Genomic DNA, 57,671 nt, shown 5'->3' with positions numbered 1-57,671 from the left:
AGCACCGACTGGGCGAAATCGACATTCTTGTCGTCATCGCCATGGATCACCAGGACCGGCGAGCGCCATTGGTCGATCGAGCCCATCGGCGATGAGGTCCATTGCAATTGGCGCGCCGCCGCCTGCGCGTCGGGCGAGAGGTTGTTCTCGACCGCGCGGAGCATGGTGTGCACGCCGTGGAAATCCACCCCGGCGGCGAACAGGTCGCTGTTCCGCGCCAATGCCAGTGCGGTCAGATAACCGCCCCAGCTGCCGCCCCAGATACCGATCCGTGCCGGATCGACGTGAGACTGCGCGGCAAGCCAGCGCCCGGCGGCGAGGATATCGCGATATTCCGACGCGCCGCCGCGGCCTGTCTCCGGGGCATTGCGAAAGGCGCGGCCATAGCCGGTGCCGCTGCGATAATTGACCGCCAGCACGTCATAGCCCTGCGCGGCGAAATGCTGGTTGAGGATATAGGCGTTGGAATAATAGCCGCTCGGATGAAAGCCGAGCAGCATCTGCCGCCGCGGCCCGCCATGTGCGAAGATCAACGCCGGATGGCGGCCCGGACCGCGCGCGCGGAACAGCTGTGCATGGACCTCCACACCGTCAGCAGCCTTGAAGACTATTGCCTCGGGCGTGACGAAATCCTGCGCCGCGACTTTCCTGCCGAGCGGCGTCATCGCGCGATCCACCAGCACCGGATGCGCGGGATGCGTCGCATCGGTCGCAATCGCCGCCAGCGCATAACCCCCCGGCGTTGGAAAACTCTCGATGCCAGATCCTTGCGTCACGCGAAGCGGTGCGCCACCGGAGAGCGGCACGCGCCAGACATGCCGGCGATCGATATCGCCCGCATTGGCAGCATAGATCAGCGATTGCCCGTCCCGGCCGAGCAGGAAACTCTCCACCTCGAACGCGCCCGGGGTCAGGTCACGCGGCTCTCCGCCCCTTGCCGCATCGATCGCGAAGGGATGCACCCAGCCACTGCGTTCCCAGGGAAAGACGAGTTGCCCGTCCACGCCCCAGAACAGGTTGCGACTGCGCGTGCCGTAATAGCGCGCGCCATCGCCCGCCGGCGCGCTCCACAATGCGCGCGATGCGCCGCTCGCGGCGTCGGCGATGCGCAGCGACCAGTAAGGGCCGCTTTGCGCGGTCGCACCTGCAGGAGGATCGACATAATGGATAAAGGCGATCGCCTTGCCGTCAGGCGAGAAGATCGGCTCGACCGAAAAAACCGAACGAGGCATCGGGATAGCGGACGTTGGTGCCGGCAAGGTCGAGCAAGCCGACAAAACTGTGATCGTCGCGATTGTCGACGAACAGCAGCCGCGTGCCATCCGGCGACCATTGCAGCCGCGTCACCTCTCCTGCGACGTTCGCAAGCCGGCGCGACGTCGTCCCGTCCCACAGCCAGATCGCACCCTTGCGAGTATAGGCAAGCCGCGCGCCGTCGGGCGCGAAGGCCGGCGAATGCCCCTCCCCCACCGCGACCGGCGCGGCGTCGTCCGCACTGCCGACAAAGACCTGCTGTTTCGGCGACAGGGTCGCGGAGGCGGTATTGGGGATCGAGCCGTCGGGAAATTCCTCGTCGCCGCCGCGCACAAAGGCGATGCGCGTCCCGTCGCTGTTCAGAACGACATCGTAGAGTTGCTGCCCGTCATCCGCGGCAAAAGCCGTGACTTGCCGTGCAGGTTTGCCGCGATCGGCGACCCAGACATTGCGCGCGCCGGCCTGGTTCTCGACCCAGGCGAAGCGCGCCGCGTCGCGCGCCCCGGTCAGGTCGCCGGCCACGGGCAGTGCGAGCGCTGCGGCAAGCGGATCGGGTTCGGACGGCGCCGATGCACCCGTCAGCATCAGCGCCGCAGCGCATGCGATCAATCGAAAAGCGGTCTGCCATGCCATGCGGTTGTTCTGACCCGCGCGCACTCCTCCGACAAGCATGGAACGCCGCGGCTATGCGCATCGGTTATGGCCGCGCCAACGCTCTGAATGAGCGGTGCCCGGTTGCTCCCCGCGCCATTCCTTCTAGGCTCAAGCCATGATGCCATCCAAACCCACCATCGCGATACTGGCCCTGACCCTGCTGGCCCCGGCGCTCGCCCCGCCGCTTGCTGCACAGGAGGCGCCATCGCTTCAGCAGCGCGTCGAGACGACATTCGCCGAGGCGGCGCCCGGCACGCGGTTCGGGCTGGTCGTCACGACCGAGGACGGGCGCGAGATCATTGCGATCAACCCCGACCAGCGCTTCATCCCCGCATCCAACACCAAGATCTTCACCACCGCCGCTGCCTTCGCCACGCTGAGCGGCCTCGATCAGCCGGATGCCGATGGCGGCACAGCCGTGCGGCTTGAGCCGTCCGGAAAAGGCGCGCCTGACCTGGTCCTCGAAGGCCGTGGCGACGCATTTCTGTCCAGCGCAGCCGATTGCACCAGTGATTGCCTTGCCACTTTGGCCGACGCGGTCGCTGCAAAAACACGCGTGGTGCATGACGTGCGCGGCGATGACAGCCTGTATCCCAACCAACGCTGGGGCGCGGGGATGAGCTGGAACAATATTCCGACGCGATCGGGTACCGCCACATCGGCGCTGACGCTTGACGACAATGAATTGCCGCTGCGCGTGACGCCCGGCGCGGTCGGCGCCAAGCCGCGGGTCGATCTGTCACCCTATTACAATGTTTTCAACACCGCGGTGACGGTGGCGACGGGCAAGACCGATCTGGAGTTCGACCGCGCGGCGAACGGCAAGCTGGTCAGCCTGAGCGGGACGATCGCGGCGGATGCCAAACCCGAAATACTGCTCCTCGGCATCGACGAGCCAGCGCTTTATGCCGCCTGGACCTTCAAGCGGATGCTCGAGGCGCGCGGCGTGCGGGTGACCGGGACGGTGACCGCGCGGCATCGCCCGCTGGGCCCAACCGACGACCCGGCGATCCGCAAGGGCGCGCCTGCGCCGCGTCCGCCGCGCGAGCCGGTACTGGCCCAGCTCACCCCGCCACCGCTGGCGCAGGACCTGACGCTGATCAACAAGGTCAGCCAGAATTTGCATGCCGAGCTGATGCTGCGCCGGATCAGCCGCCGCAGCGGCAGCGGATCGATCGCCGATGGCACCGCTGAAGTGCGCGCGATGCTGGAGCGCGCCGGCGTGCCGCGCACCGCTTACGACTTTTCCGACGGCTCCGGCATGTCGAGCTATAACCGCGTCGCCCCGCGCGGCGTGACGATCCTGTTGCGCTGGATCGCCGGCCAGCCCTGGGGCGCGGCCTATCGCGCGACGCTGCCGATTGCCGGGGTGGACGGGACTCTGTCCAAGCGCTTCGTCGGCACCACGCTCGAGGGCAAATTGTTCGCCAAGACGGGCACACTCAACGCCAGCTCGGCGCTGTCGGGCTATATGACCGGCAGGAGCGGGCGGATGCTGATCTTTTCCGTCTATGCCAATGACATGCCCGAAGGGACCAGCGCGACCAAGCTGATGGACCGCGCGCTGGAGCTGGTTGCGGCGGAGAATTGATGCGGCATAGGCGAGCATGACGGGAGATATGGGACACCGGTTTGTGTCATATCCCGGGCTCTCCGCCTCGACGACAAATCTCCATAATATCATTATTTATCAGATACTAGGCCGTAGACTCATAAACACGCAGCCACAGGCGCATTGAGGCGAGCTGGATCATGGCGAGGAAGTTTGCGGGCAACTTGTCGTAGCGGGTGGCGACACGGCGGAAGTGCTTGAGCTTCGAGAAGAACCGCTCGATCAGGTTGCGCTCGCGGTAGAGGCGCTTGCTGAAGCAGGGCTTCCACTTACGGTTACTCTTAGGCGGGATGTTGGGCGTCGCACCCTGATCCTGGATCAGCTCCCGGATGCGGTCGGCACCGTATGCCTTGTCGGCCAGCACGATAGTGCGCGGGCCGAGGTGATCGAGAAGCCGGTCTACGATCTGCCCGTCGTGCGTCTGGCCCGCAGTGAGGCCGAGTCGGATCGGGAGCCCTTGCGCGTCGACGACGACGTGGATCTTGGTCGTAAGCCCGCCTCGGGAGCGACCGAGACAATGGTCTGCCCCCTTTTGCCGTCGCAGCCTGTTGGTGAGCCCGGATCGAAGTGCTGTCGATCATCTGGATGTTGCCGTCGTGCGCGGCGCTGATGACGTCCATCAACCGATCCCACACGCCCGCCTGCCGCCACCGATTGAACCGGTTGTAGCAGGTGGTGCGTGGGCCATAGCGATCGGGCAGGTCGCGCCACGGTGCTCCTGACCGCAGCACCCAGAAGGTGCCGTTCAGCGTTCGTCGATCATCGACGCGGCACGCCCCTGGGCTTGTTGGGCAAGAGCGGCTCGATCACGCGCCACTCGAAGTCGGTCAGATCATATCGGCTCATGCTGCGCTTGAATCATCAACCGGTGACCGAGGGAAGGCCGGACTTGATCTCGAACCGTTGTGCTCGCATCCATAGTCGATGGCGGTAACACTGCTCCCTTTATCGAACGGACACTACTCGCTGGAGTTCGAGCCCATGGACCTGCCGTCGGTGGAATCGGCCATTCGCGACCACTACGGCGTGCCCGACAAGCGGCAATATCCGACATCTGCCGAATATCGGTTCGGCGGATGCAGTTTCACCTTTCAGAACGAGTGGGATGATCCCTGCCTTATCTCTGGCTCAGCCGAGGGCGACGAAATCCTCAGGAACCTTCACAAGGCCCTCGACACCGCCAATTGACCGCGCCAGCCTTTATGGGTTCACGACCTAAGTTCACATCGCGAGCACCTCGCCTTGGATAGCTCCAAGTATATCTTCCTCTGTCATCCCCGCGAAAGCGGGGATCCCGCTGCTTGGCCATAGCCAGAATAATAATAATAAGAAGAAGAAGAAGCGGGATTCCCGCTTTCGCGGGAATGACGGTGACGAGTTAGTCAAGGTCACCCTGCCCTAGCCCTTCACCTCTTCCCAGGCATTCACCACCGCATCCCCGATCGCCGGCCGCAGCACGAAGATGCCGCTGTCGCGGTGGCGCGTCGGGTGCACGCGGTTGGTGAGCAGGGTCCAGGCCAGGCCACGCTCGAAATCGATCCACAACCCGGTGCCGGTGAAACCGGTATGGCCGATCGTCTCTGGCGAGCAGGCATCGCCGCCGGGCCAGCCGGCGAAGCGGCGTTCCCAGCCGCAGGTGCGGTCGCCATTGGCCGGCTCGCGGATTGCCTTGAGCATGGCCGGCGACGCACCGCTGCCGTCGAGCAGGCCTTGCGCGAAATCCAGTACGCCGGCGACGGTGCCGAACAGGCCGGCATGGCCCGCATCGCCGCCGAGCGCGGCGCAATTCTCGTCATGCACCTCGCCTTTCAGAACGCGGCCGCGCCAGGTGCAGGCCTCGGTCGCAACCGCCGGTCCGGGCGGTGGGCCGTAACTCAGGCCGGGAGCGAGCGGCCAGTCCGAGAGCGAGGCGCCGGTGATGCGCTCGATCGCGATGCCGAGCAGGATATAATTGATGTCGGAATAGACCGAAGGCCCCTGTTTCCATTCGCGCTGCAACACGAAGGCGCGCAGCCGGGCGGGATCGTCGCCATAGGTATAGATCGGCTCGACCGCCGGCAGGTGACTGCGATGCGCGAGGCAGTCGCGGAAGGTCAGTTTGCGTTCGGCTGCATTGAGCAGGTCATATTGGCGCAGATCGGGGATCGCGTCGGTCAGCGGGCGATCGAGATCGATCCGCCCCTGATCGGCAAGGCGCAGGATCATCGTGGTGGTGGCGATGACTTTGGAGACCGAGGCGAGGTCGAACCAGTGATCCTCGGTCAGCAACTCAGGTTCGGGCACCAATGCGGCGTGACCGGCGAGCTTCACGGCGCGCTGTCCGTCGGCAGCGAGCACGCCAAGCATGGCGCCCGGGATGCGGCCATCGGCGACCGCGGCTGCTGCGGGCGCGAAAGCCCGTTCGACCAGTTCCTGCATCATATCGTGTCATGATCCGGCGCGCGCGGTTTCATCCGGCCGATGATCGGCAGGAACAGGATCGCAGCGAGGCTCAGCACGCCGGACATGACGAAGAAGGCGTCATAGCCGATGGCTTTCTGCATCGAGCCCACTGCCCCGGCAAGGAGCCGCGCCAGCAGGAATGCGAAGCCCGACAGAAAGGCATATTGCGCCCCGGGGTAACGCGGGTTCACCAGCATCGAGAGATAGACGACGAACACGGCGCCGGCGAAGCCGTTGCCGAACTGATCGGCGGCGGTCGCGATATAGAGGACGGTGTTGCTCGGGGCCTGATGCGCCAGCCAGACAAAGCCGAAATTGCCGAATGCGGCGAGCGCCGCACCGAGCGCGAGCGTCCACGACTGCGACCAGCGCGTCGTCAGCCAACCGCCCAGCGCCACGCCCGCCATGCTCGAAAGCAAGGCGACAAGGCCATCCGCGGTGCCGATCTGTGTCAGCGTATAGCCGATCGATTTGACCAGCGGCTTGGAAAGATTGAGCGCGAGTACGTCGCCCATCCGGTACAGCGATACAAAGGCGAGGATCGCCAGCGCGCCATAACCGAAGCGCCAGAAGATATCGACATAGGGGCCGATCGCGGGAGACTTGCGAAACCAGGCCGTCGGCGGCGCGCTGCGGATCGTCCGTAGCGTCAGCGCCATGATGATGAACGGCACCATGCAGATGATCAGCACGACCGGGGTCACATTGCTTTTCGAGCTGATCCCGGCGGCGGCGGCGAGTTGCAGCACCACCGACCCGATCGCCGCCGTCACGGCCGCCGCGACCGCGAGGATCACCGCGCTCGCGACCAGCCCGGTCGCCAATGCCACCCAGCGTCCCCCGCTGCCCTTTATCTCCGGGCGCATTCCCACCAGCAGCGGGAATGGCAGGAATGCCGCCGTCGCGATCAGCAGATAGGCCTGTGTCCAGCCGGCCTGGTCGGCGACGAGCAGCGCGCCGCTGCCCGCCGCGACCATTGCGGTACGATATCCCCATAAATTGGCGGCGACGATCGGCCCCTGCTCGTCCTGGGTCGGCGCGAGTTCGATACGCCAGGCATCGGCCGCGACCTCCAGCGTCGTCGTCCAGAAGGCCAGCAGCACGGCAAACAGGGCCGTCACTGCGAGGCTTTTGTCGGCCGCGGTAAACGCCATCGCCGCCATCGAGGTGAAAATGCCGAGCTGCGACAGCATGATCCAGCCGCGCCGCTTGCCCCAAAAACGACCGAAACCCGGCACGTCGAACCGGTCGAGCAGCGGCGCCCACAGGAATTTGAACGTCGGCAGCAATTGCACCCAGCCGAAGAAACCGATCACGACAAGTTCGATGCCATGAGCCGTCAGGCGAAGCTGCAGCACCGTCGAGAACATGTAGAAGGGCAAGCCGGCGGAAAAGCCGAGCAGCACGTACAGCGCCATGCGGCCGAGGCCCGGCCGGATGGCGGGTGCAGCCGCCCCGGTCGATGCAGCTTCAGTCAAGACGGAGCGCCGGGAACTAGGGTCAGAACAGGCGGCATCACAGCTCCATCGGCCAGGGTCGGCAGCACGCTCGACCGCCCATAAAGATCAGTCAATGCCGCACTGTGGCACAGGCGCAACGCTATTGGCCATGTTTCAAGGGATGCATGCCATAAGGCTATGGCTCACCCCACAGAAACTATGGAGCAGCGCAACATTCTTGTTACTTAATGCAATCGGACGCACGGGCAATGCGTGGTTCACGGGGGTTCATAACATGATTAGTTCCAAGTCGCTCAAATCGGTCCTGGTTTCGGGCACCGCTTTCGCCGCCCTGACCTGTGCGCTGCCGGGTGCCGCAGTCGCGCAAAGCACGCAGGACGCGCCTGCTCAGCCCGCCGCAGAGCAGGACAATAGCGAGATCGTTGTCACCGGCACGCGCATCATCCGGGACGGCTTCCAGGCGCCGACACCGCTCACAGTGATGACTCAGGAAGAAATCCTGAACCAGTCGCCGTCCAATAACGTCGCCGATTTCGTCAACCAGTTGCCGTCGCTCGCGGGATCGACGCGCCCAGCCAATTCGCGCCTGAACCTCAGCAGCGGCCAGGCGGGCATCAACGCACTCAACCTGCGCAATCTGGGCGAAACCCGCACGCTGGTATTGCTCGACGGCCGGCGCTCGGTGGGCTCGACAATTACGGGACTGGTCGACGTCAACACGATCCCGCAAGGCCTGATCAAGAGCGTCGAGATCGTCACGGGCGGTGCGTCGGCGGCTTATGGTTCGGACGCCGTCGCCGGCGTCGTCAACTTCGTCCTCGACAAGAAATATCAGGGGCTGAAGCTGTCGGCCGACAGCGGCATCACCACGCACGGCGATGGCCGCAACTATTCGTTCGAAGCAACAGCCGGGCATTCGTTCGCGGGTGGGCGTGGTCATATCCTGCTGAGCGGGGAACTCGCGCATCGCGACGGCATCTTCCAGGTCGATCGCGACTGGAACGCGACGGGCTATGTGCGCATCCAGGATCCAAACTGGGTGAACGGCAGCACCACCCCGCGATATCTGATTCGCCGGCAAGTCGGCGCGGCGAACTCGACCCCGGGCAGCCTGATCCTCAATTCGTCCGGCGGCACGGCGAACCAGCTGCGCGGCATCTATTTCGGCCAGGGCGGTCAGGTTCAGCAATATCAATATGGCGCGCTGACCTTTGCTTCACCGAATGGCGGCACCCCGCCGACACTGACCCAAGGCGGCAGCTGGCAGGTCAATGATTCCGGCCGGCGGATCGGTCTCGATCCCCAGGACGACCGCTATGGTGTGTTCGGGCGACTGAGCTACGAGATCGGCGATGGGATCGAATTGTTCGCCGAAGGATCGTACAATCGCCAGAAGGTCGTGTTCAACGCCGGTCCAAACCTCGCGTCCACAACGACAGCTTTTGATAGCCGCAATGTCGGCGCCGGCAGCGCAGGCGCCAGCACATTGGCGGCGGATAATGCCTATCTGATCAATGCGCTCGGCGCCGCACGGCTGGCAGGGATCACCGGCGTGACGATCGGTACGACCGCGGCCGACCTCCCGTACCGCGGCGTAGAGAATGAGCGAAAGGTGCAACGCTATGTGATCGGCGCCGAGGGCAAGTTCGAAGCGTTCGGCAAACCGGCTCACTGGGATATTTACGGGCAATATGGCCGCGCCGAGTTGCACGAAGAACTGACCAACATCATGCACACGCAACGCACAGCAAGCGCGGTCGATGCCGTCTTCGCCCAGGCCGGCAATCCGGGCGGCTATGCCGTGGGCTCGATCCAATGCCGCATCAACGTCGATGCAGTCGCTACGAACAATGATCCCAATTGCCGGCCGCTCAATCGGCTCGGCATTGGCGTCGCCGATCCAGCGGCGATCGCGTACATCTTGGGTAACCCCTATCGCGATGAGGTTGCCGAGCAAAAAGTGTTCGGCGCCAATCTGTCGCTGACGCCGTTCGCAACCTGGGCCGGTGACGTCAGCATCGCGATCGGCGGCGAATATCGCGAGGAAAAGATCAGCGGCTTCGTCCCCGCCCAATTCCAGCCGACCGTCACCGCCAATCCCACCGGCGGCCTCACCACGACCAATACTTGGTCGGTGGGCAATTATCTGCCGACCAACGGCAAATATAATGTGAAGGAAGCCTATCTCGAAACCGTCGTTCCAGTGGGGCTGGGCCTGGAGTTCAATGGCGCGGTGCGCGCAACCGACTATTCGACGTCAGGCTATGTCACGACGTGGAAGGCAGGCGCGACCTGGAAGCCAATCGAGGACATCCGATTCCGCGTGACGCGCTCGCGCGATATCCGCGCGCCCAACCTCAATGAACTGTATCAGGCCGGCTCGTCGAACACAGATGCCGTCAACAATCCTTTCGGAGCCGGCAAGGGGCCAAATGGCGGCAACTATGGGACGAGCATCTCCTATTCGGCGCTGAGCCTGGGCAATCCGAACCTGCGTGCCGAAAAAGCGGATTCCTGGAATATCGGTGCAGTCCTATCGCCAAGGTTCCTGCGCGGCTTCAACCTGTCGGTCGATTATTTCCGCATCGACATGAAGGATGCGATCGACACGCTCACTGCGCAGGATATCGTCAATCGCTGCTTCGAGGGGCGGGCGGAATATTGCGCCATCATCACGCAGGACCCCAACAATGCTGCACGCATCCTGATCCGTAATCAGCCGTTCAATTTTTCGCGCAAACTGGTGCGCGGCATCGATTTCGACGCTTCTTATCGCCTGCCGCTCAACAGCATCTTCGCAAAAGCGACGGGGAACTTCACGCTGCGCGGCGTGGCGACACGTTACATTGAGAATCTCAGCGACCCCGGCATTCCGGGCACTCTGGTGTTCAATACGGTCGGCACGAACGGCGGCCAGTACAGCACGCCGACCTGGATCTTCCGCGCGAGCGCAACCTACGACACGGAAAGCACCGCGATCAGTTTGGTGGGGCGTGGCGTGAGTTCGGGCAAATATGCCGCCAACGGCATCGAATGTCAGACCGGATGTCCCGTTTACCCGACCACCGCAGTAGCGAACCAGCATCCGACCTATGACGACAACCATGTCTCGGGGCTGTTCTATGTCGATTTCAACCTGACGCAGAAGATCAAGGCGAGCAGTTCCTCGGAAGCGCAGCTCTTCCTGAACGTGACGAATGTGTTCGATCGTGCGCCGCTGCTGGTGCCGGAGACTGGCCTGGCGGCGAACAGCACTTTTTCGGACATGCTCGGCCGCGCCTTCCGCGTCGGCGTTCGCTTCCAGTTGCGTTGATCGGCATGCCGGCTCCATCCTGTCCAGGATGGAGCCGGGCATTGTCAGAGATGCTCGCATGATGCTTTCGATCGCCCTGCTTGCCACCGCCGCGCAGCCTGTCGCGACGGTTCGCGTGGCGTTCGACCGCAAAGGCGAAACTACGGTCAGCGTCTCGGGGGTTGCAGATCTCGCCAACCAGCGTGCCGTAACCGCCGACGATCCGGTGCGGGTCGCCTCGATTTCCAAGCTGGTCATGGCGATCGGGGTGATGCGGCTGGTCGAGCAGCACAAGCTCGACCTTGATGCCGATGTCTCGACCCTGCTCGGCTGGAGCTTGCGCAATCCGGCTTTTCCCGACCGCAGGATCACACTGCGGCTGCTGATGTCGCACCGCTCGAGCCTGACCGACGGCGTCGACTACGTCCTGCCGCTCGACGCGGATCTTCGCACGGTGATTGCCGATCCCAAGGCGTGGGACGCCGACCACGCGCCGGGCAGTTTCTTCCGCTACACCAACCTCAACTCGCCGATCATCGCCGCAGTGATGGAGCGCGCGACGGGGGAGCGCTTCGACCGGCTGATGGACCGGCTGGTGCTCGCGCCGCTGAAAATCCATGCCTGCTATAATTGGGCGAATTGCAGTGACACGGTCGCGGCCCGGGCAGTGGTGCAGTATCGCGCGGGCGAGCCGGCGAAGGACGACAATCGCGGTGCGAAACCCGCCTGCCCGGTCCAGCCCGCCAGCGACGGGAGCTGCGACCTCTCGCGCTGGCGCGCGGGCGTGAATGGCGGGATCTTCTCGCCCCAGGGTGGCTTGCGCATCTCCGCGCGCGGGCTGGCGAAGATCGGGCGGTTGCTGCTGAACGGCGGCACGCTGGATGGCGTCCGGCTGCTCGGCCGGCGCTCGATCGCACAACTCGAAAAGCCGCTATGGACGTTCGACGGCAGCAATGGAGACACGCTGAAGGGCTTCCATTGCAGCTACGGCCTCGATGTCGCGTTCCTGGCCACCGGGATCAAGGATTGCCGTGACGATCCGTTCGGGGATCGGCGCCACCAATGGGGTCATGCCGGCGACGCTTACGGCCTGTATTCGGGCCTGTGGGTCGACCGCAAACGCGGCACCGGCGTCGCTTATTTCGCGACGGACGTGCCGGCCGTACCAGGACAGCGGTCGGCCTTCACAGCGACCGAGGAGATGCTGGCCCGGCCCGAACGGTAAATGCCATAGTCGGTCTTAAAGCGTCGATGATTTAGGGGAACGCCCCACCGTCATCCCCGCGAAAGCGGGGATCCCGGTATCTCGCCACACAGCCAGAAAAAGGAGGAGCGGGATCCCCGCTTTCTCGGGGATGACGGTAGAAGATTCAAATGTCATCCCGCTCTAATAGCGCGCACGCAAACTGGCGAAGAAGCTGCGCCCCGCTTCAGGGAAGCCGTCGACCAGCTGGTAATTGTCGTCGAGCAGATTGCGCGCGCCGACACCGATTTGCACGCCGTCGATCACCTCGTAATCGACACGCAGATTGGCCACGGCATAGCTGCCGGTGCGGTAATAGCGCAGCCCGGTCGAGACCAATGTGGTGCGATCGGATGCCAGGTCGATGCTCGGCACGATATGTACGGGCCCGACCGGCGACCAGTCGGCATAGAGGAACGCCTTATGGTCGGGCACGTCGGTCAGTTCGAACAGGGTCGGCAGAATGCTGCCCGGCTTTGGGCGGATGTTGAAACTGCGATGGGTATAGGTATAGTTCGCGCCGAGTTGCAGCGTCGATCCAAGCCGGGCTGTGGCTGAGATTTCCCCGCCATAATATTCCGCCTTGCCGAGATTTTCGCGCCGGGTGGTGGTGGCGGAAGACCCCGCCGGCCGGACCGAAACGATCGCATCGCTGATATCGCTGTAGAAGAGCGCGCCCTCGATCCGCAGCGCGCCGAACTGGCGGCTGCCGCCGATCTCGTAATTGGTCGCGCGTTCGGGGTTGAGGCCGGGGTTGGATGCAGCGGTGCCGAACTGCGTGCTGAAACGCTCGAAGATGGTCGGAAAGCGCGCGCGCGACGAAATGCTCGCATAGAGCCGGGTCGCGCTGTCGGGCGTCCAGATCAGTTGGCTCTGTGCGTTGAACGCGTCGGTGTTGCGGATCGGATAGCTGAACAGACGCTGCGGGCCACCGCTTGCCGGTACGCCATATTCTTCGGCACGCTTCAGGTCGCGCCAGTCGAAGCTGGCCCCGGCCACGAACGACAAGGTCGGCGAGAGCGCCAGCCGGTTCTCGGCGGCGATGCTGTAGGTGTCCTCGACATTGGTCTGGCGCGGCTCGGTGGCGCCGCTTGGGAAGCCCTGCTGATACTCGACATGGCGGTCACGGCGGTAATGCGCGGCGAGACTGAAGGTGTCGGCGGGCGTAAGGTCGACACTGAGCTGCGCCGAGCCGCCATAGGCATCATCCTCATAATAGCTGTTGAAGGCGCGACCCAGGGTCTGGGTCGCCTGAGTGCGGTTGTCGAACGAGCGCAGCAGATTGTCGAAGGTGTTGTAGAAGATCCGCGTCTTCAGCGTGGCGTGATCGCCAAGCGCTGTGGTCGAAAGAAAATAGACGCTGTCGATGTTCCAATAGGGCCAGCTCCAGTTGCGCTGGGTGGCGATGCCGTCAGTGATGTGGAGCGGCGCGTTCTTGGCGCCCTTTTGCCGGGTGTAACTGATCGAATATTCGTCGGTCTCATTGGGCGTGAAGCCAGCCTTCAGGTTGAGCCGCGAATCCTCCGTCCGGGTGAAATCGCGCTCGCCGCCATTTTCATTGACGGTCGGCACGAAACCGCCGGCCAGATCCCAATGATCGCGGAAATTGCGCGTATAGCTCGCCTGCGCATACCAATTATCCTGCTTCGTCCCGATCAGGCCGAAGACATTATAGCCGGCATAATCCGCGCCGCGATCCAGATCGAGCGTGCCGCGCGTCTCGACTTCCAGCGCCTTGGTCGGCTTTCGCGTGACGAGATTGATCGCGCCGCCCATCCCGCCGGGACCGTCGAGCACGGAGGCATAGCCCTTCGCCACCTGCACCTCGGCAATGTCGGGGGTGAGGAAGCGACCATAATCGAGCCGGTTGTCGGCCGGCAGATAGACACGGATGCCGTCGATCGACAGCGGCACCTGAAACCGGTCGAAGCCGCGTACGAAGATCAGCCGTTCATTGCGCGATCCGCCGCTGTTGGAGGACGAGACGCCGGGGATGATGTTGACGGCCTCATCGAGCGTCACGCGATTGAAGGCGTAGATCGCCTCTGACGACAGGGTCGATGCGCCAATCGCGACGCCGGGCTCGCGCGTGCCGGTGACGATGATCTGACCGAGATCGAAGGCGTTATCGACCGGCGGTTTTTCATCGGGTGTGGTGGACTGCGCCATGGCCGGCGTCGCCAGCATCAGCATCGATCCTGTCATCACTATTGCCGAAAACCGCATATGTCCCCCTTCGATCGCTGTCGTACTGCTATATCTCGCCGTATACAGCTCAACGCCGCAAGGAAAAGAGCGCGGTGTGGCGAGGTGCTAGTTCAGTTGAGCGGGCCGATCAGGCGGGCGGCAATGGAGCCTTGCGCAGTTCCTGTTCGAGGATCGCCAGCGGCGCGCTCGCGGCACTGGCAAGCGCCGTCTCCAGATCACGATAAGCCTTCAATATATGCCGGCCCGCCGGAGTGAGGCGCGCACCCCGCGCTTGTCCGCCGCCGGCGACCGTTTCGACCAGCCGGTCCGACCAGCAGCGGTTCATGCTGTCGACCAGCAGCCAGGTGCGGCGATAGCTCATGCCCAGTGCACGGCCTGCGGCCGAGATCGATCCTTCGCGCTCGATCGCGTCGAGCAGGTCGGCCTTGCCCGGCCCGATCGCGGCCTCGTCACCGCAAAAAAGCTGCGCCTTCAATTTGAGCGAGTCGATCCGCATATATCCCTCTTAATGCCAATAAAGCGCGCCGGACATCTTGGGCGCAAGCCCCCGTCGGAGCCGTGGCGTTGACGCGGAAAGGCCGCTAAACGCTGAGCATGGCGAAGACCCACCCCTTTCATTCGATCCACAGCCACGGCCTGATCCGCGCCGGCGCCTGTACCCCGCATGCCACGGTCGGCGACCCGGCGGCGAACGCCGCGGCGACGATCGCGCTGGCCAAGGATGGACATAAGCGCGGCGCCGACCTGCTGGTCTTTCCAGAACTCAATATCAGTTCCTATGCGATCGACGATCTGCACCTGCAGGACGCGCTGCACATCGCGACCGATGATGCGCTCGCGGCGGTGGTCGCAGCGTCCGCCAGGCTGCACCCAGTGCTGCTGGTCGGCGCAGCGCTGCCGCGCAACGGGCGGCTGTACAATTGCGCGGTGGTGATCGCGCGCGGCCGCATCCTCGGCGTCGTGCCCAAGACCTTCCTGCCCAATTACCGCGAATATTATGAGAAGCGCTGGTTCGCGAGCGGGGCCGGCCAGTCGGGCGAGATCGAAGTGGCGGGCCAGACCGCGCCGTTCGGCACCGACCTGATCTTCGCCGCGAGCGACTTGCCGCATTTCATTTTCCATGCCGAGATCTGCGAGGATTTCTGGGCCCCCACGCCGCCCTCGACCGCCGGCGCGCTGGCCGGGGCGCTGATCTGCTGCAATTTGTCGGCGTCCAACATCGTGGTCGGCAAGGCGCGCGAGCGGGCGATGCTGTGCGCGGCGCAATCCGCGCGCGCCGCCTGTGCCTATATCTTCTCCGCCTCCGGGCCCGGCGAAAGCACCACCGACATGGCATGGGACGGCCAGGGCATGATCCATGAACTGGGTGAGTTGCTGGTCGAATCCGCGCGCTTCGAACGCGGCGCCGACACCATCTATGCCGATGTCGATTGCGGTCGCCTGCTTCAGGAGCGCATGCGCGTCGGGACCTTCAACGACAGCGCTGCGCTTGCCGGCCATCCCGAGACGCGGTTCCGCCGCATCGCATTCGAGCACAAGCCGGGCTTTGCCGATATCGGCCTGGAACGTGCGGTGCGCCGCTTCCCGTTCGTGCCCAACACGCCGGAAAAGCTCGATGCCGATTGCTTCGAGGCGTTCAACATCCAGGTCGAGGGCCTGCTCAAGCGGATCGAGGCGGCCAAGGCGGAAACATTGGTCATCGGCGTGTCGGGCGGGCTCGATTCGACTCATGCGCTGATCGTTGCGGCCAAGGCGATGGACCGGCTCGGCCGGCCGCGCGACCATATCCTGGGCTTCACCATGCCGGGCTTTGCGACCGGCGATGCGAGCAAGGGCAATGCCTGGCGGCTGATGCGCGCGCTCGGCATTGCCGGCGACGAGATCGACATCCGCCCCGCCGCACAGCAGATGCTGCACGACATCGATCATCCCTTCGCCAGTGGCGAGCCGATCTATGACGTGACCTTCGAAAATGTGCAGGCGGGCCTGCGCACGGATTATCTGTTCCGCCTCGCCAATCAGCGCAGCGGGCTGGTGGTCGGCACCGGCGATTTGTCGGAGCTGGCGCTGGGCTGGTGCACCTATGGCGTCGGCGATCATATGAGCCATTATGCGGTCAATGCCGGCGTGCCCAAGACGTTGATCCAGTTCCTGATCCGCTGGTGCGTCAAGACCGATCAGTTCGATCGCGAGACCGATGCGATCCTCGAGGCGATCCTGGGCCAGGAGATTTCGCCCGAGCTGGTCCCGGCCGATGCCAGCGGCGCGATGCAGAGCACCGAAGCGCGGATCGGGCCATACGAACTGAACGATTTCTTCGTCCATTATATCGTGCGCCACGGCATGGCACCGTCGAAGATCGCCTTCCTCGCCTGGCATGCGTGGCGCGATGCGGCGGCCGGGCGCTGGCCGATCGATTTCCCGCGCGACGGGCGGCATCAATATGACCTGGCGACGATCAAGGGCTGGCTGGAGAAATTCCTGTTCCGTTTCTTCGTCACCAGCCAGTTCAAGCGCTCGGCGATCCCCAATGGGCCGAAAGTGTCGGCCGGCGGGGCGCTCTCGCCGCGCGGGGACTGGCGCGCGCCGTCCGACGGCACCGCCGCGCCGTGGCTGGCGGAGCTGGCGAAGAACGTGCCGTGAATGGCACAATACCGACCTGACTGTTCTTCTGACGTGCTTCCCCGGCGAAGGCCGGGGCCCAGTCGCGAAACATGGATTGGCTGGCGTTCCCTCGCCTTCATTATGGCATTCCCGACTGGGCCCCGGCCTTCGCCGGGGAAGCCAAATTGGAGGGGAGCAGGATCGATACGAACTGGTATGAACTAGCGCACCGGTGATCGCTGTCATCGGCGCGCAACATCATCAGCCGATGGGGAGTGAAATCGCTTATCGAAAGACCGAAATGCCCCATATCAGCCGCCGCTCACTGATCACCGGAGCCGCCGGTAGCGCCGCCCTGCTGTCGATCGGTGCGCGCGGATCCGTTCCGCTGCCGCATGGCCTGTTCACGCTGGGCGTCGCATCAGGCGATCCGCTGGCCGACGGCGTTGTGCTGTGGACTCGCCTTGCCCCTGCTCCGCTTGCCGATGATGGCGGCCTGCCGCCGATCAGCATCCCGGTGCGCTGGGAAGTGGCCGAGGATGAGCGGTTCGGCCGGATCGTGCGCAGCGGCCAGGTTCGTGCGCTGCCCGAGTTCGGCCATTCCGTGCATGTCGATGTCGCCGGCCTGCGTCCCGCGCGGCGTTACTGGTACCGCTTCATCGCCAATGGCGAGACCAGCGCGGTGGGGCGGACCCGCACCGCGCCCGCCGCCGGTGCGCCGGTCGACCGGCTGCGGCTGTGCTTTTCGTCGTGCCAGAAATATGAGGCCGGCTATTATGCCGCCTATCGCCATATGGTGGCGGAGGATCCCGACCTGATCCTGTTCCTGGGCGATTACATCTATGAAGGCGCGCCCAATAATCTCGGCGTGCGGCGGCACCTCAACCCCGAGCCGGTCGATCTGCCCGGTTATCGCGCGCGCTACGCCACCTACAAGCTCGACCCGCTGCTGCAGGCCGCGCACCAGGCCGCGCCCTGGGCGCTGACCTGGGACGATCATGAGGTCGCCAATGATTATGCCGATGCGCTCGACCAGGAGAATAGTGACCCGGTCGCGTTCCTGCGCCGCCGCGCCGCCGCCTATCAGGCCTATTTCGAGCATCAGCCGCTGCGCGCCGCCACACGCCCGTCGGGATCGTCGATGCGACTCTACCGCACGCTCGACTGGGGCGCGCTGGCCCAGTTCCAGATCATCGACGACCGCCAGTATCGCGGGCCGCGTGCATGCCAGCCCGAGGGTCTGATCGCGGCGCATAAACGCTATCAGAATCTGGTCGGCCCCTGCCCCGATCTCTATTCGAGCGACCGCACCATGCTCGGCACGGTACAGGAGCAATGGCTGATGGACCGGCTCGGCACGAGCAAGGCGCGGTGGAACCTGCTCGCGCAGCAGACGCTGATGCGCCAGCAGGGCCGGATCGACCCGCTCCATCCCGAACGCGGCCCGCAATTTTCCGCCGACAGCTGGTCGGGCTATCCCGCTGCACGCGACCGCATCTTCCGCCGCTGGGTCGAGGCCGGTACCGCCAACCCGCTCGCGCTCGGCGGCGATATCCACGCCTTTGCCGCCGCCGACATCCAGGACCCGGCCAAGCCCGACGGGCCTGCGATCGGATCGGAATTCGTCGGCGGATCGATCTCCTCGCTGTTCAATGACGCCAGCTTCAAGGCGCAGGCGGCAGCCAACGGCCTGAAGTTCGCCGAGAATGAAGTGCGCGGTTATGCGCGGGTCGACCTGACCCCCGGCCTGTGCGTCACGACCTTTCGCGGGGTGAGCGACGCCCGGCGCGAGGATGCCGATATCCGCGACCTGGTGCGCTTTTCGGTGGAAGCCGGACGCCCTGGTCTGCAAATCTAGAAATGTTTCAGAAACACTTCACACTGTCATAATTGCTACACGGAAGCTTCCTAGGTCGGCCTCGACTCAGGGACGATACACACAAAATATCGACGAGAATTGACGCCACCCGGCGCTCGGGATGGCGCTTGCTCCCCTGCGTCTGATCCATTCACCCTGGGGGCGTAGCGATGATTTTTCCTTCCACCATTCGATCCGGCAAGGCCAAGGCCGGCATCTTCCTGCTGACCGCAAGCCTGTTGAGCCTGGCCAGCGGCACGGCCTGGGCCGCCACGCCCGCGCCGGAGGATGCCGATGCCGCGATTGTCGCCGACCCGGTTGCTGTCGACGCGGCAGGGCCGGAAGGCGAGCTGGGCGACATCACCGTGGTTGCGCGCAAGCGGTCCGAAAATGTCCAGACCGTGCCGATCGCGATCACCGTGATCAGTTCGGCCGAGCTGACGCGGCAGAACCTGGTCAACTTCACCAATTTCCAGGTCAAATTCCCGGCCTTCTCGGTCTATCTGACCAACCCGAAGCAGCTCAATCTGGGCATTCGCGGGATCGGCAATAACGGCTTCAACACCGACGGCATCGACGGGTCGGTCGGCATCTTCGTCGACGGCGTCTATACCGGCCGCCAGGGCATGGTTTCGAGCGATTTCAACGATATCGCCGATGTCGAATTGCTGCGCGGGCCACAGGGCACCTTGTTCGGCAAGAACACCACCGCGGGCGCGGTGATCATCAACACGCTGAAGCCCAGCTTCAAGTTCGGCGCGACCGCTGAAGCAACGGTCGGCAATGAGGGCTTCTATCAATTCAAGGGCAGCGTGACTGGCCCGCTGATCGACGATAAGCTGGCAGTGCGCCTGTCGGGTTTCTACAGCGACAAGGACGGCAATTACCCCAATGTCTATAATGGCAAGAAGCAGAATGGCCGCCAGGGCCAGGGCCTGCGCGGCCAACTGCTCGCCACCCCGACCGACAATCTGTCGATCCGCCTGATCGCCACCTATGGCCGGCAGAGCTTCCCGAGCATCTCGCCGGTGATCCTGTCGATCTATAACCCGGCGGCGTTGCAGAAGCGCATGGCGGACGCCGGCTATACGTTGCTGACCAGCAACGCCAAGGACCGCAAGATCAACATCGACAGCCCGCTCACGGCGCAGACCGATCTGTTCTCGACCAGCGGCGAGATCAATCTTGGCCTGGGCTCTGCCGGCGATCTCACCTCGATCACGGCGTATGAACGCTGGTCCTGCTTCACCAACAACGACAATGACTATACGCAGCTCGATGCGCTGAGCGACTATGGGTCGTGCAACAAGGAACGCCAGTTTTCGCAGGAACTGCGCTGGTCCACGCCGAGCGACAAGCCGATCGTCGCCACGCTGGGCGGTTTCCTGTCGCGCCAGCGGCTGCAAGTGGATTCACGCGTTCGCTTCGGCAGCCAGTATAATATCTGGGCGGCCAATCCCTCGGCGGCGCAGTTCCCGACGATCGGCGGCAAGACCTGGGCGCAGGGCGCCTATGCCGCCGCGCTGACCGGTGCGGGCTTTCGCTCGCAAGCGGTGTTCCACACCGACACCGATGCCCTGTTCGGCAATGTCACCTGGCACCCCGACGCCGACCGCCGGGTGGCGATCGATATCGGCCTGCGCCAGACCTGGGAGCGCCGTAGCCAGCTTTATGACGGCGTCGTCGCATCCAACCCCGGAAATTTGACCACCGCCCAGTTGCGGGCGCTGTCGCCAAGCGGCGCCAATGCGCAGCTCGGCCATGTCGACACCAGCCTGAAGGACAGCTCGCTGTCGGGCGAGCTTGGCGTCAATTTCAAGGTCAACTCCGCGCTGATGGTCTTCGGAAAATATGTCCGCGGCAACAAATCGGCCGGCTTCAATCTGTTGCCTTATAATTCGAGCAATCCGGATTCAGGGGTCGCATCGGCCATCGCGCTGGGGGCCGGACAGACGGTCAAGGGCGAGAAGGCCGATGACGTCGAAGCCGGCATCAAGAGCGAATGGTTCGACCGCCATCTGCTCATCAACGTGACCGCCTTCCTGACCAAGGTGCAGAATTATCAGGCCAACCAGGCGGTGGGCGTCGGCAACACCGCGCTCAAATTCCTCGCCAATGTCGGATCGCTCACCTCGCAGGGCGTCGAAGTGGAGGGTGAAGCCTGGCCGCTGGAGGGTCTGCATCTGAAGGGGTTCGTCGCCTATAATGATGCGGTCTATTCCTCGTTCCGCAATTCGGTTTGCCCGGGCCAGTCGACCGCGCTGACGTGCGACCTGACCGGGCGCCAGGTTGCCTGGGCGCCGAAATGGACCACCGACCTGACCGCCGACTACACCCATGCCATCTCGTCCGATGTGACGGGCTATGCGCTGGTCGATATCAACTGGCGCTCCAAGCAGAACACAACCATCACGCTGGACCCGTCGGCCGAGATCCAGGGCTATGCGCTGACCAGCTTCCGCGCCGGCGTGCAGTTGCTCGACCGCAAGCTCGACCTGCAACTCTGGGTCGAGAACGCATTCAACAAGAGCTATTACATCAACCTGCTCGGCTACACGAAATCGACCGGCATCATTCAGGGCTATCCCGGCAACCCGCGCACCTTTGGCGCGACTGTTCGCGTCACCCTGTAAGCCTCCAATGATCGAGCTGGAGCGGCTCCGGATTCCATCCGGGGCCGCTCTTTTCGTTTCCAGCGCAGCGACGGCGGCGGACAAGGCCCTTGGCTCACCGCGCTTTGGCCATGCTGTTTCCGACACCAAGAAAGAGCGGGCCGACATTCATCCGGAAAAAGCGATATGCCCGATTGCCTGGATGCGTTGAATCGTCGCCGGCGGGCGCCTGAACGGCCGAGCCGGGAGAATGGACGACGGGAGATATGTTACACCAGCAATGTAACATATCTCATCCCGCGCCAGCTTCGGCGATAGATAAAATAATGTTATATATCATATATTTGCTGTAAAATAGGCAGCAGACCGGTCAAACGAAAATCGTTAAACCTTCCGAGCTCGTCCGCGCGGGCTGCCCTGCCTTCAAGATGAAGCGCGGGTTCAAAGGCGTGTGCCCGATCCGTTATATTGACATTGATGTTCAAATCGATATACGGACATCAATGTCAATACGACATGGAGACGAGTCATGACCAATCAGGCCACCCTCACCCCGCCCGATCTGCCGATTCCGTTGCGCGACCTGCGCTTCAACCGGGAACAGGCCGGCCATCCGCATTGGTGGCATGGCAACGACCCTGTTGCCTCGGCCTTCTTCAACGCGCTGTCCTGCACCTTCCCGGCCGGCGAGAAATTCTTCATGGACGCGGTGCGCGCCTTCCGCCGCGACGTCAGCCCGCATCTACAGATGCAGATCAAGGGCTTCGTCGCGCAGGAAGCGGTGCACAGCCGCGAGCATGCCGCATTCAACAAGCTCGCCGCCGACAGCGGCTATGAAATCGACCGGCTCGAATCCCGCACGAAGAAAGTGCTCGGCATCGCCCGCAAGCGCAGCAAGCATCATCAGCTTGCCGCGACCTGCGCGCTGGAACATTTCACCGCGATGCTGGCGCATGAGCTGCTCGCCAATGACAGCCGCGACATGGATGCCGCCCCGGCCGATATCGGCCGGTTGTGGAGCTGGCACGCGATCGAGGAGATCGAACACAAGGCAGTCGCTTATGACACGTTCCTGGCGGTGACGGCGGACTGGTCGGGGTTGCGGCGCTATTTCCTGCGCACCAGGGCCATGATATTGGCTTCGCTCATCCTGTATGGGACGATTGCAGCCAATATGCGCGACCTTTACCATCAGGACGGCTTGCGCGGTGTGCGCATCTGGGGCCGCACGATCAAATATCTGTTCGGCAAGAACGGCATATTGCGCCGCATCGTCCCGGCCTGGATCGGCTATTTCAAACCCGGATTCCACCCCTGGCAGCATGACGAACGCGCCCTGCTCGCCCGGTCCCAGCAACGTCTCGGGCTCGGAGTTGCATAATGCGACGCCGCATCATTCAAGGGAGAACCGTGTGAAGACTCATCTTTCGGCCGGCATTGCCGGGGCATTGCTGCTGTTCGGCTCCGGCGCAGCGATCGCCTCGCCGGACAGCGCCCTGCTCGGCAAATGGCGCACCCAGCAGCGCAACGGCGTGGTCGAGATCCATCGCTGCGGCAAGGCATTGTGCGGCCGCGTGCTCGACGGCGATCCGCTCCGCGCCAATCCCGACCAGCGCGACATCCGCAATTCGGACACGGCGTTGCGCGGGCGCAAGGTGATGGGCCTGCGTATCCTGAGCGGCTTCACCGGTGGCCCGACCGAATGGAAGGGCGGCCCGCTTTACGATCCCAATACCGGCGACGGCGCGACCTCCGGTTCGCTGACGCTGGAGAACCCCAGCACGCTGAAGGTGAAGGGCTGCATCGCGGTGTTCCTGTGCCGGACCCAGACCTGGACCCGCGCGCCGCGCTGACATTTGCGCAGTGAGAGGGATGACGTCACCGCCCCTGACTAAGCCGGGGGCGGTGGCGTTTTGTCGTGGGTGCTGGCTGGGACAGGATAACATCTGATCGCGCCATCCCGCCATCTCCGCGAAGGCGGGGATATTTATGATGGCGGTTATTGGGCCGGCAGCAGAAGGACCGCTTTCAGACCATTGGAGCGAACAGTCCCCGTTCGTGCATCGTCGGCGGTTTGTCTCAGTCGGATGTGGCGAGCAGCAATCGCCTCTGATCGGCACCTCGCTTGGCGGTAAGCCCCATGCATGTCACGCGGGCGCGCTCTTCGACCTGGGTAAGATAGTGGCGTGCCAGGCCATCTTCGGAATCGGGGGCCAACGATCCGAAATGCTCGTGTCCAGCATCGGTCATGCCGAACACGGCCATGAGATATCGGTCAAAGGCCTTTCTGACCGCTTCCATCTGACCGTGTTCGTCTAGCCAGATGCTGGAGGCCGCCGATGTCGAGAAGGTTGCCAAGCTCTTGCCCGCCAAAATCGAATCCTGAATACCGTGACTTATGGCAGCCGGCGTCAGTCCCGCCCCCATCACCCGGTCGACATACCCCTTGATCATCGCCGGCGGCATCCCAAACCAGATCGGGTAGACGAACACGATGGCATCGGCTTCCCGCAACAGGCCCAGCTCCTGCGCGACGTCCATCGACATCGCAGTGTGATGTTCGGGAAAGCGATTGCCGCGCAGCCGCGGATCGAAATCCAGCGCATAGAGATCGCGGATTACCGCTTCCTGCCCGGCGTCCCGCACGGTCCTGCAATAATGGTCAGCGATGGCGTGATTGAAGCTGCCGGGCACGGGATGGCCGATGACGATCACGTGGCGCGGTGGATGATCGGCAATCGACGAGTCGCGGGTCATTATCATTCTCCAATCGCCAGATACTTGTGGAAACGGGATAACCCGGGCTCAGCCGCCCACTGCGAGTTCGGTAGCATGCGGTGGATAAGGCGCGTTGGGCCGGTCGATCGGCATGCCGGCGATGGTACTGGCAAAGCCGTGATTGACGTCGCGGTGATGCGCCTCGTCATCGCGTACCAACAGCACGACATCGCGCAGCGTCGCATCGTCGGCCATCTTCCAGTAATGCCGCGCGATTGCCGGCGCCGGCACGTTGGGCGACCGGCCTTCGTCGATTTCCTTCAGGTACAACGTGTAGCTGGTCACCGCCTCTTCCTCGAAATAGCCGACGACGCGGTGCGCGGTCCGCGCAGAGAGCAGATAAAGGACCGAAAAGCCGATCAGAAACACGCCTTGCACCAGCAGGATCACCGTGCGCTCGAACCAGGTCGGCTTGGCGATCTCGATGAACGTCATCAAATGCATGCGCTCATTCTCTGCTTCTTCCATCAAGGTGCGGATCCAGCCTTGATCGTCGCGCATCCGGCGCAGGCATTTGAGGTGGGTGAACATCGCGCCGACCATCCCGGGCACCGCCGCGACGGTCTCCAATACGATCGCGCGGTGGCCATAGCGCTTGGCGAAAAACGTGTCGGCGCTGAACCGGAGGAGCTTGGTGAAGCCGAGCGCGAAGCGATCGGAAAAGCCTTTCGGTTCGTGATGTACGATGGGCTGCGCCTGGCGTTCGATAGCGAGCGCGAGCGCATCGGGCTTTAGGACGGCGTTGACCATGTGAGCTGTCTTTCCACTGTTCGATTGAGGACATCCCTAGGGCGGGAGCGGTGGTGCGGGCAGCAACGGAAAGTACGTAGATTGCGCGGTCTTCTGCGTAGTTTCCGACGCTGACCGCGTGCGCGCGGCCCTCCTATGGCCGGGCTTCACGCCACGACCCGACGGGAAGCCGATATGACCGACATGATGATAGCCGCGATCGAGCGGTCTGGAAAAGGTGCCGCCGGCCCGCTGTCGCCCGACATGCTGCGGCGCATGCACGGGTATTGGCGCGCAGCGAACTATCTTTCGGTCGGGCAGATTTACCTCCGCGCCAACCCGCTGCTCGATCGGCCACTGGAGATCGGCGACGTGAAAACGCGGCTGCTCGGCCATTGGGGCACGACGCCGGGGCTCAACCTGATCTATGTCCATCTCAACCGGCTTATCGTCGAGCATGATCTCGACATGATCGCGGTCATCGGCCCGGGACATGGCGGGCCGGGGATCGTTGCCAACACCTATCTCGAGGGGTCGTACACCGAAACCTATCCCGCGATCGAGCGCAGCCGGGGCGGCATGGACCGGCTATTCCGGCAATTCTCCTGGCCGGGCGGCATCCCCAGCCACGTCGCTCCGGAAACACCCGGGTCGATCCATGAAGGTGGCGAACTGGGTTATTCGCTCGCCCATGCCTATGGCGCGGCGTTCGACAATCCCGACCTGATCGTCGCCTGCGTCATCGGCGATGGCGAGGCCGAGACGGGTGCGCTCGCAGCGAGCTGGCACAGCAACAAGTTCCTCAACCCCCCGCGCGACGGCGCAGTCCTGCCGATCCTGCATCTCAACGGCTTCAAGATCGCCAATCCGACCGTGCTGGCGCGCATCGGGCGCGAGGAGCTGACTGAATTGATGCATGGTTATGGGCACGAACCCTTCTTCGTCACGGGCGACGATCCCGATATCGTGCATCAGTCGCTCGCGGCGACGCTCGATACGGTGCTGGAGCGGATCCGCGCGATTCAGGCTACTGCGCGCAATGGCCTGCCGGACAATGGACGCCCACGCTGGCCGATGATCGTGCTGGAAACGCCCAAGGGCTGGACCGGGCCGAAGGTCGTCGACGGCAAACCCGTCCAGGGCACATGGCGCGCGCATCAGGTGCCGATCGCCGATTTCACCGATCCCGAACATCTTCGTCAGCTCGAGCAATGGCTGCTCAGCTATCGTGCGGATGAGCTGTTCGACCCCAGCGGCAAGTTCCGTGAGGAGTATGCTTCGCTCGCGCCGACCGGGCATCGGCGAATGGGCTCGAACCCGCACGCCAATGGCGGTGCGCTGCTCCGGCCGCTGGCCCTGCCCGACTTTCGCGATCACGCGGTGACCGTACCGGAGGCGGGCGGTGTGAAGGCGGCGGCGACCGCGGTGCTGGGCGATTTTCTCCGCGAGACCATGGCGCTCAACCTCGATGCCGCGAATTTCCGGCTGTTCGGACCCGACGAGACCGCGTCGAACCGTCTGCAGGCGGTATATGATGTCACCGGCAAGGCGTGGATGGCGGAAACCGCGGCGGTGGACGAGCATCTCGACCGCAACGGCCGCGTCATGGAGGTGCTGAGCGAGCATCTCTGCCAGGGTTGGCTGGAGGGGTATCTCCTCACCGGGCGGCACGGGTTGTTCTCATGCTATGAGGCGTTCGTCCACATCGTCGATTCGATGCTCAACCAACATGCCAAATGGTTGAAGGTCTCGGACGGAATCCCGTGGCGGCGGCCGATCGCATCGCTCAACTATCTGCTCACCTCGCATGTCTGGCGGCAGGATCATAACGGGCTGTCGCATCAGGATCCCGGCTTCATCGATCATGTCGCCAACAAGACGGCGGGCGTGGCGCGGATCTACTTACCGCCCGACGCCAATTGCCTGTTGTCGGTGGCGGACCATTGCCTGCGCAGCCGCAATTATGTGAACGTCATCGTCGCGGGCAAGCAACCCGAATGGCAGTGGCTCGGCATCGACGACGCGGTGCGCCATTGTACTGCGGGCGCCGGTGTGTGGAATTTCGCGAGCGATGCCGGCGAGCCCGATGTGGTGATGGCCTGCGCCGGCGATGTGCCGACGCTGGAAACGATGGCGGCGGTGATGCTGCTGCGCGAAAACATTCCGAATATCCGCATCCGCGTCGTGAACGTGGTCGACCTGATGGTGCTGCAACCACAGTCCGAACATCCGCACGGCCTCGACGATCGCGCGTTCGAGGCGCTGTTCACGGTCGACCGCCCGGTGATCTTCGCGTTTCACGGCTATCCGTCACTGGTCCACAAGCTGACCTATAAACGGCCCAACCACGCCAATATCCATGTTCGCGGGTTCAAGGAGGAAGGCACCACCACCACGCCGTTCGACATGGTCGTGCTCAACGATCTCGATCGTTATCGGCTGGCGCTCGACGCGGTCGAACGCGTGCCGCGGCTGCGCCATCTGATCCCCAATGCGCGCGCGCAATATTGGACGGCGATCGAACGCCACAAACTGTACATCGCCGAGCATGGCGACGACCTGCCGGAGATCAACGACTGGCGCTGGATCCGATGAAGATCCTGACGCTGAACGAGGGATCGTCGTCGCTGAAGTTCGGATTGTACGAGGCCGGATCGGGCACGACGGCGCAAATCGCGGCTGGCACCGCCGACCCCGCCGACACGACACTCGATACGATCACCGATGCGCTGGGTGGCAATCGGCCAGACGCGATCGGCCATCGCATCGTGCATGGCGGGCCGGATCTGTTCGCCCCTGTCCTGATCGACACCGGGATCATCGCCCGGCTTGAACGGGCCACCGCTTTCGCGCCCCTGCACGGCCCCGCATCGCTGGCATTGATCGCGGCCGCGCAGGCGCGTTGGCCGGACCGTCCGCATATCGCATGCTTCGACACCGGTTTTCATGCCGGCCTTCCTGATATCGCCGCGACTCTGCCGCTGCCCGGCACGCTTCGCGCGGCGGGCATCCGTCGATACGGTTTTCATGGCCTGTCCTGCCAGTCGATCCTCGATCAGCTCGGTGCGGAGCGGCCGCCGCGGCTGATCATCGCGCATCTCGGTAGCGGCGCCAGCGTCACGGCGGTGCGGAACGGCCAATCGGTCGACACCAGCATGGGCCTTACCCCGTCGGGCGGGATCGTAATGGCGACGCGCACCGGAGATCTCGATCCGGGCGTGTTGCTATACCTGATGCGCCGGCACGGGCTGGATGCGGCGGCGCTGGAGACACTGATCGATCGTCAATCGGGAATGCGCGGCATATCGGGCATATCCGGCGACATCCGCGAATTGCGCGCGGCAGCGAGTGAGGAAGCCAGGCTCGCCATCGCGATCTTCTGCCGCTCGGTAGCAAAACAGATCGCGGCAATGATGGCGGCCCTTGGTGGGGCGGATATGATCGTCTTCACCGGCGGAATCGGCGAAAATGATGCGGAAGCCCGGGCCGATATCTGCCGCGACCTGACCTGGGCCAACGTGCCAGCCGCAAGCGATTCCTGTCCCGCGACGATCGCCGTCCGCGTGATGCCGTCGCAAGAGGGGCATAGAATCGCGTCCGACGCTCGTGCTGTGCTCGTTGCAGCGTCGGGCAAGTCGCCGATTTGATAGGCATTTCCCGGCGTGGAGGTGGTACGCGATCGGCCCGGCGTTGTGCTGCATCGCCCGATATGAGGATTTGCGCGATCCCCCTGAAACCCGGCACCCTGGCGGAGGAGCTCGGCCTGTTGATCGACGGGGCGACCAACTACGCGATCTACATGCTCGATCCCCAAGGGTATGTGACGATCTGGAACCGCGGCGCGGAGCGTATCAAGGGGTGGACCCAGGCTGAGATCGTCGGCCGGCATTTCTCCGTTTTCTATCAGCCGCGCGATATCGCGGCGGACAAACCCGCCGCCGATCTGGTGCGCGCCGCTGCCGAGGGCAGGCTGGAGGAGGAAAGCTGGCGCGTCCGCCGCGACGGCTCGGAATTCTTCGCCTGCGTCACGATGACGGCACTGCATGACGAGACCGGCGCGTTGCGCGGCTTCGGCAAGGTCGTGCGCGACCTTACCGAACAGAAAGCGGCGGAAACCGCGCTGGCACGGCGTGAAGAGCATCTGCGCTCCATTCTGGAAACCGTGCCCGACGCGATGATCATCATCGACGAAGCCGGTACCATATCCTCGTTCAGCGCGGCGGCGGAGCGCTTGTTCGGCCATGTCGAAGCGGATGTGATCGGCCGCAACGTCTCGGTGCTGATGCCCGAACCGGATCGTGGCCGGCATGACGGCTATCTCGCCGACTATATGGGCGGTGGTGAACGCAAGGTGATTGGGCGGGTGCGGCTGGTCACCGGCCTGCGCCGCAACGGCGAGACATTCCCGCTCGAACTCGCGGTCGGGGAGGCATTGGTCGGCGACCGGCGCATCTTCACCGGCTTCATCCGCGACCTCACCGAACGGCGGCGTACCGAACTGCGTTTGCAGGACCTGCAATCCGAACTGATCCACGTCTCACGGCTGAGCGCAATGGGCACCATGGCCTCCACGCTGGCGCATGAGCTCAACCAGCCATTGACCGCCGTCACCAACTATCTCGAAGGCGCGCGCGGCCTGCTCGATGATCCGACACCCGAAACATTGGCGCTGGCACGTGAGGCGATGGAGGATGCAACGGCGCAGTCGATCCGCGCCGGCCATATCATCCGCCGGTTGCGCGATTTCGTCGCTCATGGCGCGGTCAGCCAGCGACCTGAGCCGCTGAACCTGATGGTCGAAGAAGCCGCGCACCTCGCGTTGATCGGCGCGCGTGCGGCCGGAGTCCGGGTGGTGACGGACTATTCCAGTACGGACGCGATGGTGCGGGCTGACCGCGTTCAGATCCAGCAAGTGCTGGTCAACCTTATCCGCAATGCGATCCAGGCGATGGCGGACACCCCACGCCGCATCCTGACGATCGCGACATGCCCTGTCGACGATCATATGCAGGTCACCATCACCGACACCGGCGGCGGTATCGCACCCGGCGTCGCCGACCGGCTGTTCCAGGCATTTGCCTCGAGCAAGCCGGAGGGAATGGGGTTGGGCCTGTCGATCTGCCGCACAATCGTCGAGGCACATGGCGGCGCGATCTGGGCGACCGCGCTGCCGGACGGTACCGAATTCCACTTCACGCTCTTGCGCGCGGATTTGGACGACATCGATGGCGGATGAGCGGCTTATCCATCTGATCGATGACGAAGACGCGATCCGCCGCTCGGCCAGTTTCCTGCTGCGCATGAGCGGGTTCCGGGTCGAAACCTATGCCTCCGGCGTCGCATTCCTCGCGGTTGCCGCCGAGGTGGAGCCAGGCTGTGTGCTGCTCGACATCCGCATGCCCGAACTCGACGGGCTGGAAGTACAGAGATTGCTCGGCGAGCGTGGGATCGCCCTGCCGATCGTGATGCTGACCGGCCATGGCGACATCGCCTTGTCGGTGCGCGCGATCAAGGCCGGTGCGATCGATTTTCTCGAAAAACCGTTCGAAAAGGTCGTTCTGCTGCGCGCCGTCGAGGAAGCCTTCGAGCGGCTCGGCGCCGCACAGACCGGGCAGATGAGCGTTGCCGCGGCGACGTTGCGCCTCGCTGTGCTGACGCCGCGCGAGCGCGAAGTACTTGACGGCATGGTGCGCGGACAGGCCAACAAGATCACCGCCTATAAGCTCGGCATCGCCACCCGTACCGTGGAAGTCCATCGATCGAACCTGACGCACAAGCTCGGTGTCCGCAGTATTTCTGACGTGTTGCGGATCGCGTTCGTCGCCGGTTTCGGCGGCCCACCCGCCGACGGCTAGATGAGCGCCCGGTTCGGCATCGTCAGGTTTTTGCGCAGCTCGGCCAATTGGGAACGATAGAGATCGGCCAAGCCCTCATGCGATGCCCGGTCGCATTCGCCCGAAGAATGTTCGGCCTGGCGCAGCGTCTTGGCAAGACGGGTTTCGATATAGGTAATTTCATTGTGGCGCTTCGGCATGGCGACCTCCTCATCGTTGAGCGATGAGCAGGCTCTAGCTGGTTTGGTTGCGGACCGGCCGGGTCGGAATCTACTTAGGGTCCAGCCTCTGCACCTGCCCGCTCGATCTACGTGGTTTCCGACGCTGATCGGACCCGGCTGCATTGGCTACATCCTTCTCGGGAAAGCCATTCCGATCGAGGATATCCAGCGTGAATCAGACCAAGACAGGTGATATGCTCACCACGCGAACCGGCTTCCGCTTCCACGTCCGGCCTGCTTTGTATGAAGATGATGGAACGCTGAAGGATTTCTTCTCGCATGTCACTCGCGCCGATCTGCGCTTCCGTTTCCTGACTGGCCTGAACGAAGTCGGCACGAGCCAGATCACCGCCCTCACGCACCTCGACCATGATCATGCGGAAAACTTTCTCGCCTTCACTGCCGATGGATCGATGATGATCGCGACCGGCATGCTCGCATGTGATGCGGCGTTCGAGCATGGCGAGGTCGCGATCGCGATCCGCGAGGATCACAAGCGTCTGGGGATCAGCTGGGAATTGCTCGCCTATATCGCCCGCTATGCGGAGTCGAAGGGCGTGCACACACTCGAAGCGATCGAAAGCCGCGACAATCACCAGGCGATCGAACTGGAACGCGACATGGGCTTCACCGTCGCGCCTTACCCGGGCGACCCGACCCTGATGCTCGTCAGCCGCCAGCTCGACCGGCGCTGATCGGTGATCGGAAAACATGTGTTGTTGCGGTGCGCGGCCATGGTTGCGCTGATGGGAATGAATACAGCCGCGACCGCGCAAACGCCGCCAGCATCGACCGATGGCGCAGTCGAGGCGCTCAAGCCCGGCGAGTTCCTGTGGGCACCGGACATCGCGCCGGCCGGGCCAGTGACGATGATCGTCGGTCTCAAGACGCAGCGCGCCTATCTTTATCGCAATGGCCTCCCGATCGGCGTTTCGACGATATCGAGCGGTCGGCCTGGTTATCAAACCCCGACCGGCATATTTACGATCCTGCAGAAAGACGCGGACCACACATCCAATCTCTACAAGGATGCACCGATGCCGTTCATGCAGCGGCTGACCTGGGGCGGGATCGCATTGCACGCCGGCCATTTGCCCGGTTATCCCGATTCTCACGGCTGTGTGCGGCTGCCCTTGGCGTTCGCCAAATTGTTGTTCGGCGTCACCCGCCTGGGTCTCACCGTCATCATCACCGATGACGCTGAGGCACCGGAGATATCGCCCACACCGGGGATCATCGCCGCTGGGCCGGATGACATGCATCAACCGCCCGAAGATTATATCTGGCGGCCGGACAGGTCTCCCGCCGGTCCGATATCGATCGTCGTCAGCGGGCGAGACCGTCGCGTCGTTGTACTGCGAAATGGCATAGAGATCGGATCCGCGGCGATCACCATCGATGGTCCGGTTGAGAGGACCGAGGCCTTCACGCTGAAAAGCATCGATCCAGCCGGCATCCACTGGCTGAGGCTGCCGCTGCCCGGCAACCCAAAGCCGATTGCGCCGGAACTTACCCCGATCGAGCGGGCCCGGGCGCACCTTCCCGAGACTTTTCGCGTTCTGCTCGACGGCATCCTGAGCCCAGGCACCACGTTGCTGGTCACGCGCGACTCACTCCGCAGCAGTGGGACCGGCACGAATATCGTTGTGCTGGCGGTCGGCGACACTGCAGCTCCTTAAGTCGGCTGTAAAAGTCCGCTTTGCGAAGAGTCTCAAAACGGCAACAGCGACCGAGATCAGGTACAAAGCTGCCATTTTCTTCGTCACCCAGAAGATTCAAATGGCGACCTCCAGCGAGTCACACCATCGGTGCCTCCAAGAAAGCGGAGATGACGACAGGAAGCCGTCTAAATTCATCGAACCCTAGCGCCTGGTGACCTCGGCAATTACCGCCCTCGCCTTCACAACCGCATCGGCGGTCTTCAGCTTGCCGGCCTTGATGTCGTCGGCATAGCCCATCAGGCGCTCGCCCGAGGCGGAGCCGGTGTCGGCGACCTCGGCCACAACTACGCCCTTGTTCGCGACAATCGCCGCATCCCAGGCGGCGCGTACCGCAGCCCAATAATCTTTGGTCGCGGTCCAATAGGCGTCGGCGGAGTCGACGTCATAGTCGCTGTCCTTCACATAGGTGTTGAGGACCGATTCCTGGACGAAGGGCACGAGCTTTCCGCCGACCAACCCCATCTTGATATTGTCCTGCCAGTGGATCCAGCCATTGGGTGACGGCGAGTGGCGGTTGATGCTGAAATAGCGGTCATAGGGCGGCTTGCGCACCGCATCGCGGCGCGCGAGCGGGCGCCATGACCAGTCGCTCTGCCAGCGCGGTATCCCGCCCTCGCTGGTCCATTTACCCCAGCCGCCATAGCGCGGGGAATCATCGGTCTGCCACACGGTCTGCGACCAGCTGCCCTTGCGCTGGTCGGCCGGCACGTCCGTCAGCCCCCATTTCCCCTGCCCTTCATAGGTCAGCACCGTGGCGGGCTCATAGGTCCAGTCCTGCCGCCAATGCTTGATCACCATCGGGTCGCTGCCGGTCGTCCCGACGACCAAGAGATGCTGCAGGACGATGTGCGTCGGGCTGTCCTCGACCACGCGCACGCTTTCATGGCCACCGGAAAGCTTGGACTGGATCGGCGTATAATCGGCGCGCCACGGCGTGGTTTCGCGGAAATCGAACGTCACCTTGTAATCGCCCGCCATGGCGAGGATCGCGGCACGGTCAGCGGCCAATGAGGGCCCGAACAATACCGGCCGGGGTCCGGTGACAATCGTCTCTGCAAAGACAGGTCCGGAAAACGGCAGCGCCAAAAGCGCGCCCAGCAAGCGGGCTTCCCTGAAGCGAATCATTCCACGTCCCCGATCTTCACTAATGCGAGTAATTCTCGTTAGCACGAGAAGGCAGGGGCCGGGAAGCGTCAAACCGCGCCGGTTGGGCGGTCGATTGAGTTCAGGCTGATATCGCAATAGCGGCGCGGAAATGATTCCAGGCCGGATCGGCTCACGCCAACGCGATGCAGGGCATGGGCCTGCAGGTCGAATTTACGGAGATTTTAATCGCTGCGGGCCGTGACAAACCTCCGATGGAGGTCAGGCGGTCAGCGCTTGCCCTTCTTGCGTGCGGCGTAGCGCGCGTCGCGCGCCGCCTTCTTCTCGGCCTCGGTCAGTTGCGCGCGCTCGACTGCAGCAGCGGCTTCGGCGAGCGCCGCTTCAGCGCGGGCGATCTTGTCGAGCTTCGCCTGTTCGGCGGCGGCAAGCTTGTCGGCGCGGCGCTTGGCATCGGCCACTTCCTTTGCGGCACGTGCGGCAGCGCGCGCCTCGGCAACCGCCGGATCGATCGGCGGCTGAGCCTTCAGTTTCTCCAGGGCCTTCTGCTTGGCTTGCGCGGAGAGCGCCGCCCGGTCCTGAAAGCTCGGTTCCTTGTATGCCATGCGGTGTCGGTGCCTTTCGGGCGCGTCTATATCATGAAAACTGGCGGAGAGGGTGGATTCGAACTCAGGCGACAAGCCATTGTTCTTCCCAACTTTCCGATCGACGAATCTTTCGTGGTACCATGAAATGAACCACAAAAAGTTTTCGCCTGAAAACCGGAGCTTGGCGCCCCAGTTCGACTCCGTGCGCCTCTATCGAACTCAGGGTACATGGTCAAGCGGGAGCCGCCCGCGGTGCGGCTTCCGAAGCGCAGCGAGGCGCTTCGTGGCTCGCGCGGAGAAAGCGTTGAAATCACCCTCTTACGGTGAAACACGAACGCTATTCAAAAGGGGCGCCAAGCGACCGGGACAGGTTCGTCAAAGTGCGCAACCTTGTCGCGCGGCACCGGGCACGAACTCCCACTGATAGGCGTCGACGGTCTCGCCGCGCGGCAAATAGGAGATTGGCAGAACGCCCTGCCCGCGCCGCACCTTGAGACGGATCAGTTCGGTCTGCTCGCCCTGGATCCCGTCCTGCGGCACCGGATCGACAATCTCGTCGCCATTGCGCAATCCCGCCTTGTCCGCAGCGGATCCCGGAACCAGCCCGCTTACCACGCGCTTCGGCTGGGCAAGGACATCGGTTGCAAAGCCCAGTTCATAGCGCCGTAGCGGGCGGGTGGTCCGACGGAAGCAGGCGCCGAAGGCATCCGAAGCGGGCACCGGCATCGCCCCGTCCAGGAACGCGCGAAAATCGTCGACGGCTCCCGGTCCAAGATGCTGTGCCAGCAACGCTTCCCAATCGGCATTGCCGGTCACCTTGCCGGTCTTTTCGATCGCCAGCATGGCGAGCATCAGATCGTCGAGCGAGGTCTTGCCGCCGCTGGCCTTGCGCAGCGCATCGTCGACCGTGACGAAATAGAGCATGCCCCGGTCATAGGGCAGCGTTCGCACGCGGGTGTCGGCCCAGAAGCGCAGGGGCACCTGGCTGTTCGGGGCGCGGGCCATGCTGCTGGTGTAATACCGCGCCGCGGTCCAGTTGATGTCGGCCAGATATTCCTCAGGGGTCAGCATCCCGAAGCGGAACGGCAGCCGCGCCTGGTAGAAGGTGGCAAGCCCCTCGCCGAACCACGAGGATTCGAGGCCGGCGGGGCTGGCGATATAGGGCTGGAAGGTGTGGAACATCTCATGCGCGAGCGTCAGCCGGATCCTGGCGACATCCGAACCGCGCCCCGTGCCGAAGGTGGTCACGAATGACCGGTAGAGACCGACGCCGCCGCCCGCATTGATCGGATTGTAGCGCAGGAAGACGCCATAAGGCGGCGAGTCCTTCTGGCCGAACATGTGCGCATAATGATCGTAGAGCGTACCGGTCCAGGCGAGCAGCGCGCCGGCATCGAAGCGGGGATCGCCCTGCCATGCGCCGAAGAAACCGCCGGCGGGAGTGCTGGGCGGCCAGGTGCCGATCCGCCCGGCCATGAAGAAGCTCATCCGCAACTGCGCGCCATCGAGCGGCTCGGCGGCGGTGACGCTACCCTCGCCGAGTGAGCTGACGCCCCGGCTCCCCTTGGGCGCGCGGGTCAGATCCCAGCCGAAGGTCGTGCGATACCGGTTGTCGCCGGGGGGCAGCAGCAGGAAGACATGGCCCGCCGCTGACACCCCGCCGCCATCGGCAGTGAAGGAGAAGGGCGGCGCCGGGCCGCGGGGCGGCAGGGTCGCCTCGGCCGGCACGCTGTACTGAATGGTGACCGCGCCCTGCACCGCGCGGTCGACCAGCCATTCGCGTGACGGTCCGCCGCCGACCGCGTCGCGCATACTCGTCTCGGGCAGGTCGATGTCACGCGCGGTGAGATGCAGCACACCCTTCGCGTCGCGCGCGGTGATGGCGGAGATCGTGGTGGCCACCGTGTCGACGTTGCTGGCGACCATTGGAAGGCGGAGCAACGCGTCGCCCCGGCCGGCAGCGATACCGCCGAAGCGCAAGGTGATCCGGACGGTGCCGATCCGCGTCCGGGCGGCGGGTGCTGCGATCGGCGCCAGCGTCACGGCAAGGGAGGTGCTTCGCTCCGCCGCACCGGCGATGGACGGTGTCGCGGGTGCGAACGCCAGCACGAGGCCCGTCAGAGCATAACTGATCAACGCCGGTCGCATCGGTCCACCTCGATCATATCCGTACCAAAAAAGATGCGCAGGACCGGGGGCCCTGCGCATCTCGATATCATGAAGCGCGATCGCCGCCCGCCATGATCAGAACGATCGCGCCAGGGTTATGCCGATGGTGCGCGGCTGGATGAACAGCGCGGTCGGCACATTGACGCCGTTGCGATTGTCCGCAGCGGCGACGCCGCGCTTGTCGAACAGGTTGCGGGTGTAGAGGTTGACGCTCCAGACCCGATCATAGGTCAGACCGGCACGGATATCGACCGTGGTGTATTCAGGCATCAGGATGCGCGGACGGGTCGCGTTCGCGGCGTTCGTCACGAAGGTGCTGGCACGATCACCGAGATAGATGGCCGTGAGGCCCAGGGTGCCTTCGAGCGAGTCGGACAGATCGAACGTCTGCTGCACGTTGACGTTACCCGCGACCTTTGCCGAGAATGGCAGGCGGTCACCCGCCAGCCCGCTCAGCCCGGTGGCACCGGCGAGCGTCGGCAGATCCTGGGTCAGGGTCGCATCGGTAAACGTCAGGCTCGCATCGATGGCCATGCCCCGCCAGGGCGTGAGGTTTGCCGCGAATTCCAGGCCCCGGCTGCGTGCCTTGCTGCCATTGGCAAGGAAGGTGAGCGAACTGATCGAATCGGTGCCCTGCAGCTGGATATTTTTCCAGTCGATCTGGAACAGCGAGGCATCAAGCGTCAGGACGCCGGGAATGACCTTGCCCTTGAAGCCGAATTCATAGTTCACGACCGTATCCGAGCCGAAGGACTGCGGCACCGATGGCGGCGCCGCGATGTTTGGGCCGCCCGGACGATAGCCGCTCGCGACGCGGATATAAGCGATGATGTCGCGCGAGAAATGATAGCTCGGCGAGATCAGCCAGGTGAAGGCACTGTCGCTCGAATCGGCGATCGTCGTGCCCGAACCGAAGACCGGAGCGGTCTGCGGCGAGGTGTCGAGGGTCGACTCATTGTGCTGCTTGTTGTGCGCATAACGGCCGCCAACCTGGACATCGAGCTTGTCGGTCGCGTGCCAGGTGAGATCGGCGAAACCGGCATATTCGCGATAGGTGCCGGGACCGGTGCCGACATAGGGCGTTGCATTGAGACTGCCCGTCGCGATCAGCGTCTGGTTGGTCGCGGCATGTTCGACGGTGTAGAAGCCGCCGGCGAGCCAGCTGAAGCTGGTGCCGAAATCGCCGCCGAAACGCAGTTCCTGCGAGAATTTATGCGTCTGGTCGGCATTGGCGATCTGCACGGTCGGTGCCGTCGATAGACCATAGACTGCCCGCAACAGACCGCCGAAGACGTTGGTCACATCGCTGGTAATGACATTGTCCGCACGGCTCCAAGCGCTGATCGAGGTGATGGTCACACCACCGAGTTCGAGCTCGCCGCGCGCCGAGTAGAGCTGGAATTTCGAGTTGTTGATCGAATCGAGCGAGTTGATCGTCAGGTCGCCATAGACCGGCTCGAATGTCGTCACCGCCGTCGCTCGCGTGGGCGAGGTGGCAAGCGTGCATGCTCTGCAGACCGGAACACCGCCCGCGGTGATCGCCAGGTCGCTGTTCATCGCGTCCTGCTTCTGGTGGAGCGCCGACAATATGATGCGGAAATTATCGGCCGGTTTGATCAGCGCGGCGCCACGAAAGCCCCAGACGTCACGGGTGTTGACGTCCTTCGCCTTCAGCGCGGCGGGATTGGCGTTGTCCAGATAGGGTGCGTCTTCACGCTTGAAGCCGCTGCCAGCAATCGCCAGCCAGTCGGTGACCGGGATGTTGACCGAGCCGCGTGCCGCATAGCCGGTGCCGCCATGCGCGATGGAGGTGCCGCCAAGCTCGATGCGGCCGGAGAACGCGTTGGTATCGGGTTCCTTGAGCACATATTTGATCAGGCCGCCAAGGCTCGACGCGCCATAGAGCGTACCCTGTGGGCCGCGCAGCACTTCGACCCGGCTGACCGCGCTGGCATCGAAATCGGGAAGCGGCGGCTGGCCGGTACCGGTGGTGCCGCCGAACTGGATGTCGTCGACGAGCAGCGCGACGGTCGGCGCGGTCGCGCCGCCGGTGGTGACGCCGCGCAGCGCCAGGCCCGACACGCGCTGGTTCGAATATTGGAGACCCGGCACACGGTCGAAATATTCCGACAGACGATTGATGTTCTGCGAGGTCAGCGTGTCCGCCGAGATCGCGGAGATGGCGACCGGCACGTCGATCAGGCGCTCGGCGCGCTTCTGTGCGGTGACGATGATATCGCCGGCCGAATTGTCGTCGGCGGGCGGCGCCTCCTGGGCGACCGCCGGCATCGACACCGCCAGCGCGATGACCGCCGCCGAGATGGAGATGGTGTGTTTCACATCTTTCATTCTTCGTATCCCCCTAAATCCGCGGATCCGGGTCCCTGGTGAGACCGTCTACATCCGGTTCCGAAGCCTCTTTTTGCCGCCCACCCGAAACGCGATTGTCATCGTCGCTTCCGGCGAACATCCCTCATCAAGACATCCGCAGATTACCCGTGCACCGCCGTCATATTTATTCTGATTCGAGGTCGCCGGGCGGCTTCGTGCATAAACTTTCGCCGATTACGACCGAGTTGGATCAAGTTTGCCCGACCGCGCCGGCCTCTGCTCAGGCCGGTCAATTCGCGCCGACGGCCTGGGGCTGCCGGACATATGCGCGCAGGCCTTCCTCCAGGCCGCGCAAGCCGGCGTCCAGCTTGTCGCCCTCCTGGCAGAAGCCGATCCGGACATGACCCGGCGCTCCGAAATATTCACCCGGCGCGACGATCACACCCGACCGTGCGATCAGCCATTCGGAAAAGGCACGGGTGTCCGCGACGCCGGGCAGCGACGGAAAGCAGATGCAGCCGTCCTGGGGCAGCACGCCAGCCATCAGCCCCTCGGCGACCATGCCATCGAACCACGACTGGAAGCGCGGACGGCACTGCGCGACATAGTCTCGTGAATGCTGATCAAAGGCGCTGCTGTCCGCCAGCACATGCGCGGCAACGGCGTGCGACAGCGTCGACATGCCGAATTCGATGCGGCCGTTCAGCTGGCGAAGCCGCTCCATCACGTCCATCGCGCCGACGATCCAGCCGCAGCGCAATACGCCCAGGCCGTAGATCTTGGTGAGGCTCGAAAGGCTGATGACCGCCGGGGACAGCGCGGCGGCCGCCTGAGGGCGTCGCTGCTCCGGGATATAGTCGCGATAGACTTCGTCGACCACGAGCAGGACGCCGCGCCGTTCGGCCAGCGCCGCCAGAGCGCGCATCCTGTCCTCGGAAATCGCCATGCCCGATGGGTTGTGCAGATCGGACAGCACGATCAGCCGGGTGTCGGGCCGCAGCCGGGCCTCGACCTCGGCCACATCGATGGCGAAGCGATCGCCGCTGCGCTGGAAGGTGTCGACCACAGCCCCGGACGCTTCGGCAAGGTGACGGAACAGATCGAAGCCCGGCGTCTCGACGAGTACATGGTCGCCCGGCCGGACGAAGGCACGGTAGATCAGCGAAAGTCCGCCGGTGGCGCCGGTCGTGCACAGCACCTGATCGCGCTCAACCGCATAGCGTTCAGCCAGCATGTCGCGAACGAGAGGATTGCCGTCGCCAAAGGCACTGACATAATAGCGTGAGAAGGTCGGCTCGACCGCTGCCAGCACGGTGGTGCGCAACAATTCGCGCGGTTCGGGCACCGAACTTTCGAACAGGCTGACGGTTTGCCCGTCATGAGCGCGGGCCTTGGCGAGTGCGCCGCGGACCCATTGCGCATAGCTTCCATCTTCGGGAAGTGTCGTCACCGACGCCGGCATATTTTCTTCTCCAGACATGGCGTCCTCTCTACCGGCGGCGGCAGGCACTAATTATTCTATCTCGGACGACTGGATCGCCATTCCGCATAATTTGATCGCTTATTCGGCCAAATCGCGCTTGGTATTGCCCGAACCGCCCTTGCGGCCTTTCAGGAACCAATAGGCCAGGCCGATGACCAGCCAGCCACCGACCAGCAGATAGGGGCGCGGATCGGCCTCGATCCCGAATATCCCGACCAGCAGCGCGCAGACCATGCCGGCATAGCCCAGCACCACGACCGCCCTGCGCGACAGCGGGATCGTCGAGCGGGCGTGGATGTCGGGATGGCGCCGCGCCACGACGGTCGCCGAATAGGAGCAGGCCATATATTTGAGCATCGTCGGGATATTGACCGCGAGCAGCAGGAAGATGAGGCTCGGCGGCAGCAACAGGCCGAACATCGCGCAGACATAGCCGAACAGGATCGCCCCGTGCGGTGTGCCGAAGCGCGGATGCACCGCGCCGATCGCGCGCGGCAGCGCACCGTTGCGGCCCATGGCGAACAGGCTGCGCGAGAAAGTGAGCGCCGCCGCGTTCATCGACTTGATGATCGAGAAGAATGCCGCCCCGACGATCAGGGGGATCGCCAGATCGCCCAGTACGACTTTCGATGCGTCGAGCAGCGGCGCCTGGCTCGCGGCAAGCTTTTCCGGCCCGACCAGACCGAGCGCGGTGACGGCGACAAGGCCGTAGACGATGGCGGTCAGGCCGATCGCCAGCGCGATACCCAGCGGCACGTTGCGCCGCGCGTCGCGCACCTCTTCGCCGATCTCGACGGCGGATTCGATGCCCAGAAACAGGCTGATCATCAGCGGTACGACCGCGAGGATCGCCAGCGGCTGCGTATCGAGCGGATTGCCGACCAACGCGGCATCGAAATGTGGCAGGCCGGTTGCGACGAAGATCGCGAGGATGATCAGCAGCAGCGCCATCAATTGCGTCTGCACCTTCGCAGCTATCGATACGCCGATATAGTTGAGCGCGAAGATCGCCGTGATCGCCACCGCCATGACGGGCTTCACCGGCAGGGGAACGACCATCGCGAGATAACTGACCATCACTTGCGACAGGATGGTCAACGCCCCGACATTGGAGATGATCCGCAGCCAGGCGATGATGAAACCGACGCCGGGATGGATGAAACGGGTCGGCCATTCATAGGACGCCCCCGACACCGGCAGCGCCGAACCGAGATAGGCATAGACCGCCGCGAACACGAGCATCGGCAGTGCCGCCACGCCGATCGCGGCGAGCAGGCCCGACCCGGCGACCTGCGCGGTCGGCTGGAGGATCGAGAAGATCGAGACGCCGATCGCAGTACCGGCGCCGAAGGTGACGACGCCGACCAGCCCGACGCTCTTGCGCAGGGTGGCACGTTCGATCGCGGAGCTCACTTGCCGCCGCCGACAAAGGCGCGGATATCGCGGATCAGCGCGGTGCGCGCCTCGGCGCCGAGATAAGGCATATGCCCCGACGGATAGGCATGGAAGCTGGTGGCGCCCAGCGGCACTCCGGCATGGGTCAGCGTATATTCGGCGGTGCCGAGCGGCGTGACGAGGTCGTAATAACCCGTGCCGACCATCAGCCGCATCGCCGGGTTGCGGTTCATCGCCGCGGCGAGATCCACCGCGAAATTCCGGCCCAGCGGCACGCCCGCGCCGGAGCCATAATCCCAGCGTGCGTTGACGTCGCGAAAGGCGATCGGCTGATAGGGCGTATCGAGATCGACCTTGAGCGTCGTCACGGCATAGTCGTTCCAGGCCGCGGCAAAGCCCGGGACATATTGTCCCATCGCCGGATCGTCGGCGACCGGATCACTGCCCGCCCCCTGCAACGGCAGTACGAAGCGCGCGTCATAGAGACCGACCCGCTGGCCACGATCGGCGAGCAGCAGTTTTGCGAAGGCCGCGCCCGAAATCCGCAGGTCGCTGGCAAGGATGTCCCTTTCGGATATGCCGATCAGCGCCGACATCTGGCGTGCGACCTCGGCCTTGCGGTCGGCGGGCAACCGCGATCCGGCGTAGAGCGCCGGCAGATAGCTTGCGTCGATGAACCGCCGGGCCGCCTCGGCCTGTCCTTGCGGCGTACAGCCGGCCGCGACCTTGCGGAAATAGCAAGCGGTCGCGGCCTGTGATGGCAGCAGGCCCAGATAGGGGCGATCATCGCCCTCGGTACCGCGCCCCATGTCCAGCGCCTGGCCGAGCAGGATCACGCCGTTGAGAGTCAGGCCGTCCATTCCACCGGTCTGGGTCGGGCCGCCGGCCATCAGCTTCGCCATCACCGCCGCGCGGATCGTGCCATAGCTTTCGGAGATCAGGTACCGGGGTGCGTTAAGCCGGCCGTGGCGGCGCAGCCATTGCTGCATCACATCGACCATCGCCTGCGCGTCCTGCTGCGTGCCGTAGAATTGTTCGGCCTTTCCGTCCGGCAGGATCCGGCTGTAGCCGGTGCTCGGCGGATCGATCAGGACGATGTCGGCGACGTCGAGCGGGCTGTCGGGATTGGCGACGGTGGCGAAGGGAGCGACCGTGCGCGCCGTGGCCGGATCGTCGAAATCGACACGGCGCGGGCCCATAAGCCCCATGTGCAGCCAGATCGAGGCGGAACCAGGCCCGCCGTTGAAGGCGAAGATCACTGGGCGCGTGAGGGGCGCCTTCACGTCGCTGCGGATATAACTGGTGAGGAAGATGCTCGCGCCGGGCAGCAGATATTCTTCCACCGCCGCCGCATAGCGAAGCCGAACCCCACCGAAGCTGCCTTGGCCTTCCGATCGGAAGATGCGCGGCTGCGGCGTTTCGCGCGCGGCCGGCGCGGGGGCCGCGAGGGCCGGACCGGCGAGTAGCGCGGCGAACGCCAGCCCCAGGCCGATCAGCGCACGATCAATCCTCATCGACATGCTCTCCATATCCGAAGCCGACCGCGTCGCCGCCACCGTCGCGCTCGGCGACCTTGGTGGCCGCGCGGATGGTGGGCGCGGTGGTGAACGGCGTAATGCCCAGCGCGCTGTAGATCTCCGACGGAAAATAGATCGCCCCGCCCCGGATCACCATGCGCGGGCGCCGGATCGCGGCGATGTCCTTGGTCGGATCGCCCGGCACCAGCACGAAGTCGGCCAGCTTGCCCTGCGCGATGCTGCCCAGCCGGTCGGTCCGGCCGAAGAATTCCTCAGCCCCCAGCGTGCCGGCACGCAGCGCTTCGGCCGGGGTAAGGCCCGCCTTCACATAGAGCTCGATCTCGCGCTGTACCGAAAAGCCCGTCGCGTCGTCCGTGCCCGGCAACAGGCGGATGCCGGCCTTGTGGAGCATGCCGACCGTCTCGAGCATCTTGTCATAGCCCGACTGATAGGCGGCCTCCTGCGCCTTATCGGCGATCGTCACGAACGACCGCTTGCGGTAGCGTTGGAAGCCGATCGGCATGTGCGACAGGAAATCCTCCTGCCCCATCGGCACCTGCCCCGCGCGGCTCATCATAAGTTGCTCGAGGATCACCACCGTGGTGTCGAGCGCGACGCCGCGCTGCTTCATCAGCCGCACCGTCTTCTGCACGGCTTCCGAATTCAGATCGAGCGATCCCGCGCGCGACATCGCGGTCAGGCGCAGCGGCGTGCGGCTGTCCTCCTCGGGCCGCAATATCCAGCCAAGCATCAGCTGGTTGAGATGGGCGATCGAGTCATAGCCGTCAGCGATCACCCGGTCGGGCGTGTCGAAGGCAGGGACATGGCCGGTCACCCTCAGGCCAAGCCGGTGCGCTTCGGCGGCGATCGGCTTCACCCAGTCGGGGTTCATCGAATTGTAGATCTTGATCTCGGCATAGCCACGATCGGCGTACCAGCGGACATCCTTCAGCGCTTCGTCGATCGAGGACGGGATGAAGCCGTAGCGCGCCGAATAAGCGCTGCGTCCTTCGATAAAGCCGTTCGGCACGATGCGCGGCCACGCCACCTGGCCGCTGTCGATCTGCGATAGCAGGTTCTGCAGGAAGCTGTTGTCATTGCCCATGTCGCGGGTCGCGGTGACGCCAGCGGCGAGATACATCAGGCCCGACGGTAGGGTGGCATGCGAATGCATGTCGTGCAGGCCCGGATAGACGGTGCCGCCCTCGCCATCGATCAGCACTTCGTCCTCGGGTGCCGGCAGCCTGTCGTCAGCGATCACCTGGGTGATCGTGTCGCGCATGACGACGACCGTCGATAGCGGTGACAGCCTGCCCGTCTCCGGATCGAAGATGCGGACGTTGCGGATACGGACCGGCACATCGAAGCGGTGCGCGAGTTTGCGCTGCAGATCGAGCGCGCGCCCGGTCTCCAGTTCACCGCCGAGCCGGGCAAGCATCGGCACCGATGCCTCATAGCCCTCGCGGATCGTGATGCCGTCAGCCGACGGCCCGAACAGCGCGAACAGCTTCTGGTCCTTGTCGAGCAGCAGATAACTGGGGTTGAGCTGCACGCCGTTCAGCCGCCAGGCGGTGACCTTTGTCGCGGCGGCGCCGTCGCCCAGCGTGAGCGTCTGCAGCTTCTCGAGCGAGATTTTGCCCGATGGCAGCACCGCAATGCTGTGATCGGGCTGCGCCAGCGCGGCCTGGGCATAGACCCAGATCGCATAGGGGCTGTCGTCATTGACGACATAGAGCGGTGGGCGCTTCGCCCTGGCGCTGCCCGTATCGGCCTGGCTGATCCACTGCGCGCGGCCGGCCGACCAGCGGTAGCTTTCGTCGACGGTGCCGCCCATTAGCGACGTGCCCTTGATCGTCCAGGCGATCGGAACGCCGCCTTCGCCAAAGGTCAGGTCTTCGCGATGCTTCGGGCCGCGGCCATTATTGTCGACCCGATAATCGACCACCGCATGATCGCCCTCGGTCTCGACGACGACCGTGCCGACCTTCTCGCCATTGGACAGGATCGACAGTCTTTCGGTCGCCGCGAAAGCGGATGCCGGCACAGCGAGCAGCAGCGAGGCGGCGAGACTCTCGAGGAGGAGTTTCTTCACGCGATGATGCCTTTCGAGGCGGCGCGGGCATGCAGATACGCCACGGCGGCGAGATCCTGCACGACATGGCCAAGCGATTTGTAGATCGTGATCTGCTCCGGCCGTTCGCGCCCGACGAGCGTGCCTGCATGGACCTCGCCGATCTCGCCGACGACATGGTCGTCACCGACCAGGCCCGCGTCGCGCGCGACCGCCAGTTCGGCCGCCTGGGCGAGCACGCCGGGCCGATAGTCGGCGATGTAGCGGCCGGCCGCGACCAGCGCGCTGTCAACCTCGACCGGGCCGAGGAAGCTTGACCCGACTAGATTCACATGGGTGCCATCACCGACCCAGGAGCGGAACAGGATCGGCTCCGCCGATCCGCTGACGGTGCAGATCACGTCGGCCTCGGCGGCGGCTCGTTCGCCATCGGTCATGGCCTCGATGGTCAGCCCCAGCTCGGCCGACAGCCGCGCCGCGAGCGCAGTCGAAGTGCCAATCGATCGGCTCCACAGCAGGATGCGGTCAAAGGCACGGACATGGCGCAGCGCGCGGATATGGGTTTCGGCCTGGGTTCCCGCGCCGAAGATCGCCAAGGTCCTGGCCTCGGGCCGGGCCAGCGCATCGGTCGCCGCCGCCGTCGCGCAAGCGGTGCGGATGCTGGTCACGGCTTCGGCGTCGGCGATGCATGCGATCTCGCCAGTGCCGGCCGCAAAGGCCACCACCACGCCGCGATGCCGCGATCGGCCGGGCCGCACAGGATCCTCGGCGACGCTGACCAGCTTGGCACCGAAGCTGTCGATCGCCGCCAGATCGCCCGGCATCACGCCGAACAGCGCGTTGTCGGCAATCTTTACGATCTGGCGCAGCGGCTGCGCCTTGCCGCTTTCGGACAAGGCCTGCATCGCGCGGCGCATCGCCGCGATGCAGCCCGGATAATCAAGCAGATGTTCGACCTGCGCGGCGTCGTAAAAGGCGATCGTCATTCCGGCGCCCCAATCAGCGGACCAGGCTTCGGATATCGTCGCCGATCGCCCTGGCCGTCGCCGCCACCGAATAGCCGGTATGGCCGCCGTCATAGTAGCGCAGCGTCACGCGGGCAGGATCCCAGCCCGACTGGGTCGACAGCAGTTCGGCCGCGCCCATCGTCGTCTGGGTGTCGTAGATGCCGTTACCGACGAGGAGACGGAAGCTCGGATTGAGCTTCATCATCTTGCCGATACCCTTGTAATAGGGCCAGTCGCCGAACGGGCTCTTGGCGTCGCCCCAGCCCCAGTCTTCCAGGCCCGCAATCTCCACGGCCGGAACATAGGGATCCGTCCAGTCGACCTTGAGATCGTCGCGGATATAGCCGGGGAAGAATTTCTGTACGCCCTGCATCAGCACATCGGAAGGATCGGGCGCATTGCCCTTGTCGGTGATCGGCGCGGTGTAGCGCGCATCGGTACGACCGAGCAGCAGACCCTGGTCCTTGAGCAGTTCGGCCCGGTAGCGTTCCTTGGTGATCTTGAGATCATTCGCCAGATACCAGTCTGCCGGAATGCCACTAAGCTCGGCCAGCCGCGCAGCGACCCGCCGCTTGTCGGCATCCGATGCAGCGCTGCCCTGGTAAAGGACGGTCAGATAGTCTCCCTTGGCGAAGCTGCGCGCCTCGGCGAGGAACGCGTCGAGCGAGCGCCCCTTGCGATCGGCCTTGCCATGATACCAGCCGATTGCGGCGATCGTCGGCAGCGAAGCGATGTAGCTGGTGACGTTGGCCGGCCGCTGCGAATATTCGACGATGTTGGCGGCCTGCCCATAAAGGAAGACACCCGCAAGCGGCAGCGGATCGGGGCTGTCGGCCAGCTGGCCGGCAATCTCAGCCGCGCGGTTGGTGCCGTAGCTTTCGCCGGTGAGATACACGGGCGCACCCTCGCGGCCGTGCTTCTTCAGCCAGGCGCGGATGAAGGCGGCGAACTGACGCGCATCGGCCTGCACGGAGAAATATACTTTCGGATCGGTGCCCGGCGCGGCGCGGCTGAAGCCGGTCGAAGCGGGGTCGACGAAAACCAGGTCGACCGCATCGAGCGGTGAATAGAGATTGTCGACCAGCTTGAAGGTCGACGGGTCGGCCTTGACGTCATCCGGATAGGCGACCCGTTTCGGCCCGATACCGCCGATGTGCAGATATTGGGATGGGACGATCGGTCCGCCGTTGAACAGGAACATCACTGGCCGGCGCACGGGATCGGCCTTGTCGCGCGTATAGGCGAAGCTGACGATCCGCGCGCCTTCGCTATCGGGGCCGGTCGAGACCGGCAGCCCTTCGACCGTTGCGGTATAGGCGATGTTCCGGCCGCCGAACTGCCCCTTGTGATGCGTGACGACGTCGGGGTGATCGACCTGGTCGTGAACCGCGACCGGCGCGGCCGGCTGTGCCCAAGCCGGGCAGGAAAGTGAGATGGCCAGCACCGCGCAAGACAGTGAGCGGGCAAAGGCGGACTTCAACGTCATGCGGGATCGGCCTCCAATCCTCGCACCTTAGAGTCACCCCGAAGAAATGATTATGCGAACTTTGATGTCATCGCCCGGAGGTTGCATAAAATTTTCTCGGGCCGCCCGGATAGACTCGGTATTTCGCGGATATGTTTAGTCGCGGATTGCTCGAAGGGCCGGTAAAGTTATGTTGCACCGGCACGCCTCGCGCCATCACAACAGCGCCCGACAGGAATATCGCCCATGACCGACCCGCTCACTTCGATCGATCTGAAGATCCTCGAGCAGCTTCAGAAAGACGCCTCGCTCTCGACGAGCGAGCTCGCCGAGCGTGTCGGCCTCTCGCAGTCGCCCTGCTGGCGTCGGCTGCAGCGACTACGCGAGGAGGGCTATATCGTCGGCCAGGTCGCGCTGCTCGACCGCACGAAATTCGGTGAAAGCCTTTACATCTTCGCCACCTTGAAAATGGTGACGCTGAGCGATGAACAGCGCGCCGAGTTCAACCGCAGGATCGAGACGACGCCCGAGGTCATGGAATGCCACACCATTTTCGGCGAACGCGACATTATCCTGAAGATCATCGCTGAATCGCTTGAATGGTATCAGCGGTTCATCTTTCGGGTGATCCTCAAACTTCCCGGGGTTCAGGACGTCCAATCGACGGTGACATTGACCGAGATCAAGCGAACAACGGCGATCCCGGTGCGCAAAAGCCGCTACTAGCTTTTACCAGCAATTGAGGGGGGTCGCTCAGCTTTCTAGCGGCTTTGACGAGATTTTGGGCAAGCGCCTCAACGCCGACCTCAGTCGGACCGGGAAGAGCGGCTTCGTCGATACGAGTACGAGGTAATCGACGAGCCAGGACAATTTATGCACGATCACGCAAGGGCGTCGAATGGCCGGTCACTGCACGGCTGCGAACTGCCGCATCGCGCTACGCCGCGCAGCGAGGGTATCGTGCTTCCTAGATTGGCAAGGCGGTGGTGTATTTCGTCATCGACAACGCGAAATGCGATGAGGCACCCGCCACTGAGGTGTGGGCAAGCAGGGTCAGCATCAAAAAGTCATTATAGTCGGTGACGTCGGCGGCGACGATCCGCAGCAGATAGTCCCAATCGCCCGACATCGAGAAGCACTCGATGATTTCAGGCCGGCCATCGACGAACTGCTCGAACGCCTGCCGCGCCTCGATCGCATGGCTGCGCATGCGGATGTTGCACAGCACATTGACCCCGCGGCCCACCGCTACCGGGTCGACCAACCGCACCGTGCGACGCAAGACGCCATTCGCTTCCAGCGCCTTGACCCGTCGCCAGCACGATGCGGATGACGCGCCGACGCGATCAGCCAGATCGGCATGACTGAGCGTCGCATTGTCCTGCAGCAACGTAACGATTCGCGCATCGATGGCATCGAAGCGATGAATATCTTTCATATTTTTCCATTCTTGGTGAGATTCATTTCTATTTTAGGCTGAAACCTCGAAAATAAGATAGGCATTATGCGCTGAGATGATGCGATCTTGCACTACATGGCTCATGCAGAACTGACCCGCCCCGAGGGGGCTGCCAAAGACTGGACCATTCCACAGGATTGGGCCGCCTATACCGCCGAGGAGCACGCCACCTGGGACAGGCTGTTCGACCGCCAGGTGCGCATGTTGCCCGGACGCGTGACCCCGGAGTTCCTCGATGGTCTCGACGTTTTGCGCCTGTCGAAACCGGGCATCCCGGATTTCGGGGAATTGTCGGATCGGCTGATGAAGGCGACCGGCTGGCAGGTCGTGGCGGTGCCCGGGCTGGTGCCGGACGAGGTGTTCTTCGATCATCTGGCCAACCGCCGCTTCGTCGCCGGCAACTTTATCCGCACGCCCGCGCAGCTCGACTATCTGCAGGAGCCAGATGTGTTCCACGACGTGTTCGGGCACGTCCCCCTGCTCGTTCACCCGGTCTTCGCGGACTATATGCAGGCCTATGGCGTCGGCGGTCAGCGCGCCGCCGGGCTCGGGGCGATCGATCGGCTGTCGCGGCTCTATTGGTATACGGTCGAGTTCGGGCTGGTGCGCTCGGGCGAAGGCCTCCGGCTCTATGGCGCGGGAATCGTCTCGTCGTTCACGGAGTCGGCCTTCGCGCTCGACGATCCTTCGCCCAACCGTATCGGCTTCGACCTCAAGCGTCTGATGCGCACGAAATACCGCATCGACGATTTCCAGCAGAATTATTTCGTCATCGACAGTTTCGAGGACCTGCTCGACCAGACTCTCAACACCGATTTCGGACCGCTTTATACCGAGCTCACAGGCCAACCCGATATCGAGATCGAGACGATCCTGCCGGCTGACCGCGTCTATACCGAGGGCACGCAGGCCTATGCTCGCGCAAAGGTGGCGGCATGACGCTCATCCTCGACCGGTGGTCGGCCGCCGCCCTGTTCGATACGCTGGATCGTCAACCGGCGGACGCCCTGCTCGCGGTGATCGGCATGCATCGCGCCGATCCACGGCCCGACAAGATCGATGTGGGCGTCGGGGTCTATCGCGACGCCACCGGCACGACGCCGGTAATGCGCGCGGTCAAAATGGCCGAGACGCGGCTGCTCGCGGGACAGGACAGCAAAAGCTATTTGGGGGCCGAGGGCGACCAGGGTTACACCGACCAGCTTGCTACCATCGCGCTCGGCGGCACCTTGGCGGCGGATACACGGATCACCGGCATCCAGACACCGGGCGGTACCGGCGCATTGCGGCTGGCGGCAGAGCTGATCGCGCGGTCGGGCAAGGCGCCGACGATCTGGATCGGCACGCCGACCTGGCCCAATCACGGGCCGATCTTTCGCGAGGCCAAGCTGACGGTCCGCACCCATGCTTATTTCGATGCCGCACGCTCCGATCTCGATTTCGAGGCATATGTCGCGGGCCTGGCCGAGGCCAGGGCGGGCGATGTGCTGCTGCTGCACGGCTGCTGCCACAACCCGACGGGCACTGCCTTTTCCGAGGAGCAGTGGCAGATTCTGACGGCGCTGGCCGTGGCGCGCGGGCTCGTTCCGCTCATCGACCTTGCCTATCAGGGGCTTGGCCACGGGCTGGACGAGGATGCGGCGGGCATGCGCGGGATGCTCGCGGCCGTGCCGGAAGCACTGCTCGCCTATAGTTGCGACAAGAATTTCGCGCTCTATCGCGAGCGGGTCGGCGCGTTGTGGGTGCAGGCCGCGACGCCGGCGGCGGCGGTACCCGTGCGCGAAACGATGCTGGTGCTTGCGCGCAGCCTGTGGTCGATGCCGCCCGATCACGGCGCGGCGGTAGTGCGACTGATACTCGAAGACGCCGAACTTGCCCGCGATTGGCGGGCCGAGCTCACCGAGATGCGCACGCGGATCAATGACCTGCGCACCGCACTTGGCCAGGCGCATCCGGCACTCGCGCCGATTGCAGGGCAGCAGGGCCTGTTCGCGCTGCTGCCGATCAACCGCGACGCGGTCGCGGCGCTGCGCGCGGCGCACGGCATTTATATGCCCGATGCTGGCCGCATCAACATCGCCGGGCTCCGCAGCGAGACCGTCGCACCGTTCGTCGAGTCGCTTACGCCGCATCTTCCGCACTGCTGAAAAGACGTGAACATCCCAACCCCGATTGTGAGCACCGATACCGGCTATGTCCCGGGTTTCGGCAACGATGTTGCGACCGAAACCGTCGCCGGCGCACCGCCGATCGGCCGTAACTCGCCGTGGCAGGTGCCGTTTGGGCTCTATGCCGCGCAGGTCTCGGGCAATGTGTTCACCGCGCCCCACTGTGGGAACCGGCGCTCATGGCTCTACCGGGTGAGGCTCGCCGCCAGTCACGACGCCTTTGTGCCCTGCGCCTGCGCGCCGTTCGAGCGGATCCAGAAATTCCAGAGCAGGCTTTGTTCAACCCGCTGGGCGATCGAGAGCCCCGCACTGCAGCCGGACTATGACGATTGCCGGGCCAATTTCCCAACTGCGGCGCGGCGCAAATGACCTCCTTCATCGACGAGACTCACGATCCGCAGCGCGCCAGCTGGATTGCGAGCGCGCAAGGCCACCCTGATTTCCCGATCCAGAACCTGCCGTTGGGCATGTTTTCGGACGGCAGCGGCGGCGCCCCGCGCGGCGGCGTTGCGATCGGCGACTTTATCCTCGACCTTGCCGCGCTGGCGCAAAGCGCGCTTCTGGACGATACCGCGCGCCAGGCGGCGCAAGCCGCGTCAGGCGACTCGCTCAATCCGCTGCTGGCGCTCGGCGCCGGCCCGCGCCGCGCGCTGCGACGTGCCGTATCGGCGCTGCTCGACAATGACCTCGACTATCGCGATGCGGTCATGCCGATGCTGCATCCAGCGAGTACTTGCACATTGCACGTGCCAGCGCGGATCGGTGACTATACCGATTTCTATGTCGGCATTCATCACGCCACCAATGTCGGGCTGCTGTTCCGCCCCGACAATCCGCTCCTGCCCAATTACAAGCATGTGCCGATTGGCTATCATGGACGTGCGTCGTCGGTGCGCGTGTCGGGCACGCCTGTTCTCCGGCCGCACGGTCAGCTCAAGGTGCCGGACGCCTCGACCCCTGCGCTAGCTGCCACGCGCAGGCTAGACTATGAGCTCGAACTGGGTGTCTGGATCGGGCCCGGCAATGTGCCGGGATCGGCGATCTCGATCGAGGAAGCGGGCCAGCATATCGCCGGGATCGGCCTGCTCAACGACTGGTCGGCACGCGACGTCCAAGCCTGGGAATATCAACCGCTGGGTCCGTTCCTCGCCAAGAATTTCTTGACCACCGTGTCCCCCTGGATCGTGACCGCCGAGGCGCTGATGCCCTTCCGGATCGCCCAGCCGCCACGGCCCGAGGGCGATCCGGCGCCCCTCCCCTATCTGCTCGATGCCGATGACCAGGCACAAGGCGCGCTCGCCATCACGCTCGAGGTCACGATCATGTCCGAACGTATGCGCGCCGATGGGCATGCACCGCTACGACTGAGCCGGGGGCCAGCATCGAACATGTATTGGACGATCGCTCAACTGGTCGCTCATCATAGCGTCAATGGCTGCGATCTGAATCCCGGCGACCTGTTCGGTACCGGCACTATTTCAGGGCCGACCCGCGACGCCTATGGCAGCCTGCTGGAGCTATCGCGCGGCGGCGCCGAGCCGGTGACGCTACCGACGGGTGAGACACGCACGTTCCTCGAAGACGGCGACATGCTCTCACTATCCGGCCGGATGGAAGCCGACGGCCGGGTCAGCATCGGCTTCGGCACCTGCACGGGACTCGTGGTGCCAGCCCGTGCCGGCTGATGCTGCTGCATGATTATTGGCGCTCGAGCACTTCCTATCGGGTGCGGGTCGCGCTCAATCTGAAGACTCCCATCTACAATCAGACCGCCGATGCCCGCCTGATTGCATGCAGCTGGCTGGTCTCGAAGAAGTCGAGGCGGCCGAACGCCGGAAACTCGTCGAGCATCATCGGCAGCTGGTGCCGGCGCGCCGTGGCGCCGGGCTGCTCGAGCCGTTCGGTCATGCGGCCGCCGATCTGGTTGAGCACGAGGCGCACCAGCGGTTTGGTCCGGCCGATGTTCGAGGGCGGCCGAAAGGGTTTTCGCGGCGGCCGTTCGGCGATGCAGCAAGAGTCATGGCGCAGGTGCGCCCCGAACCCACCCCGCCATTGACGCCAGGCTTCAGCCCCTTACTTTCCGAACCCGGTCGACGTGTCGGGAGACAGTCGATCCAGGAGGCTAAAGGCTGCGCTGATCATGAAAGCTCTGGCAATCGTCCTACCACTTGTTCTGCTGCCATTCGCTTGCTCCTTCGCGCAGGCGCAAGACCGGACCGCGCCCCTGCCGGCGGGCATCGCGCCATCGAAAGAAGCGATGGTTCAAGGGCTGTACGCCGAGGCCGGATTCGGGCGCATCGATGTCAGGGACGACCTTGAGGCACTTGAAACCGAGTGCAAGACCCGCGGCGTCGACGCGCGGGTCGAGGGACGCGACCTGCTCTGGAAGGGAAAGCACGCAATCTACCGAAGTCATGCGAACGTGGCGGTCTTCGAAGATACGCCGACCATCAAGGTGGATCGCCAAGCATGCTCGGCCAAGATAACGCTGTCCCGCAGCGTCACAGCGAAATCCGGCCCATGGTCGGAAATCCGGACATCAGAATGGATCAATCAACATCCGCCCTGCTCACGCTTCAGTCGCTGCTGGACGAGAATAATCGCCAGCGTCAACACGCAATGCACCGACCTGGGAGACGGCCTGGTAGGATCCACCATCTGCTATTCTTTGCAGGAGGATCTCAGTAAGGATCTGATCGTGGCTAGGTCGAGCTACACAGATGACGGAAGCGGGCCGGATACGCAGTGGGCCCTCGACTTGGTCCTCACCGATGTGCTGATCGACCCTGTGGTTTTCGCCAAAGCACCGACTCGTTGACCATTCAGCAGCCAATGTCGGTGCCGGCCCAGGATTGGTACGACAGGGTCAACACGGCAGCGGCGGCGACCAACGACACCCATGTAATGACGGACTTTTGACGGAAGCCGGTTAGCACAGCATCGCTGCGCTAACCGGTGATCGGCAATGACCGATACTGAGACGCGCGTAGCTGCTTTTTACCGGACCAGCGGGCATGGGTCGGCTGCGGATTGACGGCTCTTGGCTGAACGATCCGCCAAAGCTGAGTCCGCGCCGTTCCAGAGAAAGCAGACCCACTCGATGGACGGGCACCCGGAGAAATACCCTATCAACCCTCACAAAGGCCCATCGTCGGATTGGCCGTGTCCGCGTTCACGGGAAGAGCAGCAGCTTGCCCGTAGTCGCGCGGTTCTCCATCGCCTGGTGTGCCTTAGCGGCCTCCGACAATGCGAAGCCCGTCGCGGTTCGCACCTGTAGCTTGCCCTCGCGGACCCATTCAAACAGGCGAGTTGTGTGCGCTAGCAGAAGCTCGGGGGTATGAATGTGATCGGAGAAGACCGCGTATCCGAGCTTGATGCTGCGCGGCAGGCTCATGATGTCGATCTGGCCCGGGCTACCCAATACTGGACCGAACCAGCAGAACGTACCCGAGCGGCGTAGCGATGCGATCGAGCCGTCAAAGGTTGCAGGCCCCGACCCGTCATAAACGACGTGTACGCCCCCGCCCGACGTGAGACGGAGCACCTCCGGCGCGAAATCGCCCTTAGCGTCTACAATGACATGATCGGTGCCGGCAGCTCTCGCGGCTTCCACCTTGGCGGCACTCGAGACCCGGCCGATGACCGTGCCGCCGCGCAGCTTGATAATCTGGGTGAGCAATTGCCCCAGTCCACCCGCGGCCGCATGCACGAGCGCGACGTCCCCCGGCTGGACCGGATAGAAGTCAGTCGCAAAGTGGCTGGCGGTGAGACCCTGCATCATCAGCGAGGCGGCAGTGCGATCGTCGATATCGTCGGGAACCGGCACCAGCGACGCTGTCGGAATCACAATCCGTTCGGCATAACTGCCCGGCGCATAGACCCAAGCGACGCGCTGCCCGATCACAAGGTCCGCTACGCCATCCCCCAGCGCAACGACGCGCCCTACACCTTCGACGCCTAACGCCCGGGGCAGCGGCATTTCGTGCCAGGCCATGCCCTGACGCACGCCAATGTCCATGAAGTTGACGCCGCTAGCCGCGATTTCGATCAGCACTTCACCGGGCCCTGCGACAGGTTCGGGGAGATCCATCAGTTCCAACACCTCGGTCCCGCCGATCGCCGTCATCACCACTGTCTTCATAGTCAAACTCCTTGTTGAATGATCGTTCCAAAATTAGGCAAATAAAGGTCAGCGCAGGGCGCGCAACGCGAGATCCCCAAGAGCGGCGACCTGCTCCCGACCTGCGCCAGCCCGCGCAGCGAGGCGGATGCTGGAAATCGTCGCGATGACAAAGGTCGAAAGGCTGTCGAGATCGAGATCGACGGCGACATCGCCTTGCGCCTGAGCAAGGGCTAGGGCATCCTTCACGGCCTTGTTAAGCGTCCCGCTAGAAGCCTCACGAAGCTTCACGAGTTCGGGCTTGGTGCAGCCGAACTCGACGGTGGCGCTCAGGCCGAGGCACGACTTGCTTGCCTCCGCTACCACCCGGTCGAGCATCGCGCGGATGCCGTCGATGGCACGTTCACGGCTCGCCAGCGTCTCGGCATGCGTGCGCACTTCATTTTGCGAATAGTGCTGCACCGCCGCTCGGTAAATGCCCCATTTGTCGCCGAACGTGTCGTACAAGCTCTGCCGGCCGATCCCCATCCCATCGACGAGCCTCTGCGCCGAGGTGCCTTCATAGCCATGCTCGCGGAACACCTCCACCGCAGCCTCCACGGCCGTCTCGACGTCGAATTGCTTGGGTCGTGCCATATCGCTCAGATAATATGCTGGAACGATCATTCAAGATGTGATTGAAGGCCTTGATCAATTTCTTTGCGGCAGCTTCCTGATGATCACTCCAACCTGGTACCGTCACCTCGACCCAAACAGCCGCCGCGCGTTCCGCAGTACCTATGCCGGATTCAGCGTCGATGCGATGAACGTCCAGCTCTATTCGTTTATCCTGCCGGTGCTGCTGACGCTTTGGCACTTCTCTCCTTCGGCCGGTGGATTGCTTGCGACCGTAACGCTCGTCGCGTCGGCCGCCGGCGGCTGGCTCGCGGGTTTGCTGTCAGATCGACTGGGCCGGGTGCGCGTTCTGCAGGTAACCATCCTTTGGATGGCCGTTTCCACCATGCTATGCGGACTGGCGCAGAATTACGAGCAACTGCTCATTGCGCGAATGCTTCAGGGTTTCGGTTTTGGTGCCGAATGGGCGGTCGGCGCGGTGCTCATGGGTGAGATCGCCAACGCTGCGACGCGCGGCCGCCTGGTCGGGACCGCACAGAGCGCCTGGGCGGTCGGCTGGGGCCTCGCTGCTGCGATCTCTCTCGTCGCCATCGCCGTGCTGCCGCCCGAGCTCGGATGGCGTGCGGCCTTCTTCGTGAGTCTGCCGCCTGTCGCCGCGATCTTCCTGGTCCGCACGCGACTCCAGGAATCCGCCACGTTCCTGGCGAGCCCAGGTGTCGATGTCTGGCACCGGATTTTCTCGTCCGGTATGTGCGGCAACACCGCCCGCGGCTGCCTGCTCGCGATCGGTACGCATGGCGGCTATTGGGCGCTCGCGACCTGGTGGCCGACGATGCTGCGGCTCGAGCGCGGCATGAGCCCGGCCGAGACCGCAACGCACATGGCCGTCCTCGTCTCGGGGTCCCTCGCCGGCTATATGCTCGGCGCCTCGCTCGCCGACCGGATCGGGCGCCGTGCCACCCTCGCCCTGTTCGCGCTCGGCGGCATCGCCACCGTGCTGGTCGCTACCGAACTACCGGTTTCGGCTTCCGTACTGCTGGCGCTCGGCGTGCCGCTCGGTGTGTTTGCCATGGGGCTCTACAGCGCGATCGGGCCGGTGCTCAACGAACTCTATCCGACGCGGCTGCGCGGATCGGGCCTGGGCTTTTGCTATAATGTTGGCCGCGGCGTGGCCGGCTTCACGCCCCTTGGCGTGGGCGGTAGTATCTCAGCCTTCGGCATTGCCCATTCGATCGGCATCTACGTATCCGTCGCCTATGTGCTGGTGCTGATCGCAGCGGCATTGCTGCACGAGACGAAAGGCATGGATTTCATGGCTGCCCCGGCGGCAGCTTGACTGCGCTCGCCTGTTAGCCGTTGTTAGGCCGCAGGCGGGCCGCGTGTTCCTCACAACAGATCACAGCGATTAACAGGCCTTCCGTTGCGCGCGAGGCTATCTCCCATGCCGACCCCATTTCGCCTGGAAGGATTATGTCATGCCGAAGCTCTTGCCCGAACCGTATGCGTCCGATCGCCGCGGCTTCCTTCACGGCGCTGCCGCGATCGCCGCCGCAGTGGTGGGCGGCGCCAGTCCGGTGCAGGCAACCATGACGCCGCGCTCCGCGGGCTCGACCTCGACGCCCTTCGGGCCGGTAAAGCAAATCGATGCCGGCGTTCTCAGC

The 57,671-nt window shown here is 64.0% G+C and carries 46 protein-coding genes and 2 pseudogenes (2 of these 48 only partly in view); 24 read left to right on the top strand and 24 right to left on the bottom strand.

The genetic code is table 11. The features are described from left to right. Positions 1–1,232 carry the 5' portion of a S9 family peptidase gene (locus tag H3Z74_RS05255; RefSeq protein ID WP_229726908.1) on the bottom strand. 160 nt of this gene lie to the left of the window's left edge, so only the first 1,232 of its 1,392 coding nucleotides appear in the window; it begins with the start codon at positions 1,230–1,232; the stop codon falls past the left edge of the window. Then, positions 1,189–1,887, bottom strand: a complete 699-nt coding sequence (locus tag H3Z74_RS24325; RefSeq protein WP_229726907.1) for a TolB family protein — start codon at positions 1,885–1,887, stop codon at positions 1,189–1,191. Before H3Z74_RS24325 ends, H3Z74_RS05255 begins: the two co-directional genes overlap by 44 nt. Positions 1,888–2,026: 139 nt before the next feature. Here H3Z74_RS24325 and dacB point away from each other — a divergent pair, with 139 nt between their 5' ends. Further along, the gene (dacB, locus tag H3Z74_RS05250) at positions 2,027–3,499 is read left to right on the top strand and encodes a D-alanyl-D-alanine carboxypeptidase/D-alanyl-D-alanine endopeptidase (RefSeq protein WP_187762901.1); all 1,473 of its coding nucleotides are present in this window, start codon (positions 2,027–2,029) and stop codon (positions 3,497–3,499) included. 106 nt (positions 3,500–3,605) lie between these two features. Here the strand turns inward: dacB and H3Z74_RS05245 are convergent. Beyond that, a pseudogene (locus H3Z74_RS05245) lies at positions 3,606–4,366 on the bottom strand (IS5 family transposase). Between the two features lie 78 nt (positions 4,367–4,444). On the opposite strand from H3Z74_RS05245, the gene H3Z74_RS05240 reads away from it, so the two are divergent. Next, positions 4,445–4,708 carry a hypothetical protein gene (locus H3Z74_RS05240; protein WP_187762900.1) on the top strand — a complete coding sequence of 88 codons (264 nt, stop codon included), beginning with the start codon at positions 4,445–4,447 and terminating at the stop codon, positions 4,706–4,708. A gap of 210 nt (positions 4,709–4,918) precedes the next feature. On the opposite strand, the gene H3Z74_RS05235 is transcribed toward H3Z74_RS05240, so the two are convergent. Next, positions 4,919–5,938 carry a serine hydrolase domain-containing protein gene (locus tag H3Z74_RS05235; protein WP_390901765.1) on the bottom strand — a complete coding sequence of 340 codons (1,020 nt, stop codon included), beginning with the start codon at positions 5,936–5,938 and terminating at the stop codon, positions 4,919–4,921. Then, complete coding sequence (locus H3Z74_RS05230) at positions 5,938–7,440, bottom strand: MFS transporter (RefSeq protein ID WP_229726906.1); 1,503 nt, start codon at positions 7,438–7,440, stop codon at positions 5,938–5,940. The genes H3Z74_RS05235 and H3Z74_RS05230 overlap by 1 nt, the downstream gene beginning before the upstream one ends. Positions 7,441–7,696: 256 nt before the next feature. Between H3Z74_RS05230 and H3Z74_RS05225 the strand changes: the two genes are divergently transcribed. Next, positions 7,697–10,735: a TonB-dependent receptor plug domain-containing protein gene (locus tag H3Z74_RS05225; protein WP_187762898.1), complete on the top strand. Its 3,039-nt coding sequence runs from the start codon at positions 7,697–7,699 to the stop codon at positions 10,733–10,735. Between the two features lie 61 nt (positions 10,736–10,796). Next, on the top strand, positions 10,797–11,939 hold the full coding sequence (locus H3Z74_RS05220) for a serine hydrolase domain-containing protein (protein WP_187762897.1): 1,143 nt from the start codon (positions 10,797–10,799) through the stop codon (positions 11,937–11,939). 162 nt (positions 11,940–12,101) lie between these two features. Here H3Z74_RS05220 and H3Z74_RS05215 read toward each other — a convergent pair whose 3' ends face one another. Further along, positions 12,102–14,162 carry a TonB-dependent receptor plug domain-containing protein gene (locus H3Z74_RS05215; RefSeq protein ID WP_229726905.1) on the bottom strand — a complete coding sequence of 687 codons (2,061 nt, stop codon included), beginning with the start codon at positions 14,160–14,162 and terminating at the stop codon, positions 12,102–12,104. A 130-nt stretch (positions 14,163–14,292) separates the two neighbouring features. Further along, positions 14,293–14,661, bottom strand: a complete 369-nt coding sequence (locus tag H3Z74_RS05210) for a winged helix-turn-helix domain-containing protein (RefSeq protein ID WP_187762895.1) — start codon at positions 14,659–14,661, stop codon at positions 14,293–14,295. Positions 14,662–14,759: 98 nt separating this feature from the next. On the opposite strand from H3Z74_RS05210, the gene H3Z74_RS05205 reads away from it, so the two are divergent. The 6 genes from H3Z74_RS05205 to H3Z74_RS05180 all read left to right on the top strand — a co-directional run bounded on the left by H3Z74_RS05205 (position 14,760) and on the right by H3Z74_RS05180 (position 23,092). Beyond that, positions 14,760–16,808 carry an NAD(+) synthase gene (locus H3Z74_RS05205; protein ID WP_187762894.1) on the top strand — a complete coding sequence of 683 codons (2,049 nt, stop codon included), beginning with the start codon at positions 14,760–14,762 and terminating at the stop codon, positions 16,806–16,808. A 262-nt stretch (positions 16,809–17,070) separates the two neighbouring features. Beyond that, entirely contained in the window at positions 17,071–18,627 is a 1,557-nt protein-coding gene (locus H3Z74_RS05200; RefSeq protein ID WP_187762893.1) for an alkaline phosphatase D family protein, read from the top strand. 170 nt (positions 18,628–18,797) lie between these two features. Continuing rightward, positions 18,798–21,260, top strand: coding sequence for a TonB-dependent receptor (locus tag H3Z74_RS05195; protein WP_187762892.1), 2,463 nt, complete (start codon positions 18,798–18,800; stop codon positions 21,258–21,260). 7 nt (positions 21,261–21,267) lie between these two features. Further along, complete coding sequence (locus H3Z74_RS05190) at positions 21,268–21,450, top strand: hypothetical protein (protein ID WP_187762891.1); 183 nt, start codon at positions 21,268–21,270, stop codon at positions 21,448–21,450. A 318-nt stretch (positions 21,451–21,768) separates the two neighbouring features. Further along, positions 21,769–22,620: a metal-dependent hydrolase gene (locus H3Z74_RS05185; protein ID WP_187762890.1), complete on the top strand. Its 852-nt coding sequence runs from the start codon at positions 21,769–21,771 to the stop codon at positions 22,618–22,620. A 31-nt stretch (positions 22,621–22,651) separates the two neighbouring features. Continuing rightward, on the top strand, positions 22,652–23,092 hold the full coding sequence (locus H3Z74_RS05180) for a DUF2147 domain-containing protein (RefSeq protein ID WP_229726904.1): 441 nt from the start codon (positions 22,652–22,654) through the stop codon (positions 23,090–23,092). 226 nt (positions 23,093–23,318) lie between these two features. Here H3Z74_RS05180 and H3Z74_RS05175 read toward each other — a convergent pair whose 3' ends face one another. Continuing rightward, positions 23,319–23,996, bottom strand: coding sequence for an NAD(P)H-dependent oxidoreductase (locus H3Z74_RS05175; protein ID WP_187762888.1), 678 nt, complete (start codon positions 23,994–23,996; stop codon positions 23,319–23,321). Positions 23,997–24,044: 48 nt separating this feature from the next. Further along, positions 24,045–24,767: an alternative oxidase gene (locus H3Z74_RS05170; RefSeq protein ID WP_187762887.1), complete on the bottom strand. Its 723-nt coding sequence runs from the start codon at positions 24,765–24,767 to the stop codon at positions 24,045–24,047. A 174-nt stretch (positions 24,768–24,941) separates the two neighbouring features. On the opposite strand from H3Z74_RS05170, the gene H3Z74_RS05165 reads away from it, so the two are divergent. The 4 genes from H3Z74_RS05165 to H3Z74_RS05150 all read left to right on the top strand — a co-directional run bounded on the left by H3Z74_RS05165 (position 24,942) and on the right by H3Z74_RS05150 (position 30,601). Beyond that, positions 24,942–27,341 carry a phosphoketolase family protein gene (locus H3Z74_RS05165; RefSeq protein ID WP_229726903.1) on the top strand — a complete coding sequence of 800 codons (2,400 nt, stop codon included), beginning with the start codon at positions 24,942–24,944 and terminating at the stop codon, positions 27,339–27,341. Beyond that, positions 27,338–28,393, top strand: coding sequence for an acetate/propionate family kinase (locus H3Z74_RS05160; protein WP_187762886.1), 1,056 nt, complete (start codon positions 27,338–27,340; stop codon positions 28,391–28,393). The genes H3Z74_RS05165 and H3Z74_RS05160 overlap by 4 nt, the downstream gene beginning before the upstream one ends. 62 nt (positions 28,394–28,455) lie before the next feature. Beyond that, positions 28,456–29,982 (top strand): PAS domain-containing sensor histidine kinase, encoded by a 1,527-nt coding sequence (locus tag H3Z74_RS05155; RefSeq protein WP_187762885.1) that lies wholly within the window; start codon positions 28,456–28,458, stop codon positions 29,980–29,982. Continuing rightward, complete coding sequence (locus H3Z74_RS05150; RefSeq protein ID WP_187762884.1) at positions 29,972–30,601, top strand: response regulator transcription factor; 630 nt, start codon at positions 29,972–29,974, stop codon at positions 30,599–30,601. Before H3Z74_RS05155 ends, H3Z74_RS05150 begins: the two co-directional genes overlap by 11 nt. Here H3Z74_RS05150 and H3Z74_RS05145 read toward each other — a convergent pair. Further along, positions 30,598–30,780 (bottom strand): hypothetical protein, encoded by a 183-nt coding sequence (locus H3Z74_RS05145; protein ID WP_187762883.1) that lies wholly within the window; start codon positions 30,778–30,780, stop codon positions 30,598–30,600. The genes H3Z74_RS05150 and H3Z74_RS05145 overlap by 4 nt on opposite strands. A gap of 191 nt (positions 30,781–30,971) precedes the next feature. Here H3Z74_RS05145 and H3Z74_RS05140 point away from each other — a divergent pair, with 191 nt between their 5' ends. Then, positions 30,972–31,496, top strand: coding sequence for a GNAT family N-acetyltransferase (locus H3Z74_RS05140; RefSeq protein ID WP_229726902.1), 525 nt, complete (start codon positions 30,972–30,974; stop codon positions 31,494–31,496). Between the two features lie 57 nt (positions 31,497–31,553). Beyond that, on the top strand, positions 31,554–32,480 hold the full coding sequence (locus tag H3Z74_RS05135) for a L,D-transpeptidase (RefSeq protein ID WP_229726901.1): 927 nt from the start codon (positions 31,554–31,556) through the stop codon (positions 32,478–32,480). A 183-nt stretch (positions 32,481–32,663) separates the two neighbouring features. On the opposite strand, the gene H3Z74_RS05130 is transcribed toward H3Z74_RS05135, so the two are convergent. From H3Z74_RS05130 to H3Z74_RS05085, 10 genes are all read right to left on the bottom strand, one after another. After that, positions 32,664–33,647, bottom strand: a complete 984-nt coding sequence (locus tag H3Z74_RS05130; protein ID WP_187762881.1) for a DUF6607 family protein — start codon at positions 33,645–33,647, stop codon at positions 32,664–32,666. 248 nt (positions 33,648–33,895) lie between these two features. Further along, positions 33,896–34,228 carry a DUF6481 family protein gene (locus tag H3Z74_RS05125; RefSeq protein ID WP_187762880.1) on the bottom strand — a complete coding sequence of 111 codons (333 nt, stop codon included), beginning with the start codon at positions 34,226–34,228 and terminating at the stop codon, positions 33,896–33,898. A 357-nt stretch (positions 34,229–34,585) separates the two neighbouring features. Further along, the gene (locus H3Z74_RS05120) at positions 34,586–36,346 is read right to left on the bottom strand and encodes a M61 metallopeptidase family protein (RefSeq protein ID WP_229726900.1); all 1,761 of its coding nucleotides are present in this window, start codon (positions 36,344–36,346) and stop codon (positions 34,586–34,588) included. A 108-nt stretch (positions 36,347–36,454) separates the two neighbouring features. After that, the gene (locus H3Z74_RS05115; RefSeq protein WP_187762878.1) at positions 36,455–38,728 is read right to left on the bottom strand and encodes a TonB-dependent receptor; all 2,274 of its coding nucleotides are present in this window, start codon (positions 38,726–38,728) and stop codon (positions 36,455–36,457) included. 271 nt (positions 38,729–38,999) lie between these two features. Beyond that, complete coding sequence (locus H3Z74_RS05110) at positions 39,000–40,172, bottom strand: pyridoxal phosphate-dependent aminotransferase (protein WP_229726899.1); 1,173 nt, start codon at positions 40,170–40,172, stop codon at positions 39,000–39,002. Between the two features lie 99 nt (positions 40,173–40,271). Further along, positions 40,272–41,606 carry an APC family permease gene (locus H3Z74_RS05105; protein WP_187762876.1) on the bottom strand — a complete coding sequence of 445 codons (1,335 nt, stop codon included), beginning with the start codon at positions 41,604–41,606 and terminating at the stop codon, positions 40,272–40,274. Then, positions 41,603–43,108: a S10 family peptidase gene (locus tag H3Z74_RS05100; RefSeq protein ID WP_229726898.1), complete on the bottom strand. Its 1,506-nt coding sequence runs from the start codon at positions 43,106–43,108 to the stop codon at positions 41,603–41,605. Before H3Z74_RS05100 ends, H3Z74_RS05105 begins: the two co-directional genes overlap by 4 nt. Further along, a complete protein-coding gene (locus tag H3Z74_RS05095; protein WP_187762875.1) occupies positions 43,092–45,197 on the bottom strand; it encodes an amidohydrolase family protein in 2,106 nt (701 codons plus the stop codon). The genes H3Z74_RS05100 and H3Z74_RS05095 overlap by 17 nt, the downstream gene beginning before the upstream one ends. Then, complete coding sequence (locus H3Z74_RS05090; protein ID WP_187762874.1) at positions 45,194–46,162, bottom strand: ornithine cyclodeaminase family protein; 969 nt, start codon at positions 46,160–46,162, stop codon at positions 45,194–45,196. The genes H3Z74_RS05095 and H3Z74_RS05090 overlap by 4 nt, the downstream gene beginning before the upstream one ends. Positions 46,163–46,175: 13 nt before the next feature. Further along, on the bottom strand, positions 46,176–47,669 hold the full coding sequence (locus tag H3Z74_RS05085; protein WP_187762873.1) for a S10 family peptidase: 1,494 nt from the start codon (positions 47,667–47,669) through the stop codon (positions 46,176–46,178). A 225-nt stretch (positions 47,670–47,894) separates the two neighbouring features. On the opposite strand from H3Z74_RS05085, the gene H3Z74_RS05080 reads away from it, so the two are divergent. Next, positions 47,895–48,374: an Lrp/AsnC family transcriptional regulator gene (locus H3Z74_RS05080; RefSeq protein ID WP_183110556.1), complete on the top strand. Its 480-nt coding sequence runs from the start codon at positions 47,895–47,897 to the stop codon at positions 48,372–48,374. Positions 48,375–48,615: 241 nt separating this feature from the next. On the opposite strand, the gene H3Z74_RS05075 is transcribed toward H3Z74_RS05080, so the two are convergent. After that, a complete protein-coding gene (locus H3Z74_RS05075) occupies positions 48,616–49,086 on the bottom strand; it encodes an Lrp/AsnC family transcriptional regulator (RefSeq protein WP_187762872.1) in 471 nt (156 codons plus the stop codon). 96 nt (positions 49,087–49,182) lie between these two features. On the opposite strand from H3Z74_RS05075, the gene phhA reads away from it, so the two are divergent. Genes phhA through fahA form a run of 4 tightly spaced genes read left to right on the top strand, consistent with a single transcriptional unit; the run spans position 49,183 to position 52,960 of the window. Continuing rightward, entirely contained in the window at positions 49,183–50,046 is an 864-nt protein-coding gene (gene phhA, locus H3Z74_RS05070) for a phenylalanine 4-monooxygenase (RefSeq protein WP_187762871.1), read from the top strand. Further along, positions 50,043–51,254 carry an aromatic amino acid transaminase gene (locus H3Z74_RS05065; RefSeq protein ID WP_187762870.1) on the top strand — a complete coding sequence of 404 codons (1,212 nt, stop codon included), beginning with the start codon at positions 50,043–50,045 and terminating at the stop codon, positions 51,252–51,254. The genes phhA and H3Z74_RS05065 overlap by 4 nt, the downstream gene beginning before the upstream one ends. A 27-nt stretch (positions 51,255–51,281) precedes the next feature. Continuing rightward, entirely contained in the window at positions 51,282–51,644 is a 363-nt protein-coding gene (locus tag H3Z74_RS24835) for a homogentisate 1,2-dioxygenase (RefSeq protein WP_187762869.1), read from the top strand. Further along, positions 51,641–52,960 (top strand): fumarylacetoacetase, encoded by a 1,320-nt coding sequence (gene fahA / locus H3Z74_RS05055; RefSeq protein WP_187762868.1) that lies wholly within the window; start codon positions 51,641–51,643, stop codon positions 52,958–52,960. The genes H3Z74_RS24835 and fahA overlap by 4 nt, the downstream gene beginning before the upstream one ends. A 115-nt stretch (positions 52,961–53,075) precedes the next feature. Here fahA and H3Z74_RS05050 read toward each other — a convergent pair. Next, positions 53,076–53,249, bottom strand: a pseudogene (locus H3Z74_RS05050) (type IV secretory system conjugative DNA transfer family protein); the annotation flags it as partial. 166 nt (positions 53,250–53,415) lie between these two features. Here H3Z74_RS05050 and H3Z74_RS05045 point away from each other — a divergent pair. Further along, positions 53,416–54,093, top strand: coding sequence for a hypothetical protein (locus H3Z74_RS05045; protein WP_187762867.1), 678 nt, complete (start codon positions 53,416–53,418; stop codon positions 54,091–54,093). A gap of 354 nt (positions 54,094–54,447) precedes the next feature. On the opposite strand, the gene H3Z74_RS05040 is transcribed toward H3Z74_RS05045, so the two are convergent. Together H3Z74_RS05040 and H3Z74_RS05035 are read right to left on the bottom strand one after the other, a co-directional pair. Next, positions 54,448–55,416, bottom strand: a complete 969-nt coding sequence (locus H3Z74_RS05040; RefSeq protein ID WP_187762866.1) for a quinone oxidoreductase family protein — start codon at positions 55,414–55,416, stop codon at positions 54,448–54,450. Between the two features lie 48 nt (positions 55,417–55,464). Beyond that, a complete protein-coding gene (locus H3Z74_RS05035) occupies positions 55,465–56,061 on the bottom strand; it encodes a TetR/AcrR family transcriptional regulator (RefSeq protein WP_229726897.1) in 597 nt (198 codons plus the stop codon). Between the two features lie 49 nt (positions 56,062–56,110). On the opposite strand from H3Z74_RS05035, the gene H3Z74_RS05030 reads away from it, so the two are divergent. Together H3Z74_RS05030 and H3Z74_RS05025 are read left to right on the top strand one after the other, a co-directional pair. Then, complete coding sequence (locus H3Z74_RS05030) at positions 56,111–57,346, top strand: MFS transporter (protein ID WP_229726896.1); 1,236 nt, start codon at positions 56,111–56,113, stop codon at positions 57,344–57,346. 139 nt (positions 57,347–57,485) lie between these two features. Then, on the top strand, positions 57,486–57,671 hold the 5' portion of the coding sequence (locus H3Z74_RS05025) for an alpha/beta fold hydrolase (RefSeq protein ID WP_187762865.1). Its footprint extends 861 nt past the window's final position; the window shows 186 of its 1,047 coding nt (coding positions 1–186); the start codon lies at positions 57,486–57,488; the stop codon falls past the right edge of the window.

It is taken from the genome of Sphingomonas alpina (genome assembly GCF_014490665.1).
GTDB classification, from domain to species: domain Bacteria; phylum Pseudomonadota; class Alphaproteobacteria; order Sphingomonadales; family Sphingomonadaceae; genus Sphingomonas; species Sphingomonas alpina.
Note: the sequence above shows the minus strand (reverse complement) of the source record. Positions and strands in the feature narration are given on the sequence as shown.

Bases quoted from the DNA above. Each gene is read 5' to 3' on its own strand.
- H3Z74_RS05205 (WP_187762894.1), top strand. From the start codon at position 14,760: ATGGCGAAGACCCACCCCTTTCATTCGATCCACAGCCACGGCCTGATC.
- H3Z74_RS05175 (WP_187762888.1), bottom strand. From the start codon at position 23,996: ATGACCCGCGACTCGTCGATTGCCGATCATCCACCGCGCCACGTGATC.
- H3Z74_RS05090 (WP_187762874.1), bottom strand. From the start codon at position 46,162: ATGACGATCGCCTTTTACGACGCCGCGCAGGTCGAACATCTGCTTGAT.
- H3Z74_RS05045 (WP_187762867.1), top strand. From the start codon at position 53,416: ATGAAAGCTCTGGCAATCGTCCTACCACTTGTTCTGCTGCCATTCGCT.
- H3Z74_RS05235 (WP_390901765.1), bottom strand. From the start codon at position 5,938: ATGCAGGAACTGGTCGAACGGGCTTTCGCGCCCGCAGCAGCCGCGGTC.
- H3Z74_RS05145 (WP_187762883.1), bottom strand. From the start codon at position 30,780: ATGCCGAAGCGCCACAATGAAATTACCTATATCGAAACCCGTCTTGCC.
- H3Z74_RS05195 (WP_187762892.1), top strand. From the start codon at position 18,798: ATGATTTTTCCTTCCACCATTCGATCCGGCAAGGCCAAGGCCGGCATC.
- H3Z74_RS05170 (WP_187762887.1), bottom strand. From the start codon at position 24,767: ATGGTCAACGCCGTCCTAAAGCCCGATGCGCTCGCGCTCGCTATCGAA.
- H3Z74_RS05155 (WP_187762885.1), top strand. From the start codon at position 28,456: ATGAGGATTTGCGCGATCCCCCTGAAACCCGGCACCCTGGCGGAGGAG.
- H3Z74_RS05215 (WP_229726905.1), bottom strand. From the start codon at position 14,162: ATGACAGGATCGATGCTGATGCTGGCGACGCCGGCCATGGCGCAGTCC.
- H3Z74_RS05190 (WP_187762891.1), top strand. From the start codon at position 21,268: ATGATCGAGCTGGAGCGGCTCCGGATTCCATCCGGGGCCGCTCTTTTC.
- H3Z74_RS05035 (WP_229726897.1), bottom strand. From the start codon at position 56,061: ATGATCGTTCCAGCATATTATCTGAGCGATATGGCACGACCCAAGCAA.
- H3Z74_RS05040 (WP_187762866.1), bottom strand. From the start codon at position 55,416: ATGAAGACAGTGGTGATGACGGCGATCGGCGGGACCGAGGTGTTGGAA.
- H3Z74_RS05150 (WP_187762884.1), top strand. From the start codon at position 29,972: ATGGCGGATGAGCGGCTTATCCATCTGATCGATGACGAAGACGCGATC.
- H3Z74_RS05080 (WP_183110556.1), top strand. From the start codon at position 47,895: ATGACCGACCCGCTCACTTCGATCGATCTGAAGATCCTCGAGCAGCTT.
- H3Z74_RS05210 (WP_187762895.1), bottom strand. From the start codon at position 14,661: ATGCGGATCGACTCGCTCAAATTGAAGGCGCAGCTTTTTTGCGGTGAC.
- H3Z74_RS05115 (WP_187762878.1), bottom strand. From the start codon at position 38,728: ATGAAAGATGTGAAACACACCATCTCCATCTCGGCGGCGGTCATCGCG.
- fahA (WP_187762868.1), top strand. From the start codon at position 51,641: ATGACCTCCTTCATCGACGAGACTCACGATCCGCAGCGCGCCAGCTGG.
- H3Z74_RS05135 (WP_229726901.1), top strand. From the start codon at position 31,554: ATGAATACAGCCGCGACCGCGCAAACGCCGCCAGCATCGACCGATGGC.
- H3Z74_RS05100 (WP_229726898.1), bottom strand. From the start codon at position 43,108: ATGTCGATGAGGATTGATCGTGCGCTGATCGGCCTGGGGCTGGCGTTC.
- H3Z74_RS05085 (WP_187762873.1), bottom strand. From the start codon at position 47,669: ATGACGTTGAAGTCCGCCTTTGCCCGCTCACTGTCTTGCGCGGTGCTG.
- H3Z74_RS05200 (WP_187762893.1), top strand. From the start codon at position 17,071: ATGCCCCATATCAGCCGCCGCTCACTGATCACCGGAGCCGCCGGTAGC.
- H3Z74_RS05185 (WP_187762890.1), top strand. From the start codon at position 21,769: ATGACCAATCAGGCCACCCTCACCCCGCCCGATCTGCCGATTCCGTTG.
- H3Z74_RS05165 (WP_229726903.1), top strand. From the start codon at position 24,942: ATGACCGACATGATGATAGCCGCGATCGAGCGGTCTGGAAAAGGTGCC.
- H3Z74_RS05125 (WP_187762880.1), bottom strand. From the start codon at position 34,228: ATGGCATACAAGGAACCGAGCTTTCAGGACCGGGCGGCGCTCTCCGCG.
- H3Z74_RS05075 (WP_187762872.1), bottom strand. From the start codon at position 49,086: ATGAAAGATATTCATCGCTTCGATGCCATCGATGCGCGAATCGTTACG.
- phhA (WP_187762871.1), top strand. From the start codon at position 49,183: ATGGCTCATGCAGAACTGACCCGCCCCGAGGGGGCTGCCAAAGACTGG.
- dacB (WP_187762901.1), top strand. From the start codon at position 2,027: ATGCCATCCAAACCCACCATCGCGATACTGGCCCTGACCCTGCTGGCC.
- H3Z74_RS05110 (WP_229726899.1), bottom strand. From the start codon at position 40,172: ATGCCGGCGTCGGTGACGACACTTCCCGAAGATGGAAGCTATGCGCAA.
- H3Z74_RS05240 (WP_187762900.1), top strand. From the start codon at position 4,445: ATGGCGGTAACACTGCTCCCTTTATCGAACGGACACTACTCGCTGGAG.
- H3Z74_RS24325 (WP_229726907.1), bottom strand. From the start codon at position 1,887: ATGGCATGGCAGACCGCTTTTCGATTGATCGCATGCGCTGCGGCGCTG.
- H3Z74_RS05160 (WP_187762886.1), top strand. From the start codon at position 27,338: ATGAAGATCCTGACGCTGAACGAGGGATCGTCGTCGCTGAAGTTCGGA.
- H3Z74_RS05225 (WP_187762898.1), top strand. From the start codon at position 7,697: ATGATTAGTTCCAAGTCGCTCAAATCGGTCCTGGTTTCGGGCACCGCT.
- H3Z74_RS05065 (WP_187762870.1), top strand. From the start codon at position 50,043: ATGACGCTCATCCTCGACCGGTGGTCGGCCGCCGCCCTGTTCGATACG.
- H3Z74_RS05130 (WP_187762881.1), bottom strand. From the start codon at position 33,647: ATGATTCGCTTCAGGGAAGCCCGCTTGCTGGGCGCGCTTTTGGCGCTG.
- H3Z74_RS05220 (WP_187762897.1), top strand. From the start codon at position 10,797: ATGCTTTCGATCGCCCTGCTTGCCACCGCCGCGCAGCCTGTCGCGACG.
- H3Z74_RS05030 (WP_229726896.1), top strand. From the start codon at position 56,111: ATGATCACTCCAACCTGGTACCGTCACCTCGACCCAAACAGCCGCCGC.